The organism is Oceanobacillus sojae (genome assembly GCF_900162665.1).
GTDB classification, from domain to species: domain Bacteria; phylum Bacillota; class Bacilli; order Bacillales; family Amphibacillaceae; genus Oceanobacillus; species Oceanobacillus sojae_A.
Window position 1 is genome coordinate 1,044,603 of record NZ_LT727813.1, and the last position, 57,671, is coordinate 1,102,273.

A 57,671-nucleotide genomic window follows, 5' to 3' on the forward strand; every position below is an offset into this window, starting at 1 on the left:
AGGAGCTGCCTGTTTAATTATCATAATAGAAGAAAGCAATCACAATACAGCAGAGCACTTCCATGGTAAGGAAAAGGCCATATAATTATTTATATGAAATTACTTTACGCTTTTTTAGTTGAATTTTTTTTAGATTTTGATACAGATGTTTGCCCTTTTTCAGGTTTTTTTTCCACGAAGGGCAACCGGTGAAGTGTTAAGATCTGATAAGTATTACACACCAATAATGGTACAACCATCAACCAGGCATAATCTATACTGTCCACCATTAACCCGGGAACCCATTCGACCGTTGTAAAAACAATCATGAAAAAAAGTGCAGGAACAAAAGCTGTCGAATTGGTTTCTTTTGCTTTCACTTTTGCAACAACCCATCCGATCACCAGCATCGCTGCAGCAATCAGTATAAACCAATATATTGCTGCCTCTCCCTCCGCAGCACGATATGGGAAGTAAATAAGATCAAATAAAACAAAGACCACCAGACCAATCTGTACTGTTGACCAATATCCTTTAAATAAATTCAGCCCCATCCGGTTTACAAATAAATATGCAAAAAAACCAGTCATACTTACTGCCGCAAATGTAAGACCAAGCGCCAAGAAGAATAGAAATACCCCGAGTAACTCCAACGCATCAAATGGAGACATATATGTAAGATATTCCTCCGGCCGTATAAAAAAGCTTGCAACCAGTCCGGCAAGCCCTCCAAACCAGAATGCTTTCCAAAAGAAATTAACTAATATTCTTGTGTTCAATTTTTCACCTCCTAAAGAAGTAACCACTCGTATTTTATCATGAAGTGTCCTATTTTTCTTCATTGCTTGTGTATATTTTGTTAAATTATCAAACATATTAAGGGTATATAGATTATGTTTTCATCCTGGGTCTTATGATCAAAAACTTGTACCGTACTTTATTGCTGCGCGGGGGCTGAAAACTAAAACAGCTATATGCCGGGCCAGAGAATACATGCATAAAAAAAAGATTTTTACTTTCTTATTCCATAAAGAAAGGGGAATATTTATGAAACGTCGCCTATCCATTATCATCCTGATTTTATCCATATTTTTCATCTCTGCTTGTGCAAACAATGACGAGTCTCATGAAGCAGAATACGAAACCACAAAAAAGATGGTCGTTGATATTTTGCAAACGGAGGAAGGTAAAGAAGCATTAAAGGATTTACTAGCTGATAAAGAATTACAGGAGCTTTTAGTTATAGAATCTGATGAAGTAAAAGAAACTGTAACAAAGGCTATATCGTCTGAAGAAAGTAAAGAGAATTGGAAGAAGATGTTCCAAGACCCTGAATTCATACAAACGTATGCGAAATCCATCTCCGGTGAGCAAAAAAATCTTATGAAGGATCTCATGCATGACAGTCAATTTCAGGAACAAATGATTGAAATATTGAAAAATCCTGAGGTTGATAAGCAGATGCTTTCTATTTTGACAAGCCAGGCATTTCGTGCTCATTTGGAAAAAACTATACAAGAAACAATGCAATCTCCATTATTCCAGGAAAAGATAAATAAAGCTATACAAGAAGCTGCCAAGAAAGATTCATCCGGCGGCAGTGAGGAAAGTAATCAAAACTCATCTGACAGCGAGGAAAATAGTGACGATTCATCCAGTTAGCTGATACTTGAATGAACTTTCCTGCATATGTTTTTCCCTGTAGAACACGAAAAAGATAGGACGCTGCTGTCAAAACAAGTGTCCTATCTTTTTCTATCTTATTCCTCTAATTTCGCAATAATTTTTGCGGCAATCTTATGATATTCTTTTCCATTAGGATGATCTTCCTGGTAAACAGATGGAGCAAATTCATCCTCTTCTTCATACGGCTGTCGGAGCGACAACTGGCCAAGAACTTTTGTTTTCAGCACATCAGCAAGCTTTTTGCCGCCGCCTTTTCCGAAAACATATTCCTTCTCACCTGTTTTCTTACTTTCAAAGTACGCCATATTTTCCACAACACCAAGAATTTCATGGTCTGTTTTCAAAGCCATTTGTCCGGCACGTGCCGCTACAAAAGCTGCTGTCGGATGCGGCGTAGTAACAATAACCTCTTTACAAGATGGTAAGAGCTCATGGACATCCATTGCAATATCCCCTGTTCCAGGTGGTAAATCAAGCAGTAGATAATCTAATTCTCCCCACTCCACTTCAGTGAAGAAGCTGTTTAACATCTTGCCGAGCATTGGACCACGCCAGATAATTGGTGAGTTATCTTCCACAAAAAAGCCCATAGAGACCACCTTGACACCAAAGCGCTCAACAGGAATTATCTTTTCCCCGCGCACAACCGGTCTTTCTTCTATGCCCATCATATCCGGTACACTAAAGCCGTAAATATCCGCATCGATAATTCCTACTTTTTTACCTAAACGCATCAGGGAAACCGCCAAGTTAACGGTTACAGTTGACTTACCAACTCCTCCTTTACCGCTTGCTACAGCAATAAATTGCGTATTGGAAGCTCCACTGATCAACGTTTCTTCTTTTGCTTTTTCCGCTTCAGATTGATATTTCTTTACCGTTTCTTCTGGAAGCTGTTCAAATCGCAATCCTACTGTATTCGCACCATTACGCTTCAAAATACCTACAACCTCTTGCTGCAACTGCATTTGCTCGCCAGTATTCATTTTGGAAATTCCAATTTTCACACTGACATGTTTTTTCTCTTCCTTAATCGTAACGGATTTAATAGCATCTAATTCCTCTAAGCTTCTATGTAAAAAAGGATCATTTACAGAGCTAAGTAACTCTATAACCTCTTCTTGTGTTAACATGTCTTCACCATCCTTATATGAATCTGTCCATGAGCTAGTATAACATAAAACGAAACTTCATTCAGTTGGTTTGCTCTTCAACCAGCTGAATGTTAGATGAGTGAATCAGGAGATGTAGGGGCCGTTTTTCTCCACTCTTCTTATCATTTCTTCTCCCTTTCCTTCTGGAGAAATTACGGACACTCATGCTGTGATAAAACGAAACTTCATTCAGTTGGTTTGCTCTTCAACCAGCTGAATGTTAGATGAGTGAATCAGGAGATGCAGGGGCCGTTTTTCTCCACTCTTCTTATCATTTCTTCTCCCTTTCCTTCTGGAGAAATTGCGGACACTCATGCTGTGATAAAACGAAACTTCATTCAGTCGGTTTGCTCTTCAACCGGCTGAATGTTAGATGAGTGAATCAGAAGACTTTGGGCAATATTTGAAAAATGTATAGCTTAAACAAATAAAGAGGCTTCGTATCAGCCTCTTTATTTGTAGACTTATTAAAAAATGCCGTTGTTTTAATACACAAAGCTGGTGTCTCACTCACTCTCTTCTACAGGTATTTCTTCCGTAGCATACCGCAAAATTCCTTCATAAATGCTGGCTGCCATTTGCCGTTGATACGCTTCATCCTTTAATTGCTCACGTTCTGTCTCATTTGATAAAAACCCGATTTCCACTAATGCCCCGGGTACTTCTGCATGCTTTAACAAATACATGTGATCAATAGCAAGCGGCTGTCTATCCGTATTTTCCAGATTACGGATAATTTCATCCTGAATCACCGTCGCCAGATGCTCTCCCTCTTCATATTTTGGATAATAGAAGGTCTGGGCACCGTGCCACTGACTGGAAGGCAACGCATTTAAATGGATGGAAATAAAGAATTCCGGCTCTTTCTCATGAATAAATGCTAATCGGTTCCGTATATCCTCCGACTTCCGGTTAGCCAGACCGCTTGTCCCTTCAGCAGCCAAATCAACATCCTCATCGCGAGTTAAATAAACAATCGCGCCGTGCTGCATAAGATAGGATTGGACCATTTTGGAAACTGACAGTGCAATATCTTTTTCCACGGTGCCATCTGAACCCACGGCTCCTCCGTCGGGACCGCCGTGTCCAGGGTCAATCACAATAACTTTTCCGTTTAATGGCAATGACCAGGCGGAATTAGAAGAATTAATTGCTTCCCTTGTGGGATACTGTAATAAGAATATAAGTAAGAATAAACCGAGAAACCAAAAAGCCAGCTTCTTCTTTTTTGACATATCGCTTCGTTCCTTTCTGGCATGAATTTGTAGTGCCTACCGCAATTGGAAATGGAAACAGTCTTTTAAAGAATATCGTTATTTCAATACTGTTTGATACAGCATGTACAACTCTATAAAAATTAAACAGCAAACTCCTTTTATTTAAAATTTATGGGCTTATTGCCAGGTTTATGACTTATCTTTTCTGGTATGCTAAAATAAAAATAAATGTTTTAAACTGTTCCTCATGTGATATTGTATATATAGGAATAATGATTCGGAGGTATAATTATGGCTAATTGGATATTAATTTTATTAGGTATCGGAGCTATTCTGATTGGAATTGGGTTACTGGCGGTGGCCGGTTTTCTATTCCTGAAGCTTGGTGGAGCCGGTAAGCTCATCGCCAGCGCTCAAAAAACTACGGATCAGTTACCGGAGCAGGTAGAAGGAATTACCTCGCAAATAGCGGATGTCCTTAAAACAGGTAACAAAACATTGCAGCAGGTCAATCAACAAATTAAGGAATTATCTCCTTTATTCTACTTAGTTGGCGATGCTGGACGAGCTACACATAATATGACATCATCCGTACTTAAAACAGCAAATCAATTACAGGAAAAAACAGAAGAAGCTGATTTGATAATAGCTAATAAAAATCTGCAAGGGATTTACGGGTTGGCAACGATCGGTTATTTCCTTGTAAAGCTGAATAAGAAATAATGTCATAAAATAAGAAATCCGCCTGGAATCTTGGTTCCAGGCGGATTTCTTATTTCTCTTCTGCAATTCTATTTTCAACTTCCTGCCGTATCTCCTGAAGCTCTGTTGACTTTTGAAAGCCGTCATGATAAAGACGCTGTTCGAAATCACGGAGACGGGTGAATAACGATGGATTTTCTTCTAAAGACCGCTTTTTTTTCACATAAGTGCCTGCTGTCCAGCCCAACGCCGCTCCAACAACTGTAGTGGCAACAATTCCGGCTTTATATGCTTTACTGCTCATGTGTATATGCCCGCTTCTCGCGTTTTAAATCTCTTTTTTTCTTTAACCAATAATAACCAAGGGCAACTCCACCATATACGCCGCCTAAGTTGTTTTTACCTGAAACTTCCTGACCAGCCTCTGTTTTTGTCTTCACAGAATTGGTTACATCTACTAAGGAAGAAGAAAGCTTTCTTGTAGCATTTCCAACATCGCCAACAATATAAAATAAGGGGCTTAATTGCTCCATCTTATCATTTATATCTGCTAAAGCCTGATTACTTTCATGAATGATACTCGTTGTCTCTTTTAAAATACCATCCATTTGTTCCGGTAATTGCTGAACTGTCTTGTCAACGCCGCTTAACACACTTGCTAAGTTATTTAATAAATGACCAATAAAAATAGCTAAAATAATACATGCGACTCCAATAATAATGACGCCAATCCCTATCAATGTCATTTTACTTCCTCCCTCTGCTGATTGACTTTATTCATTTTACTTGCCTGATAGCTCTTATAAATTTGTATCGCTGCTTCGCTCCATGTGATACCTTTCATCGCCAGATTTAATTTTTCTTCGAGTTTAGCATCATCCAATGCCTGCCGCTTCACCTTATAAGCATCGTTTAAGCTCTGAACAGAAGTACCAACATCCTCTAAAGATCCGAAGACACTGTCTGTCGCCTGCAGCTTCTCATGCGTATCATCAATTAAATGATTCACCTCTTGTAAGGATGTCGAAATTTCAGGTGTAATATGGTTCATTTCCTCTTCCATTTTTACAACGGATCTGCCGAGCGAACGAATATTATAGGAAAGCCGATTTAATGTAAATGCTATATAACAGCAAACGACAGCGAACGCGATAGCAATAAGTAAAAGTCCTACGGAAATAATAGGCATATGTAAAAATCCCCTCCTTATTTCATTGCATGTTCAAAAGGATAAAATAAACTTGCTTTTTTCTCGGGCATTTACCCTCATTTATTTTATACATCCATTTTTAACCGGTCTTTTTGAACAGCCTTTATAGTCAATATTATACCACCTGTGAAAATAAATAAAACGTTTCTTCTCTATAATATTAGAAAAACGCAGCCAGGTCCTGATATCAGGAAATCAAGTTCGGTGTACAAACAACCATTTCATCATATCTCCTGTTTGCCAAGGTTATATCCTTCCATTTTCGGGTATACAGTTCATATACCGTATCTTTTCCTAAACTTTATAAATATATTTATTCCATTTTACAGGGAATAGCTCTAAAATGGAAAAGGTATAAAATTTTATCATTGGAGGCGACTATGGATATAAAACAATTTGGCAAAGATTTTATGAAACGTTTTTCTGAGAATAATACGACACTGCTTGCAGCTGCACTTGCTTATTATTTTCTATTAGCCGTCTTCCCGCTTCTTATCGTTGGCTTTGCAATTATTCCCTATTTTAACATAAGCCCGGATGACGCTGTTGGATTTATTGGATCCATTTTACCGCAAGGGCTCGCGTCAACCTTTGAAGAAAATATTATCAATCTGGTGGAAACGCCCCGTGGAGGATTGTTAACCGTGGGGATTTTAGGTACCATCTGGTCGGCGTCAAATGGAATTAATGCATTTATTCAAGCATCCAACCAGGCATTTGAAGTGGAAGAGACAAGACCGTTCATTAAGGTCCGTGGAACAGCTGTCCTGTTGACTATCGGATTACTTTTAGCAGCAATTTCCTCTATCACCCTGCTTGTTTTTGGTGACGTTATTGTTAATTTCTTAATCTCCTTTGTCGGGATCAGCGAGGGAACAGGGCTGATTCTGCAAATATCACGTTTAATTATGGTAATTGTGATTGTTACCGTTATTTTGCTTGGATTGTATCGTTTTGCTCCAAATAAGCGTCTTCCTTTCAAGCATATTCTGCCCGGTACATTAACCGCAAGTATTCTATGGTTAGTAAGCTCATTTGCTTTTTCCATTTATGTATCTAATTTTGGCAACTATTCAGCTACTTATGGAAGTCTCGGAGGAATTATCATCCTGATGATCTGGTTCTTCTTAACAGGTGTTATCCTCTTGGTCGGAGCATTGCTGAATAGTATGTATCATCAGAAGAAAATAGATGATTCCACGGAAGCTAGAGAAGAAACTGCAGCCGGTAAGGAATAATAATAAACAAAGCCCTGTCTTGTTATAATGAAGTCAGGGCTTTGCTTTTATTTTCAGAAATATTTCTGCGTCTCTCTAGAAAAAGTCGGCCAGGTACGGATGCTGTTTTTTAGGTAAATACGCATCCAGCTTTAGTATCTTATCCAAGTCACCAGAAATAAACGCTTGCTGATATAGCTGCTCCAGCGTTATTTTCCCTAATAAAAGCATTGCTAATTGTTGGATAGTCAACGATGCAGTCAAATTCTGTTCTGCCGGATTTTCTGTTTTTTCTATGTGGTGTATTCCATTTTGAAAATGAATCTGATAAAAACCGCTATTTTCCTCACAAATTTCATCTATCACTTTAATGGTGTAAGCCTCTTCGCTGTCTCCCTGCTTTAAAAATGGATAAACCTTCAGAAAAGCCTCTACGTCTACAATTCTCGTCATAAAATATGGTTTTTGCTCTTGCTTCGCTCTTGGCTCTTCCATAAAAAGCGGAAGTAAATCATCGTCTGGAAGCGTCATATGTACTTCCTTTGCCATAGAATCATGATTGGAAATAAACTGAAGCAGCCTTTTTTTGCTGTCTGGTGTAATCGCAACCCATTCATCAATATTCATCTTGCTATCTTTTACTTTATAGCGTATGTAGCCGTCCGCATTACCCTTAGCATCATAACCAATTACTGTATTCAGCTCTTTCTTGTTGAAAATTTTATGCTCCCACCAATGATCATCACGGACGAGCATTCCTGTATACTGTTTCGTGTATTCCTGATAAACTTCCTTTAAAACGGATTCTTCCCCTGTTTTCATACGTTGTACATAACCAGTTATACCCTTAAACTTTGGTACGCGCTCCATTGGAATTGTAAACTGCATTTCATTGATTGTCATTTCCCAGCCGAATTTTCTGTAGAATGGAACACTGAATGGTGCCAAGTAAGAAACAAGATAGCCTTCTTTCTTCATTTCACTAATAGCATGGATAAGCAGCTGACGAACAGCACCCTTCCTCCGATATTCAGGCCATGTGGCAACCGAAGAAATGCCCCCCGTTTTTATGACTTTTCCATGAATACGTGTTTTTAATGGAATAAGATGAACCTTGGCAGCCAGGCTTTCTCCCTCTAGCCAGCCCCAAACCGTTTCATGTTTTTTTGCTTCCTTTTTCTTTTCTATTTCTTCCGGTGCAAGTGTAAATTGAAAGGCAAAAGCGGATAACTCATAAATTTCATCATTTGTGATTGGAATTTGTTTAATCATAACAGTCCTCCTTATTTACAGATAAGCTGACTTACTTCTTCTGCTGCCGGCACAGGTCCATCGATTTATCCCCCCTGAGATTTAGTTTATCTATAATCGGCAAAATATTCACTCCTTACCTCATGCAAATATATCACTGGACATCACTTTTTTCCAGGAAGGTACATGAATCCTTAAGAAAGACCTTTTTTATCCCTTATAGTTAAATAACGCCTGCTCTTTCTTCTCTAATTCAAAATAATTAACAATAAAAGATACCAGCGTATTCAGCGGGTTAATAATCGCCTTCGAAGTTCTATCCTCAACTTGCTCAGCCGCATCAACCATAGATAATTGAGCAACAGAAATAACTTTATTATCATCCTTCACTGTCTGATTTAAATATCTGAAAATTTTCTGATGGTATGCTTCCTTCAGTCCTTGCATGATTAAGTCAAAAGTATTTTCAATAATCATAACTTCTACATCTAAAGATTTTTGTTGGTAATCAGCATACTGTTTGAGACGTTCCATCGTTCCTTTAACCGTTTCCGGGTTTGTAAAAAGAATTTTATGGGGTTGCTCTATATTACAGATAAAATCAAAGAAAGGCTCATCAATTTTAATAATTGGAACAGCGGAAGAAATCTGCTCTTCCTTTAAAACAGCAATATAGTTTGTACAGGTGATAAGAATAGCATCCACATCACATTGAGCAATCCACTCCATTTGCTCCTTCACTTTATTTTGAGCATCTGATTCCAGGAATTTTTCATCTGAAGTAACTCGATACAATAATCCTGGATCAGTAAAATGAATCAGTTCAATATCATATGCAGAAAATGCCTTCTCTATATATCCAATATTTGAATAATGAGCATGTAAGCAGCCTAATCTTTTTCTCAACTTTACCCCACCCTATATATATTTTAAAATCCTTTTTCTTATATAAAGAATCCCGGAATCAAAGCTATTTGACTCCGGGATTTTCTATAATTATCAAAAACAAGAAACGCTTCTTACATTACCATTAAAACCATTGAGAATGGAAGATGCCATCTTTGTCTTTACGCTCATACGTATGGGCACCAAAATAATCACGCTGTGCCTGAATTAAGTTAGCCGGCAGATTTTCTGAACGATAGCTGTCATAATAAGCGATCGCACTTGCGAATGTTGGCACTGCCACACCATGCTGTACTGCTAAGGATACAACCTTGCGAAGAGAGGCCTGATAGCCTTCCACAATCTCTTTGAAATATGGATCCAGCATTAAGTTTGATAAATCTGCTTCACGATCGTAAGCATCTTTGATTTTTTGCAGGAAGTTCGCACGAATAATACATCCGCCGCGCCAAATCATTGCGATATCGCCGTATTTTAAGTCCCAATTGTTTTCTTCAGATGCTGCACGCATTTGTGCAAAGCCTTGTGCGTAAGAAACAATTTTACTCATGTAAAGTGCCTGTCGAATCGCTTCGATAAGCTCTTCCTTGCTCTCTGATACTTCTGCTTTAGCAGGACCGGAGAGTACTTTACTTGCATTTACACGCTCTTCTTTTAAGGAAGAAATAAAGCGGGCAAACACGGACTCTGTAATTAATGGAAGCGGCACACCTAAGTCTAATGCGTTTTTGCTTGTCCATTTTCCAGTACCTTTTTGGCCTGCTTTATCAAGAATCACTTCAACTAGCGGCTTGCCGGTTTCATCATCGACTTTCGTGAAAATATCTGCAGTGATTTCAATCAGGAAGCTGTCCAGCTCACCTTTATTCCATTCTTTAAATACTTCATGCAGTTCTTTTGCATCTAAGCCGGCAACATTCTTCATCAGATCATAGGCTTCAGCAATTAACTGCATATCTCCATACTCAATACCATTATGAACCATTTTCACAAAGTGACCTGCACCGTTTGGTCCAATATAAGTAACACATGGCTCACCATCTACTTTGGCAGAAATAGCTTCAAAGATTGGTGCAACCAGATCATAGGCTTCTTTCTGCCCTCCAGGCATCATAGAAGGTCCTTTTAGAGCTCCTTCTTCCCCGCCGGATACACCAGTTCCAATGAAATGAATACCTGTTTTATCTAATTCCTCATTACGGCGCATTGTATCTTCATAAAGGGTGTTCCCGCCATCAATTAAGACATCGCCGTCCTCTAAATATGGCTGCAGGGATGCGATAGTTGCATCTGTTGCAGGACCAGCTTTCACCATAAGCATAATTCTGCGTGGCTTCTCAAGAGATTGAACAAACTCTTCAATTGTTTTTGCGCCATAGAAGTTTTTCCCTTTCGCTTCGTTTGCCATAAAGTCTTCTGTTTTCTCATAGGTACGGTTGAAAACAGATACTGCAAAGCCTCGGCTCTCTATATTTAATGCAATATTTTTTCCCATCACGGCTAGACCGATAACACCAATTTCCTGCTTCATATATACTCTTTCCTCTCTGCCTAAAAAATTTAAAATGAATCTTTTCTTATTATAACGGATTTCTTCTATAGAAACCAACCCTCACGTTTTCTTTTCTTAATAATGAGACAAGTCAGACGAATTATTACATTAATCAGGCTATAATAGCTTGCTCAAAATTCATAAAAAAATCATCAATCCGCAGCACACATCAGACTGCGAATTGATGATTCTTTATTCAGATTCTAATTCTTCAGCATCCACAAGGGCCTTGGGGTGGGCAAGGATGATGCGGTTTTCCGCACATAACATGCTGTTCTTTAATATCATTTACAACAGATTCTGTATGTGGAAAATAGTGTTTGTGTGTTGTCATATGCTTGTTAACATTTGTAGTGTGACTAGGATGGATATGCTTTACCTCAGTATTAGAAACGTTTGTTTTTACGTATTGCTTTGTTGGAGACACTTGTGTCGGGCCTTGTTGTGTAGGCGATACTTGTGGAGCACAAAATTCTGGCTGCATTTGTTGTTGCGGCATTTGCTGCATAGGCATCTGCTGCGGCATTCCATTGCCATTGCAGTTTCCATTTCCATTCATACCATTCATAGAAGCTCCTTGTACCTGTTGGTTCCCCCAGCCTTGATTAAATTGTCCTTGATGATGTTTACTACCTCTCACCGTAAAGGACCTCCTTTCCATTTCTTTAATCTTTCTCTATAGACTATGTACACTCATCACACTCGGTTTGATATAAAGACCTATTTTTCAGGAATTTCTCCTGTATTCATATCCAGAAAAAATCCCCTGACAGGCAACAAGCCGGTTATCAGGGGATTTTATAAACAATTTCTTTATTAAAGGCACAATTACATTAGAATATTATTTTGAACAAGGAGCCCTTAATCCGATTTTATTCACTCTTATCATCTTTTCAACTGCACCTCTTTAATAATCACTCCACTGTTCGGAATCGGCGGAATATCATTCATTTCATAGCTTAAATCCTGTTCTGTAAATTCGAAAGAAAGATTGTTCACGAAAAAATCAAGGGTTGTTTTTAATACATCTATTGTCATCCATTCCCCGGCGCAACGATGACCGATATCGAATTCCCCTCCGCCTTGCGGAATAAAATTGAACGGCGATTCCTTCCATGCTTGAAATCGTTCCGGTTGAAAGCTGTCGGGGGTATCCCAAATATCCGGATCATGATTTGTACCGTATAAATCCAATAAGGTTAATGTTCCTTCTTCAAAAGTGTATCCATTCCAGTTGAAATCTTCTTTAACCCGCGCAGGAGCAACTGGGAAAAATGGATAGAAGCGTCTTACTTCCTGAATAAAATGCTGCAGGTCATCCTCAGATTCCAATTTCTTCACTTCTTCCGGATAGTCGTGAACAGCCAAAAGGGCAAAATCAATATACACAGCAATCGCTGCAATTGGGCGCAATAAATTCAATAATTCGACTGCAGCAATTTGAACATCCAGTAATTCCCCCTCTAAATCACGGTGCATTGCAAAATGATATACCGGGCTATCCTTACTGACCTCTGCAGATTCTTTGCGCACCCGTTCTAACAAACCCGCTACCCGTTCCTCCGCCTTGGATCTGGATGTTCTTGCCCGCCAATGGCTCCATCCGACTGTCCCGGCATCTTCAAACATATCACTTAGCTCATCCGCCCATTCCGGTACATCTGCTTCTTGATAAGGGACGCCCGTCCAGCGTAAGGCAGCCTGCGTTAATACATGTTTTGCCGCTTGATAAATTTGTATTTCTGTATTGGAATGTTGTTTTATTTCCCGTTCCCATTCTTCCCGAATAATAGCAGACATCTCTTTTAAACCTTCCTTTGTCATAAGAGACATAAACATAGCTTTTCGATGGTGATGCTCTGCATCGTCTAACCCCTGAACGCCGCCTTCTCCAAACAGTGTCTTCTGAATCCTGCCGGGGGAAGCATCTTTTCGGGAGAACCGGCTATTATCATAAAATAGCTCTGCCTCTTTCTCTCCTACCATACAAATAGTTTTCTCACCTAAAAGTCTAGTTTCAAATACACGTGATTCAAATTTATCCGAACGATTGTTTACAAAACGATAACCCTCATTTAAAAGCTTCAGCGTATGGTCCAAACCTTTGTCTTTTGGCATATGAGTCTCTGTCATTTTGATTCACCCTCCATAATTTTCATCTCTTAATGTTATCGTTCCTTTTTTATTTCCAATTTAAACAAAAAAAGAACAGATTGTAATTTAACCGGCTCCAATCCCGGAAAATAACTCCCTTATTTAAGGAGCAAATGAAACAAAACAAAAGAAATTAGATTAATTACATTCACACTTGGGAAACTATATACAAAGAAGGTTAAAATTTAGTCAGTTACTGGAGTGATAAGAATGGGATTTTTAACAGGATACTTACCAATCATGATTGGTATTGGTGCTGTTCTATTTCTAATAAGTATATTTTTAAAAGAGAAGCGAATTGTACCGCCAATGGTAGTCAGCTCACTCAGTTTGATTTGTATATTTCTCAGTTATTTCTTTGAGGGAAGAGAGGAATCTCTTATAGGAGATATAAGCCTGGCTGCTTTTATCAGCTCTACCGTTGTTCTTATACTGATGGTGATTATTTCCTGGACACGTACACATCCAAAAAACAAATAATTATCTAAATCAAAAAAAGGCTGTCTCCTTATTGTACAAGAGAAGGCAGTCCTTAAATAATCGGGTTATGATTATGCAGTAATCGGAGAGGCCGAGTCAATTGAATTTTATGAAAAAGCGTGCAACGCTGTTGTCATCCCAAGGCAATATGAATAGACAAACAAAAACCAAAGCAATCCGGAGACTGCTCTGGTTTTTGTTAATAATTTATTAAAAGTCTTATAACTCCACACCAACTAAGTAATAGGATGCTACAATAAGCACCAGCTGATACACTGCCAGCGTCCAAAAAATATCAAACCGGGATTTTTCCATCAGTGCTATAAATAAATAAACATGGATAAATCCAAATAGTAATAATGAGAACACGTATGTCACAACAAATAAATCCACAAGTACTAAACCAATAAACAATGTTACTAAACAAAACACAAGAACATATGGAATATTGACAATTGCATATTTTGTCAGTAAATCTTTATGCTCCATCGTCCGGTTTCCAAAATGCTTAAGTAAAATATAGAGTGAGAAATATCCGATAGCAAATGTAAGAATCCAGGATACAAACGTTTTTAAGAAAAATGTGAAACTAATGTCACTTAAATAAGAGAGCAATCCATCAAATCCGTATTTATAAAATAAATAATGGCAAACACTGACAAGTATAGCTAATAAAGCGAAGATAATGACACTTGTTTTTACTTTGATTGCTCGGCTGGAATGAATAAGAGCGCTCGGCCTTAATATCGCACCTAATGCAATCTCTTTCGTTTCGTTAAAGCTTTCCTGAAAATCAAATTGGGAAGACTTTTCTTTTTTAGGCTGTTCTGCTGCAGTCGCGCTGGTTTGCGCTTCTCCCTGCTGACTCTGGTCCGTCTGTATATTGTTTGTTTCGGCCTGGTCAGGAGCATCTTGATCCGGAATTTCTGTCTGCCCGGTTTCCTCATTCACCTTTTCTTCATTAGGTGCCGGCTGTGAGTTTTTCTCTTCCACATTTTCTTCCTGCTTCTTATCATCTTTCTCCATCCTATCACCTCATGCTTTTTTGATTTATACTATTTCAAACGAATCATGGTGGAAAAGGTTTCATTCCTGTACCATGATTGTTATTACAGTATATAAGATTACCTTAGCATAAATTCAAAATTTTCAAACCCAAAAACAGGAGAAATGGCAAGAAAAGAGGGCATATGACAAAAAACAGTTCATAAGTTTTGAATTCTGAAATAATATGTCTAAGGTCCTGAAAAAAGTAATGAAATGACCTCCTATATTACTATGTGATTAATTCCTGTTTTCAATAACGCGCCTCACTTCCATCCGTTCTATAGAAATAAAGTATAATAATAATCCCTCCCACTACCTATTTATACAGGGCATGAGAGGGATTATTACTTTTTTTATAATTTAAGCCTTCTTCTGCCCGTAAGTCTGGAATTTTTCCAGCATAAATTCCATCTCTTCATCACTTAACAGCACAGGCTCTCCAATTGATTTTGCACGATAATAAGTTTCCGCACAACGCTCAATCTCCTCTGCAATGGAAAAAGCATTCGGCAGGTCTATAGAGCCTGTTAACAGACCATGATTTGCCAGAAAACAGGCATATCTATTTTGCATTGCTTCATAAGCGTTCTCTGCAAGATCCCAGGTTCCAAAGGATGCATAATCAGCACATTTCACATCGTGAGGTAACATAATCAGTTGGATGTAAAAGAGGGAAACATGAAAAAAAGCCCGTCACATCTATGGCGGGCGCTCCATCAATATAAAGTTGACTACATAGCAGAAGCAGAGAGATCAGCTTTTTTCTAGAGATCAATTACAAAAAATAGTGATTCTCCACCGTTGGAAAACCACTATTTTTCATTTGAGATGAGTCTTTACTTCAGCCTCTCTTCATTTATTCCTAACTTACTTCTTCATTTGAAATTGGAAGTGACATTGGCCTTCCCGCAATACATATTGATCATGCACAACTTCAAAATTCTTATTATAGCCTTTCGCTACAGAAGGGTCGATAACCTGACAATACAAAATACCGTATTTCCCCATATCATCATCTGCCCATTGCTGACCAAACGGACAGTACGTAAAGGTTTGTTCCACCTCATTCTCTTTATACACCGTATCTACTTCAAATAATTCACTGCGGGCCATATCATAGTTTTTCAGATAATTATCAGAGTTATTTTCTAGACCATTCGAACGGGCACGCTGGGCAATACCCTCTCCGCGTTTTCTGCCGTAACGCTCTACAGCACGTCTAATAACATCTTCGCCCTCCTCCTCATATTTATCAACTACCTGTTTAGAAATTTGGGCAAACATTTTTGAGAAACGTGCAAAAGTTGTCAGGTCTGCATATTTTTCTTCTACCTCAACAACCTGTGGTAAATATTCATAAAAGGAATGGTTTTGTCCTTCTGCTGTTGCTTTCTTTGCCATTGTTTCTGCATCTTTCAATCCGAAAGCTTCCAGCCCTTGCTTTACAAGCTTCCGTCCTTCTTCTTCCCCATATGCTTCGGTTATTGAGAGATGAAGTTCAGTAAACATTTTCGCTGTAATAATATCCATCGACAAAGCTTTCATCATTAGCTTTTCTTCACTCATCCTATCAATCCCCCCTAAATTCATATTCATTTACTTGGTATTCGTTCTATTATAAAATAAAACAAACTATAAATCTAATGAATATTTTTATCTGTAACTATGAAAAAAACTAATAATAAGAGGTGTATTATGCCTACATTATCGCAATATCTCGCTTTTCATACGTTAATTGAAACGGGGAGCTTTACAGAAACCGGTCTGAAGCTGAACCTGACCCAATCATCGATAACGCATGCGATGAATAATTTAGAAGCAGAACTGGATATCCCTTTAATCATCCGGAATAGAAATAATATTATTTTAACAAGCAATGGAAAAATCGTCTACAAGCATATCTCGAAAATTCTGCAGGAACAACAGAAGCTTGAAAATACCGTAGCCAATTTAAAAAACCTGATCAGCGGAACAATAACAGTCGGCGTCCTTCCGAGCATTTCTTTAGTATTGCTCCCAAAGGTATTATCCTATTTTGAACAACAGTATCCGGATGTCACTATCCGTCTGATGGAGGGAGATTATGACCAAATTGAAAATTGGCTTCAGCACGGTGTGATAGATATTGGATTTATTGCGAAACCTGCTCCCGAGAATTTCGTATTCGATTTCATTTTTGATGATGAGCTTTTATGCATTATGGCAAAAAATCATCCTCTGGCTGATGAAGAGAATCTGACACTTCATCAATTAAAGAATGAACGCTGGATTATGCCGAAGCAGAATATTGATCGGGATGTGCTGCGTATCTTATCGGAGCACAAAATCAATCCGAATGTGGTATATGAATTATCGGTCGATCAAGTGATTTTGACTATGGTAAATGAAAACTTAGGCATTTCGATTGTTCCAAAATCCATTCTCCGCCATGCACCGGCAGATCTTGTTCAAAAGAATTTTTCAGAGCACTATGCACGGACAGTCGGGGTGGCCTATAAACGAAATACCTCCCCCTCTCCGGCAGCAATAAAATTTGTAGAAATATGTAAATCATTTGCATCCTATCTGTAAAACGGTGCATGCTGCAAAGTAAACAGCTGATGTTATTGTCTTTTATCTTAAAACTCAGCTTAAGTCCTGCTCCACCAGTATTTTTGAACCAGCATCTCTATTTGCGCTCACTTCTGGATAAATAATTATATTATTCTTCAAGTATCGAAAAAGAGGCCCTGACAGCCTCTTTTTCATTTCTCCAAACTATTCAATATTATCCGGAAAGACAGATTCATCTAAACCATGCGCATCTACTGCTTCCTGCACGCTGATTTCATTATCAATCAATCCGGCTTCATAGAATGTATCTGCCAGCTGCTGCTGATTCGCAATAACCTCTTCTGTCATCTTTTGAACACCAAAATGACGGCGCTTATTCGCAACCTCCAGCGGTTCAGGCTCTAACCCTAACTCGTCCGCTAATATTTCAGCTGCTTCTCTTTTTTCTTCATTTGCCCACCCGTCCATATTTTCTAGTTCCTCTAAAATGATGGTGAGCGCTTCCGGCTGTTCCTCGGCAAAATTATCTCTCGCTAAATAGAAAGTACGATTTTCTATTAAGTCTGTTCCGTCAAGAATCATATGTGTTTCATTTTGATCCTCTACGATCGCATAGAATGGATCCCAGATTCCAAAAACATCAAATTCATCGTTTGAAAATGCAATTAAACCTTCTGATGCGTCCTTATAAAACTTCATATCTACTTCATCCCAGCCGATACCAGCCTGCTTTAAGGATTCTAATAAAAGGTAGTGCTGATTCCCGCCATTAGTTACGCCGACTACCTTCCCTTTTAAATCCTCTAATGTTTCTATGTCAGAGCCTTCCCTCGCCAATAATGCAACGCCTTCTGGGTAAGGTGACTCGGAGGCCACATAATTAACATGATGCCCGCCGGATTGCATGAGAACACTATGTACATCAGATGAATGACCAAAATCAATATTATTTGTATTCAATGCTTCGATAAGCGGTGCGCCCATCGAAAATTCTCTCCATTCCACATTGTATCCGGCTTCATTTAGTGCTTCATCTAAGGTTCCGCGCGCTTTTAACAGATTCATTGTATTCCCTTTTTGATAACCTAACCGAATCGTCTCTCCATCTTCAGCCGCATCTGAAGCCGAATCATTGCCACAAGCTGCCGTTACAGCTGCTAAACTAAATAGAATAAGTGCAAAGAGTAATTTCTTCATTCTTTATCCCCCTATGATTTTATCCAGTATATTTTTTTCATAGCTTGTAAACTTTTCATCCCGTTCCCGCTGTCTCGGCAGATCTATCTGCTTATCCATTTGAATACCGCCCTCATTCAGTACAATAACACGATCCGCTAAGTGGACTGCCTCGGACACATCATGTGTCACCAAAATAGAAGTGAATTTTTGTTCCTGCCACAGTTCTTCAATTAAATGCTGCATCTCCATTCGTGTTAACGCATCCAGTGCTCCCAAGGGTTCATCAAATAATAAAACATCGGGTTTACTGGCTAACGCTCTCGCAAGGGCTACACGCTGCTTCTGTCCGCCGGATAATTCATCCGGCCAGGCATCTTTTTTACCGTCTAATCCTACTTTTTCTAATGCTTCTTCCGCTTCTTTCATGCCCACGCCGCCAATAGCGACATTCTTTAAAATGCTTTTCCAGGGGAGAAGACGGTCATCCTGGAACATAATACGTATATTTGACTTCTTTGCCTCTCCATCCGTATAAGCTAAGGAACCGCTTGTCACATTTTCCAATCCGGCAATCACTCTTAACAGCGTACTCTTCCCGCAGCCGCTTTTTCCGACTATTGCTGTGAAGCTCCCTTTGGATATGGATAAATTAATGTCTCGCAGAACCACGTTGTTACCAAAACTTTTCCCCACACTTTGTAACTCAATACCAAACATCTAACCCCTCCAAACTGTCCCTGTCAGTTAATTCTTCCGGTAAGCCGGGTTCCATTTCAGCAAGCGCTGTTCACAGAGTTTCGCAATAAAGTCGGATAGTTTTCCTAGAATCGCATAAAGCACAATCGTCAGCACCACAACATCCATCTGCATAAATTCACGGGCTGTTGTCGCCATATATCCTATTCCTCCTTGAGCACCAATGGTTTCCGCCACAATTAAAGAAATCCATGTTACTCCGAGTGCATAGCGAATCCCGACTAGAATATTTGGCATCGCACCAGGCAAAATGATGTTGGTGAACAATTGCCACTTCGACAAACCATATACTTTTCCCATCTCTATTAATTTACGATCTACATTTTTAATACCGCTAAACGTATTGATATAGATGGGAAACATGACCCCGACGGCAACAAGAAATATTTTAGCACCCTCTCCAATACCAAACCATAAAATTACTAGCGGAATAAGTGCCAAATGCGGAATAGTCCGTATCATTTGAATAGATGTATCCGTCAATTTTTCAAAAAATAGAACCGTCCCATTAAACAAACCGAGCAGAAAACCTATTGCACCGCCGATTGCAAAACCGATTACAGCACGCTTTGTACTAATGTACACATTCTCCTGAAGCTCTCCTGTTTGAAATAAGCGGATTCCCGCTTCAACAACTTCAAACGGCGTCGGCAGCATAGTGGATTTAATAAGATTAAGCTGGCCAAGCACCTGCCATAAAATCACAATAACAATCGGTAATAACCAAGGAAATATCTGGTTATTATACCATTGATTCTTTTTCACTGATCGTGCCCCCTTATATGTATCCTATTTTCTTCAACAAGCTTCCCCATCCCATATCTATTCTTCGCTGCCCCCTGTTTCATTTTTACTCATAAAAAAATGGAAACAGATTTTTCAAATCCAGTTAAAATCCTGAAAAATTAGAGTACATCCTTTCTATGTATGTAGACTTTAGAAACTATAAAATCTGTTTATGTAATGAATAACGACTCAATTATAACTTTACCTCTAGGAATTGTAAACATTAATTTTCCTTAGAAACAGCATTTATATTACTGTACCATATTTCAGGTAAGAAAACGTTAAAATTTTATGTAACAGATCTTTTTCAGCAGATAAAAGACAGTAAGATATACTTGATTTAAGACGAATTAAAAAATTTTTTGTTTATATAATTAAATTAGAAATCAACTCCTCACACTAGCCTTTCCAAAAAAAATAACCCCTGCCTAGGGGTTATACTTTCTTAAGTTCACTAATTTGTATAGCAGATTAAGTCAGCTGAGCAGCAATTTAAATAAACCGGTACAAAGCATTCTTGACTTCAAATTCTTCTTGAGTGCTTCCTCCTGAAAAATTGACGATAAAAGGTTTCTCTCCTCTTTGCTTCAATGTATCAGAAACAATCCCATCTCCAGCGGGCTCATAAAATATAATATCTCCACCCTCCAGTTTCAAACGATGCCCTGTTGCACATAAAGCTTCATCGGTAAAGGACTCCCCCTGCTCCAAATTCAAATAAGCTGCCCATTTTTCTAGTACAGATTTCGCATCCTTTACGGCAAATCCGACAGATGCCAACGAAAGAGCTCCCCTTTTATGAGCGGCAATCGTTCCTTGCTCTTTTAAGCCTTGCCTGCGTTCTTCGTCTGGTTCTTCCCATTCAATAAAGAAAGGCAATGCCAGCTTTTCTTCCGGGTTCCCGGCAAATAACAGCTTCCAGCTTATCATACTGCCGTCTGGTCTTTTTCTTCCCAATGGAACGGGACCAATCACCTCCAGACCAAGTGATTTTAATCGTTTTGCTTCCTTCTCAAGGTTGCGGGATCTTAATGCAATTCGCGATAAACCTGACACGTAATTATCTTTTTGAAATGTATACCCCAGGCTGTATTTTTCAGCAGGCTGATCAGCTAAATGCTGATCAAACACTCCAATCAGCTCGATATAGCTTAAATCAAAATAACAGAGTGCGTTATAGGTTCCGCCATTATCATGCTTTCCGCCATCAACAGCATGGAGGCCCAGCTTCTTCAACTCATCTCTGGTTTCTTCCGGACTATCAACAAAATGAACAAGGTGGTCAAACTGAAAATGCATTTGTCTTCCTCCTCTTTTACATTCCATTTTATACGAAACAGCTGATAAATTGAAATATCATTTAAGTGGAATTGAGATTCTTCATCATATACTTACTATATACTGTATTCCTCTCCCTATATCTATACCTCAGCATGATTCCCCATTGCAATGGACAGCCTGTTCCATGTATTAATTTGTGAAACCCTGATTTTAATTAGTTCTTTCAGCTTCCTGTCAATAGAGGTTTTCCGTACATATTTCTCAGCTTCCATAATCGTTTCCAGTGCAGCTGGGTCCACTTTAAAATAATTGATTCGATTATCCATTTTCATCATTCCCGCCGCTTTCACAATGCCTTTGTTAACCAGTTTCGCCATATCCATTCTCCTTTTTATAGATATTTGTAAATCCGCCTGTCTCCACGAAAAACCTTCTATCGTCATTTTGATTCCAAAGGAGCTGTGCTCGAACGATACCTCAATCAGCTGGCACAGGAATATCTGCGAAGGCTGGAAGCCGGGGAAAATATGGACATGGGGAAAGTAGCCAAAATTTTCATCGCATTTTGGCTAGAGCATATAGACTTTATTCGCCTGACCCGAAAAAATGATTTAGACAGCCTGCTGTTAAAAACATTTAATAAGCATTTACCATCTATCCACAGACTGACTAAAGACAAATTTTCCTACTCCATGAATGAAGAATATATGGAATTTGCTTTAGCCTTTAATGCAGGCGGAATGTAGAATATTCTGATGAAATGGATGGATAGTGACTTCGAACACTCTTATGATGATCTGATAAAAGCTTTTGAAGAAATTAGCCGATTTAACTTTTCCAGATAAAGAAAAGCAAAGAAAAAGTGAGCATTACTTCTTAATTAAGCGTCGCTCACTTTTTAGTTCAGCTATATCTGTCTATTTATCAGCAAGATTTTTAATTTCCTCTTTGCTCAGCTCTGTGATTTCTGCTATCTCATTGATTGGCATTCCTTTTGCAATCAATTTCAATGCTACTTCCTGATTCCGTTTTTGTATACCTTCTTTCCTGCCTTCTGCTATCCCTTCCTGCTTCCCTTCTTGTTTTCCTTCTTCCAATCCCTTCTCAAAATATGAATTCGGAAGATGAAGTACCATTTCTTTCTCCTCTTCCGGTAAGTTTTCAATTTCCTCCATCATTTGCGCTTCCTCCTCTTTATTTAGTTTCAAATAGGTCTCAAAAAATCCATACAGGAATTCCATTTTGGCCGGGTTAATTTTCATTCGGGTAATCATTCTTAGAAATTCTATCTTCACCTGAACTCGTTCGTGCTCTTCATAGCCCATCTGACTGAGTAATGCGGCTACGGCCGGGTTATCTGATTGAATATTTTCTCTCCAGTTTTTCTTTTTCAGGTGTAATTGTAAAAAGTTAAATTGAAGTACTTCTTGGGTGGGTGAATCGATTTTGAATTGGGTTGGTTCATCTTTTTTCCTATTATAACTCAAAACAGCGATGGGTTGAATCGGTTTGCGGTGTTTGGCGTAAAGATAGCTGAAGTAAAGAAACATTCTTTCGGGGAAATCCGCTTCACGGGTCGATTGGGCTTCAGTGTGGATATGCAGGATTTTGTCCTGGTGGTTTAACTTTACTTCCGCGAGAACGTCAATTTCTTTCTTGCGGCCATTGATGTAGTCCAAATACAATTCTTGTTCGAGGAAAATAACCTTGGAGAAATCAATGTGAGGGTGAAGATTGGGGAAAAACGCTTCGATGAATTCTTCAAAAAATTCTTGTATCAGCTTTTTCGTCAGCCGATCATGCTTCATGTAGTCTGCTTCTTCTTCTAGAATTACTGGTGTTATAAACAATAGAACACTTCCTTTCTGTATAATTATTTTAATATTACCAATATTTTTATAGAAAATCCACTATTAATTTTTTCTGACTGACTTATATATCTTTAAAAAAGTACAACTCCTCCCACTACAATTTGTAATGGAAGGAGTTGTTTAATTAAGTCTGTTAAGAGCGCTTTGATGCTTATTTGCTTTTATTCACAAATTCTAGTTTACTTCCTGTTCATCTAATTTCTTTTCGATTGCTGCAATTTTGCTGTCAAACGTACTTCGGTAGTATGAGCTGTTTACTTTGTACTCCAGGTTTTCAATATACTGCTCCATTTCTGCAAACTTGGAAAATGGTTTTTCTGGTGACTCTTCCACTACCCTGTTAATTTGATGATTTGCTTTGGCAATATTTTCACGCCCCATCAGTTCCATACGGCGCAGGTGCATATCTTTTAAGCGATGCTTCATTTCTTCGTATTTCTGCTCCAGGTTTTCAAGCTCGGTGATAGCTACTTCTCTGGATGCTTTCATACGATCTGCACGGTTTTGATACTCTTCATGCTCTTTTAAAGCAAATTCATGCATTTCTTCTTCCTGAGCACGATCTGCGATTTGAGCTTGATTTAAGCGTTTATCTGCAAGCTCCTGTGCTTTTATATACTCCCGTGCAAATTCTTCTTTTAATTTATATTGACGGTCAATCAGCTTTCTTACTTTCTCTTTTTCCTGTTCACTTTGGCGTAAATAATGATTAAGCGCCGCAATTGGATTTTTTTGCTCTTTTTTATCCATCATGGTGTGTAAATCCGTTGAAATCGAATCCTTTATTCGTGTGAAAATATTTGTTGTCATTATCAATCTCTCCTTTTTTATTTTATTATTTATTTAACTCTGCCCACTGTTTTTCAAAATTTGTAAATGGATCATCCTCTTCCTTTATTTCGTGGACAACAGAGCTTTCCGGTTTGTTCCAATTTTTATAAATTAGGTAAAGTGCATAAGCTGCTGCAACACCTAAAACGGCATAAATGTTTGAGAATGTGATGCTTAAAACGACTAAGCCGAGTATCACCCAGCCTGCTTTTGCAGCAGTGGAATCTGTGCTGATAAATTTTTTAAAGCAAACATATAGCAGCCATACGCTTAACGCCAGTAATATCATTGGTCCTAAATTTGCTAGAAGGACAAGCACCGCAATAAGTCCTCCGATAAACAACATGAATTTTTTCATTTTGTTTTTCCCCTTTCGTTATCTTACCTTTATCTTACCGGTTCTGGCTTTTTCCCGTAATGAGCTTGAGAAATATCTTTGTCTAAGTCTTAAGGTCTATTTGCATCTAAACCATTGTTAAAAGGGCTATTCAAAAAGAACAAAATATGAGAGGGAATTCAGAAACAAATATTGACTTTCAAATTTATTTCTTGTATCTTATTACTATTGATTACAAAATTCATATTCTATAAATATATAATTTCTTATCTAGAGAGGTGGAGGGACTGGCCCTTTGAAGCCTCGGCAGCGGACTATATTAGTACTGTGCCAATTCCAGTAGCATGAAAGCTTAGAGATAGGAAGAGAAAAATAATTTATTTCATTTTTACCTCTTCTTTTGATTTAAGAAGAGGTTTTTGTTTTGCTTTTATCAGGAAAGGGATGTTCGTGATGTATACAATGGATTTAACAGGCAAGGTGGCAATTGTAACTGGTGGAGCCAACGGAATTGGCAAGGCAATTGTGAAAGCACTTCTGGATTGCGGAGCAAAGGTTGCTGTAGCTGACAAAACAGAAGTGCCTGCAAATACAGCAGCTAATACTTTATATGTTTCCACAGATGTATCAAAGAGTGACCAGGTAGACAAAATGGTAAAGCATGTAAAAAATCATTTTGGCAGATTAGATATCTTAGTAAATAATGCCGGGATCTCTACAATGGATTATTTTGTGGATATAAAGGAAAGTGATTGGGATAAAACAATGGATGTCAATGCAAAAGGAGTCTATCTTTGTATGCAGGCAGCTGCTAATGTCCTTAAACAGCAGGGAGAAGGCGGAAAGATTATCAATATTTCTTCACAGGCCGGCAAGAACGGCTACCAGCTGATGGGAAGCTATGTTGCTTCAAAGCATGCTGTACTTGGTATGACAAAGGTTGCTGCTCTGGAATTGGCAAAGGATAAAATTAATGTGAATGCCGTCTGTCCAGGCATTGTTGAAACAGATATGAAACGGTCAGAAAGAGTAATTGGCGGAGAGCTTCGAAAAGTTAATGCAGAGGCTATTGAACTCGAGGATAATTCCCAGGTTCCTTTAGGAAGAACAGCTGTGCCGCAGGATATTGCGAATGTTGTTATCTTCCTGGCGTCTGCTTACTCGGACTACATGACAGGCCAAGGCATGAATGTTACCGGCGGGATGACGATGAACTAATTATTTTTCATTATTGTATATAAAGAAATGATCAGGAGGATTTTACAATGACAAATCAAGAAAATAAAGGAAGCTTAGCAGCGTTATTGCCTCTACTTATTTTTGTGCTTTTATTTATTGGCACGGGCACAATTACAGGGGACTTTTCCAATATGCCAATTAACGTTGCCATCATTATCGCGTCCGCTGTTGCGTTGGCAATGAATCGAAAAGAAAAGCTAACCGCTAAACTCGAAATATTCACCAAGGGTGCAGGACATCCCAATATTATGTTAATGGTTGTTATCTTTATTTTGGCAGGAGCATTTGCTCAAACCGCTTCAGAAATGGGAGCAGTTGAATCCACAGTTAATATGGGGCTGTCATTCATTCCAAGTAATTATTTGATGGTCGGCCTGTTTATTGTCGGCTGTTTTATCTCTCTTTCCATGGGGACGTCCATGGGAACGGTGGCTGCACTTGCCCCTATCGGCATCGGTATTGCTGAGCAGACAGGAATTCCCATCGCATTAGCGATGGGAACAGTCATAAGTGGTGCCATGTTCGGGGACAACCTGTCTATGATTTCAGATACAACTATTGCTGCCGTGCGCACACAGCATACAAAAATGAGCGATAAATTTAAGACAAACTTTTTTATCGTTTTACCAGGTGCAATGGTGACAGCTATTATTCTTTGGTTTCTTACACATGGAAACTCCGTCGAAACGCTTGGAGAATATCCTTATGAATTCATCCAGGTGTTGCCTTATCTTGTCGTTTTGGTCTGCGCTATTATAGGAATCCATGTCCTTATTGTTCTTTTCGGAGGAATTATTCTGGCTGGTATTATCGGACTGCTCAATGGTTCTTTTACTGGAACAGGACTGATTCAAGCCGTTTCTCAAGGTGTTTTAAACATGGAAGATATAGCATTAGTAGCTATCTTTATTGGCGGTATGATTGGTATTATTCAGCATAATGGCGGTATTCAGTGGCTGCTCAATGCTGTAACCAGCAGGATTAAAACAAAAAAAGGAGCAGAATTCGGTATTGCCGGGCTAGTAAGTACGGCGGATATTGCAACAGCAAACAATACCATTTCCATTATTATGACGGGACCATTGGCAAAAAATATTGCCGATGAATATAACGTTGATCCGCGAAAATCAGCCAGTCTGCTGGATATCTTTTCAGGCTGCTGGCAGGGTCTTGTTCCTTATGGCGGGCAAATGCTAGCAGCTGCCAGTCTTGCGGCTATTTCACCAGTCAGTATCATGCCATATGCCATTTATCCAATGACACTGGGGATTTGTGGTATAATTGCTATTTTAATTGGATTTCCCAAATTTAAAAAAAGCTAATACTAATAAAACAAGAAATTACATGTTAAAATAAAGAAAAAAGAAGGAGAGTATTAATTATGGTAAAAGCAATGAATGTAGAAAGTTTTAATCTGGATCATACAAAAGTGAAAGCACCTTATATCCGTTTGGCTGGAACAACAAAAGGGGCAAATGGAGATGTTATTTATAAGTATGACCTGCGTTTGAAGCAGCCGAATAAAGGACATATGGACATGCCTGCACTTCATTCACTGGAGCATCTAATGGCTGAATTAATTAGAAACCACCATGATACAGTAGTAGATTTTAGTCCAATGGGCTGCCAGACTGGATTCTATTTAACTATTTTAAACGATGACAACTATGATGCACTTCTGGAAACAGTAGAAAAAACACTAGAAGATGTACTGAAAGCAGAAGAGGTTCCCGCATGTAATGAAGTTCAATGCGGCTGGGCTGCAAGCCACAGTTTAGAAGGCGCCAAAGAATTGGCAAAAGAGCTGCTGGACCATAAAGATGAATGGCATAAGGTATTTGCAGAATAAAGTGAAGAAAATTGTAAAAAGAAATCCGGGGCAAGCTCCGGGTTTTTTCTTTTCCTTCAAAACATCTCACCCCCTCTCACTCCAACTCCAATCTTTATATAATAAAATTCAACTTCTTCAAATTGTATCTCTATTATTTCTTTAGATATCATTACCTGCTTCAAAGCAAATAAAAAACTCAACTATCTTTTTATATAAGATAGTTGACAATTACCTTTTAATCAACTATAGTATATTACAAGATAGTCAAGGAGGTACGACATGTCAGTATCTGATCAGATGATGAAGGGATTATTAGATGGAGCAATATTAGGTCTGATATCACAAGGCGAAACATATGGATATGAAATTTTAGAGAAGTTAAAAGAACGGGATTTCCCGGAAATCAGTGACGGAAGTATTTACCCTGTGCTTCTGCGTTTAAGTAAAAAAGGATATGTCCAAACCGAACTGAAAAAATCCGATACAGGCGGTCCGAAACGAAAGTACTACACCATCACTGCTAAAGGCTTGGAAGAGTTGGAAGTATTTCGAAATAAATGGTCCTATCTGAATAAAGGGATGAATAATTTGATGAGGAGTGTGGAGGATGCTAAGTAAAGAAGCGGAAAATTTTTTGCTGAATTTACGTCTGGAATTAATCAGCCGCGGAAAAAACGAAAAAGACATCCAGGAAATGGAAGAAGAGCTGAGAGATCATTTAACCGAGGCAGAAGCAAATGGGCAACGGATCGAAAGCATTACAGGAGGCTCAGTAAAAGACTATATCCGTTCTATCTCACAGGAGCTCCCACGGGAAAAAGGGTTAATTAAAAATGGAATTTTATTTATTATCTATATGCTCGGTGTATTTACGATCCCTAGGTTAATTAGTGGCGACTTCGAGTTAAATACAAGTGTTATTTTCTATAATCTTGGAATTTTAGCAATAGGAATATTAGGTACCTTACTTATTGTTAAAAATGTAGCGCGCAGATATGGAGATAGCAAAAAAGCCTATATTATTATAGGAAGTTTTTCCATGTTTTTCTTTCTTGCAATGGTTGGCGGACAGTTTATCATTCGCAACTATTCAGGGATTATTCTCGCAGAAAGTAATCCCTCTGTAAATCTTATTATCGGGGCTATACTTTTGAGTGTTTTCATAGTTGGCGCTCTTATCATGAAAAAATGGTTTTTTGCAGCCTTAATATTGTTAATCTCTTTACCTGAAATCATTGCTAAAATTGTAACTAACGGAAGCGGGCCGCAAAATGAATCCTATTTAATCATTTCCGGCATTGTACTTATTATTGTTAATATTATTGTAATAGGATTTTTAATATACTCATCTAAGAAAGAGGATAAAAAGACATCTAATTAAAGAAGATTTGGATAACGAATCGGCAGAGTAGCCAGAAATTAAATAGCGAGCACTGTTCCTTTGAATTAATAAAATATTTCGAGAAAGTTGGCGTAGTACGAAATAACGCCAACTTCACTTTATTTTTTGAATCGTTTCGCCAGACTTGGTGGTCTAATGAATACTCCCGCCACTTCATTTCTATTAAAATTTGAAGTGGGAGTTTCTGGGGTGTCGACTTTCAAGATGACGATTAACCTCCAGTGGGGTTGACACATTGGTGTGCTGAAAACACCCAACCCCGCTATCCCATTGGTCCTGCCTTTGGGACTACTTTTATTTTACCTTTAAAGATACCGGGCTTCGTAAAGCCTCGATATTGGAAAAGCTGTGACGAAACGCATCTTTAAAAATTTTTCGCATAATATTTGCAGCACCATTTACATCTGCATTGATGCGTTCTTTATTTTTCGAAAGGTAAAGCCCGCGTTTAATACGCTTCCCTGAAAATACAGCATTTTCATTCTTCTGACCATAAACCGGGATGTCATCGTTATCGAGAAAGCTTGCCTTCGACGTATAAGATTCTTCTGTCAACACCACGGTTATTCCCTGCTTCTCTGCTTTGTATGTGATCATTTGTGTAAGCAGAGTGTGCGGGAGGCTTGTAAAGGATTGGTTATTCCTTTTTCTCATAGCGGCGTGTTGCTTCCAATCTTTATTTTTCCCGATAATAATTGTATCAATATCCTCTTCCAAGGCTATTTTTACGATTTGAAAACTGGCTTTATGAAAGAGATCTTTGATTTGAAGAAATCGTTTTTGACTGATTTTCTCCAAACGGTTGGATGTAAAAGTACCTTCGTTGGCTTTTTTTCCTTGTCGAAGGATACCCGTGTAATAGGCCTTTAACTGATTATAGCGTTGATTGACGGATTTGACATTTTTGCCCTTCACTAAGACGGCTCTTTTGCCGGTATTCATGACGATGGTTGCAAGATTATCAATACCTAAATCAACAGCTAAAAAACGATTTTTTGATTCTTTCTTCTCTGCTTCTATAGGAATCTGAAAAACTAACTCTACAACATAATGTCTATACTTTGGGACCACCCGAACCTGCTTGAGTTTCCCTTCTGAATAACCTAATTTCCCAATGTTCAGACATAATTTTGTTTTAGGAAACTTCAAGAATTTGTTACCTTTTACCACACAATCCTGGTTGGAAAAGACGACTTCTTTTTCTTTTAACCGACAATATGACGGTATGTTAGGCCGTGCTTTGAACTTTATGGGGTTCTTTTTATACGCACGCAAACTGCCATAAAAGGCTTTCCAGTTTTGAAAAACTGTTCTCATGATGCCTTGACTTGATTGGATCGGCAGGGAGATGAAGCAACTTTTATATGTTTTATACTGCAAGGGTATCAAAATGCCAGTTGACGAATTCGAAAATCACTTTTGAATCCGTGATTTTAAAACGCTTCGGTATATACATAGCCGCCTTCCTTTATGAATATATCTACAATATTTTCGTCATAATATAATCTGTCTGCTCATCATCCCCCATGTAAAAGGAATGTGATCCGGTCTGCACAAAACCGTTCTTTCCGTAAAAGGCAAGTGCCTGCCTATTATATTCCCAAACACCCAGCCATACCTTCTGCTTCTTTTTATCCTTCGCTATTGTGATTGCCCGATTCATCAAAAATTTCCCCAGCCCTTTTCGCTGAAAGCCGCTTCGAATATAAATCCGTTCTATTTCAAGCGAATCCGCGTCCATTTCCTCCGATTGGGCATCGTCCGTATTCACTTTCATATATCCGGCCAGCTGATCATTATAATAGATGAAAAAGAACTCCGAATTATTATGCTTCATTTCCTTTTGAAGCTTACCCAATGTATATGCATTTTCCAAATAAGCTTGCATATTCTCCGGCGTATTCTGCGCTTGAAATGTATCCACGAATGTTTCCACGCTGATTTCTTGAAGAGCCTGCAAATCATTTTGGCTGCAAGCTTCTATCTTTATTGTCATGTTTCTGTCTTCCCTTCGTTTCAATTAATACTTTCGCTTGTTTCCTTTCTTCACAAACTCCCAGTCCACCTCAATATTTTTCCGGACCTTTTCGAGTAAATGAACCAGCTTTTCCGCCTCTTTTTCTGTCAGCCCTTCTAAAGCTACCTGATTGGAGTAATCATTTTCCTTTTTAATCATCGGATAGATCCGTTCTCCTTTTTCCGTTGGTAGCAGCCTCTTTATCTTTCTGTTATCTGCATCCGCTGTTTTTTGAATAAAATTGTTTTCCTCCAGCTTTTTGATAGCGCGTGCCGCTGTAGTTCGGTCTACTTTGATCATTTCTGCAAGCTTTTCCTGAATAATACCCGGGTTTTCACAGATACGGACCAGATATAAATATTGGCCCTTGGTAAGGTCATATTCTTTAAATTCGATATTACTGATAGAGTCAAGCGCTCTCGCAATCATTCCAATTTCACGCAGGATTTCTGCCACATTTTCACCCCCGGCTCTTTGTTATATATAAATTTTAATTGATTTTTGTTGTATTCACAACAAAAATCAAACAAAATAAATGTTATTGTAAAAACAACTATATAAAACGCTTACATTCCCATGTTACAATAAAACAGATGTGGAAAATTAAAACTTTTCTGACATACATTGTTCATATAGGAGGATAGAAATGTTCCGATTAATGAAAACCATTTTTCTGGTTGAACGAAAGAATTTAAAGTTCAGGTCGATTATTCTTATTTTAATTCTCTTCATCATTGGTTCTTTCGTTTACTTGGAAAACAGTCAATTTAGAGAACTCGAACCTGGGACTGCTGCTGAAGTTGTTGCATTGAACTCAGCTTTAGACCAGTTCAGAAACGTCGATGCTACCGATTCTGATGTTGCATCACCGCTATATCGGAATCTGATCAGCCAATCAAGTCATCTGGCTAACAGAACGCTGGGGTTATTGATGGACGACCAAGACACATACATAAAAGGAGCCATTGAGCTCACAAAAGTACGGGATGAGGTCTATACTATGGACGGCTTTGAGGATGTTGCCCAGTTTATCCCTACATACCGGCAAAATCAGCTGGATCATGCACTTTTTACAGAAATTCACAATCAGGAAGAAAGACTGCTTGTACATAATTTTAACTTTCCAACGTACATTATTCTGTTTCTATTTGCATTAGGCTACGGCTGGTACTTATTAGTTGGCATCTTCTCATCTGATATCCTGTTGGATGAGACGAATCATAAATCTCTTGTTAATGGTTATCCTCTCTCCATTGCTTCTAAACTATTTGCAAAGCTGTTAAGCTATTTTCTTTTTGTTTTTATCTGTTTAGTTTTGACCTTCACCATTGCTATCACTTCAGCTGCTGTATTTTACAATTTTGATTTAAATTATCCTGTAGCCTTATTTAACGGGAATTATCTGGCAATACCCGTCTGGCAGTACATAGGTATCTCCTTTCTTTATTTATCATGCCTATCACTCATGGCAATCGCCATCTCTATTCTGTTAAATTACTGCTTTAAAAATCTGTATATGATTATCTTTGTACACTTTTTTGTCTTTTTTATTGTATACCTGCTTCCAGTTTTGGGAGAATGGATGAGCTTTTTGCCTTTTAATTATTTTAATTTCCAAACTGTCGCTGACGGAAGTGTTTCAGAAATGACAGGTAATACAGCAATCACATTAACCAATGGATTTCTCACAATACTCCTCAGCCTTCTCATTATATTTCTCTTCATTTATTGGCAGTTTCATCGGAGTCAAACGAAATATAGCCGATTGAAGGATGATAAAGGAGGGATCTCATGATTGGGTATATTCGCTGGGAGCTGAAAGTATTTTTCAGCAATCGGAAAAATATCATATTATTTATCTTATTATTACTGGCAAGTCTCTACTACGCACTTTATCTGGCACCAGATTATCAGCCGATTGAATCCGTTAATAAAAATGAAATCGAAGCAAGATATGAAGACCGGCAAGAATTCCTGGATAATGTGGAAATTCGGGAGGGGTCTCATCCAATGACCGTATTCTCGTACCAAGTTTTTCCCGAATGGAATGAATATGACGGCACACGTCTAGACGCCTTAGCTGCAGGAGACTTACACACATACGCTGAAGCAACATCTCATTGGTATTCCTATTCAGACGACATCATTTTTGCATCCGGCCGGGACTTCTTCTTACGTTATACTACAGGCTACTATACGTACGGAAATAATTTTTCACATTCAGATGGGCATTACGCCTATCTATCATCCGCTGAGAGATACGGAAAATATGCAAACGCATCCTATGATTTAAGCATCCAGGTTTTTGAAGAACGTACAGCACTGCAAACACTTCAGAGACTTTTAACTTCCAGTCTTCCCTATATTCTGCTAATTGTTTGTCTGTTTTTAAGTAATGATATTGTGATGAAGGACAGGCATCATCTGAGTATAGTAAATGGATTTCCGCTGACGCCCTTTAAGCGGCTGATGCTGAAAGGATTGGTGGCCTTATTAGGCAGTTTAACATCGCTTATCGTTTTAGCTCCTGCGTTTCTGGTTATCGGTTTTCGGGAAGGATTTGGGACGCTGTCTCTCCCGGTTGTGAGATACCATTTTGAATTCTTAAACTTAGGAACATATGAAAGCATGTCCATGGGCTTATTTTTAGTTCAGAGCTTTGTCATGATTTTACTGTGGTTCACGATCATTATCAGCCTTGTATTATTGATGAGTATTGTCTTAAAAAATGAGTTTATTAATCTGACCATCGGTATCATCTTATTTATTGAAGCAACTTATTATCAAAGAGGGGCAATTATTGATAACTGGCTGAGCTATCTGCCGACCTCTTATGTACAAATAGGGAATATCGTCAGCGGGTATAGACAGTATATCCTGGCTATTGATTCCGTAACCATGATAAAAGGACAGCTCGTGTTTCTTGCTGCAGCTCTGCTTATTATTTTACTTATCTGGTTGGTAAGCAGAATTAAAAGGTTGGAAATTTAATGAGAAAGCTGGGAGGTATACAATGATTCAATTAAATAATATTGTCGTACAATTTGGAGATAAAAAGGTATTGAATGGGATAACCGCTTCCTTTCAGCCCGGTGAAATCATAGGGCTGGTTGCACCTAATGGAACCGGGAAATCGACACTTCTTAATGTGTTAATGAATTACGTTACACCGGGAAAGGGAGAGGTGACCTTCAAAGAAAGCTACCGATATATTAATAAGAAAAAAGAAGCATATATCCGGTCACTGATTACCATGATGCCTGATCAAAGTGATTTATACAGCCACCTGAATGGCGTTGATCATTTAAATATTTACCGACAGATGTGGCATCGCTCCTCCATTGATCCAGACCAGGTCATACAGAGGTTAAACATGCCTCATTACATTAAAGATAAAACCTATCAATATTCCTTAGGTATGCGGCAGAGGCTGTGTTTTGCCATGCAGATTGTGGCTAACACAAATTATATGCTAATGGATGAGGTAATGAATGGGCTTGATCCTGATAATGTAGAGCTTATTTCCAAGCTGCTGGAGGAAAAAAAGAAAGAAGGAAAAATTATTATTATTGCCTCTCACCTTTTAGAAAACCTTGAAAAATATGCAGATCGCATTCTTTTTCTAAAGGAGGGAGAATTTATCTATACAAGAGATTACCGGGAAAAGGCTCCAGATGATACTGTATTTCTGAAGTTCAGTTCAAGGGAAAACGAGAAGGTCATAGAAGAGATAAAGGCTTTCATACCGGATTTGGATTATAAAGAGCTTGCGAACGAGCGCGTGATTATGGATGTTCATCAATTTTCAGAGGAGCAGAATTTACAGCTTCAAGAGCATTTGAAAAATAATGTGCAGATTAAAATGGAAATTGGTCCGCTAGATCTTTTGGACCGTTACAGCTTGTATTATAGCAGTTAGATATGAGCGGATAGCCTAATGCCTTATCACCTAGTTCATGATGCGGCATTAGGTTTGTATTTATATAGAATCCTGTTATCAGCTTATATAAATATCCGTTATACATAAGAATTTCATCAGAAGGAGGAATATGATATGTTTAAAATTGGAAGTATTTTCATCCCGGTAACTAATATTGAAAAATCTGCAGCCTGGTATGAGAAATATCTTGGAGCAAAGAAAATTGACAGCTGGGAGGATGGAGCCGGGTTTTATTTACCTATTGGTTCGTCTCAATTAGCCTTGGTAAAAGTAGAAACCGTTCAGCCAACTGAATTTAATATGAAGAGAAATCAAAAGAATTCTTATTACAATTTTGTTGTTGATGATATCGAAACAGCACATCGGCACTTTAAAGATAATGGTGTAGCAGCTACCTCAATTGATGCTTTTGGCGAAATGAAATTCTTTGACTTTTTTGATTTAGATGGAAATCCTTTGAGTGTGGTGAATGAGGTGGCAGGATCGTCTTTCCATTCAGATAATGTCAGGAAAATGCAGGAGTTAAATCTATTATTTTAACTGACGATTCGGATAACAGCTTATCTGGAGATTATCTGATTAAGGATTTAAAAGAGTTAGTGAATTTTATATAGTTGTATTTTTAAGATTTAATATAAAAAATACAGCATCCCACAAGTTTACTTAACTTATGGGATGCCATAATCAACGCTACCCATTGCAATCAATACATTATTTTTTTAATGAGGATAAGAAAACATCTTGCGCTGCTTTTACCCCTGCACCGCTCTCAAATTGATAGGAAAAGTCCTGCAAGCCTGCTTCAATCAGAGAAACTGCTTGAAGTATGTCGCTTGGGAAACAATATCCCATATGCCCAAATCTAAAAACTTTGCCTTGAAGCTGTCCAAGACCACCGGCAAAATCAAGATGATATTTTTTCTTTAAGTGTGTTAAAAAGTCGGAAAGATCTAATCCCTTGGGGGCGCAGATTGTTGTTAATGTTGGTGAGGCATGCTCATCACTTGTTAACAAGGCAATGGAAAGAGCTCTCATTGCTTCGCGGACCATATTTTTCATGACTTCATGACGCTCTACCGTTTTTGAAAATCCGCCCTCTTCTTCAATTAAATCACATACAGCAGATAATCCCATAATTAAGGAAATGGCCGGTGTATTCGGCGTCATTGATTTTTCGTCCCACTCACGGTAGCTTAACAGGTTTAGATAATAGACAGTTGTATCATTCTTCTCTATAACCTTCCAGGCCCTTTCACTGACAGCTACAAAGGCAAGACCCGGCGGAAGCATAATTGCTTTTTGGGAGCCTGTTACTAAAATATCGATGCCCCACTGGTCCATCTCTGCTGGAGCGCCTCCGATACAGCTTACTCCATCCACAATAAATAAAGCATCTGAGTTCTCATGTACTGCCTCTGCCAATTGACCCACCGGATTTAAGACACCTGTAGAAGTTTCATTATAGGTTGCAAAAACAGATTTGATACCGGATAAGGGCTTTAAAAAGTCCGCAAGCTCTTCTTTTGTACAAGCTTCGCCCCAGTTTTTCTCGAGTTTATGAACATGCAGACCATGTTTCTCACAGATCGAAACAAAATAGTTCCCAAAAGCACCTATTGTAACAACGACTACTTCATCACCAGCGGAAGCAGTATTAGCTACAGCTGCTTCTAATGCCGCCGTCCCGCCCGAAGGAAGAAGCATAATATTCTGCTTTGTTCCAAATATGGGTTTAATACGCTCTGTTGTTTCCCGGTACAATTTCATAAATTCCTCTGAACGATGGCTGATCATATCTTGCGCCATCGCCAATTCCACTTTTTTAGGAATTGGAGTCGGTCCAGGATGTCTAAGAATATTTTGATACATAACTTTTCCCCTCTCCACCATGTCATTAATGTTTTGCATATTTAAGTAAATTCCCAATTATATGAATCTGTAATAAAAATATTATCATTGTTTCATTGTAAAGTATAGTTTGTGATTTCAGCTTATTTATGAATCCAGTGTTAAAATTTAAATTCTTATGGATGTGAAATAGAAAAGAAGAATCTCAAATACTAGTATTAGAGATTCTTCTTTTTTATTGTTATTTTGTTTGGAGCATGAGTATGCGTCTTCTTTCGCGCAATAAATTCATTATAGAGTAAAGCTGCAGCCAGTTGCGCTGCGGTAAAGGCTTCGGAAAATATCTGCTTTAATTATACAATATATACACGCCTTGAACAAAAGCGATTATTAAAGTGGATCATTGTTACTTTTGTTTTCATCTCTACTGGAGAATTAAAAGAACATTCCCTTGCCTTTCATTACTTTAATATCCTAAAGTGGAAAACCAAGAGAATGATGACTTTCGTTATTTATCCTCAAACTCCTTCACATCAGCTCCCAGCGAGCCTTCAAAATGCCCGAGGGCCCAATCATGCCCAGCCTGATTAAACGAAGCGACTGCATCTTTGTACACAACAATGCGAAATCCCTTATTATAGGCATCCACAGCGGTATGAAGCACACAAATATCGGTACATACGCCAACCAGATGCACTTCTTCAATATTTCTTTCCCGCAATTTTATTTCTAAATCTGTTCCGGCAAACGCTGAATATCTCGTTTTATCCATGTAATATACGTTTTCTTTATTCTTGTTTATTTCATATGTTTCCTGCAGCCTGCCATATAAATCTCTTCCGCTGGTTCCCCGGATATTATGAGGCGGAAACAGCTTTGATTCAGGATGATAGGGATTGTTTTTATCGTGAACGTCAACGGCGAAAACCGTGTAATCACCATCCCTGATAAATTGCTCCGTTAACGAAACCATGGTATTTTCCAGATCCTGTCCGGGCTTACCACATGTTAAGGCGCCGTCCTCTGCCACAAAATCAACTGTATAATCAATATTTATCAATGCTTTTTTCATGGGTTATTCCTCATTTCTTATAGAGATTTATTGTTTACAGCGATAGAACGCAATTTACTTATCTATGCTTCAGACAAGGTTTCAATACAAATCGTAATGGCTCTCTTCAAATCATCATGACTCCAGCTTGGTATCTTCCCATGCTCAATCGCAAGCTCATGAGATGCCGGGATATGGATAAAACCAGCAGGAAGATCGAGATTATTCTTTTTCGTATAATACAATGCTTGATACATCACATGATTACACAGGTAAGTCCCCGCAGTGTTGGAAATTTCCGCCGGAAGTCCTTGTGCTTTCAGATTTTGGACCATCCTGCTGATTGGTAATGTAGAGAACATTCCATCTGCCCCGACTTCCCAGATGACTTCATTATCCGGCTTATGTCCCTGGTTATCCTTTGGTCCATCGTTTACATTAACAGCAATGCGTTCCGGATTAATTTTGAATCTGCCGCCGGCAAGCCCAAGCGAAATAATCGTATCCGGTTTTGTCTCGTCAATTAACTGCAGAAGCTGTTTTCCTGCCTTATGGAAATCTACAGATAGTACATGGGAAGTAACTGTATAATCTCCAATTGTTGCACCATTTAACTCTTCTGTGATTTTCATTGTTGGATTAATAGAGAAATCAAGAAAAGGTTCAAATCCTGTTAATAATAGCTTCTTAGTCATATGCTGCACCTGCCCTTTTTTATTTTAGTATAGCATAGTGTGCACTTTGTTTATCCACGTGTAGTCGTCAAATACATAACCTGAATACTTTATCTTGACAGTTAACGATATATCGTTTATTATTTTCAATAACGATATATCGTTAACTTCGGAGTAAAAAATAATAATTAGGAGGAATCTATTATGTTTAAACAGGATGAACATCCTTTTTTCCAAAAACAGGCTCATTTTAATCACCACCATGCTTTCACAGGAGATAACACATTTCACAAAGAATTCTTAAGCCGGAATAAATTCGGAATGGGTAATGAACATTTTGAAAGAAGAGGCGGCCCACATTTCTTCGCAGGGCATGATGGCAGAGGCGGAGGCCGTGGCGGCGAACGTTTTTTCAAACGCGGAGATATTAAGATGGTTCTACTAAAAATATTGCAAAAGCAGCCAAGGCACGGCTATGACATTATCAAGGTTTTAGAAGAAAAGTTTAAGGGATTTTACTCACCCAGCCCAGGCTCCGTTTATCCTACCCTGCAAATGCTGGAGGATCAGGATCTTGTGGAGGCCGTTAAAGAAGGCAGAAAAAAGGTATATCATATTACCGAAGAAGGCGCTGCCTATTTAGACCAGCACCAAAAGGAAGATCCCTTTGTTTCACGAATGAATCAATTTGAAAATGTAAATATCGAGGAAATGCAAAACTTACGATCTGAAATGCAGGGGTTATTCCATGATTTTTTTAAAACAGGCCGCCAAGTTATGGATAATCCAGAGAAGAAAAAGCAGCTGCAGGAGCTGCTTGAAAAAACAAGGGAAGAGCTTTTAAATATTGCTGAGGGTGATGAGAATAAATCAAATGGTGAATAAGCATTTTCATCACCAAAGACGGACCGTTAAAGCAGGCGATCCGTCTTTGGTTTTATAATGTATAAATTTTATTAATGCTGTTTTTCTTTAAATAGAAGTCGCAGCAAGCTCATCAGCAGAACTATTTCAAGTTACTCGAAAAACAAAATACACGCGTTATTCCTGAAACCGGTACCCCACGCCCCAAATCGTTTCAATAAACTGAGGTAAAGAGGGGTTCTCCTCGATTTTTTCACGAATTTTCCGGATATGAACCGTAACGGTGGTATTATCTCCGATAGCGTCATATCCCCAAATTTGTTCAAATAAATGTTCCTTCGTAAAGACAATATTCGGGTTAGATGCTAAAAAATACAATAAATCATATTCTTTTGCGGTAAATATTTTCTCCTCGTTATCCAGAAAAACCCGCCGTGAACCATGATCAATCGTCAGGTTTTTTATATGAATTTCGTTCTCTTTCTTACCCCGCTTTGTTAAGCGGTCATACCTTGAAATATGAGCTGTTACTCTTGCAACCAGCTCATTCGGATTAAATGGCTTTACAATGTAATCATCTGCTCCCCTGCCAAATCTGCGAATCTTGTCGATATCCTCCTTTCTGGCTGTTACCATCAATATAGGTACATCCAATGTCTCGCGCAGCTTTTCACATAAATCAAACCCGTCTATCCCCGGCAGCATCAAATCTAATATAATAAGGCTGTAGGATTTTGCCGCTGCCAGCTTCAGTCCTTCTTCTCCTGTTGCAGCGATATCACTTTGAATTCCGTTTATCTCCAAATAGTCTCTTTCCAATTCAGCAATATCCTTCTCATCTTCAATAATCAACACACGTTGCATTTACATCACCTTCTTTAGTGTAAAGTAGATACTAGTCCCTTTACCTGGTTCACTTTTGGCCCAAACTGTCCCATCGTGCCCTTGAATTATCTTTTTGACAATCGACAATCCCAGACCGATGCCTCCTGTAGCAGAGTTTCTGGAAGTATCTGTCCGGTAAAAGCTTTCGAAAATATGCGGAATATCATTTTTACTTATCCCGCTTCCGTTATCCTTCATCTCCACAACTATTCTGCCAGACTCAGCTGTTAAGTTCACATGGATCTCCTTCTGTTCTTTGTCCATGTATTTTAAGCTGTTTTGAATAATGTTCATCACTACTCTTCTTAATTTTTCGCGGTCTGCTTCCACCATATAGCTGTTTTTTTTATCGGCTGATAAAATTGCTGTTCCCTGTTCCTTTTCCAGATTAAATGCTAATTCATCAATAAAATCGGTAAAGAAAGCATATACATCTACTCGTTCAAAGTGGAAGGCTTCTCTTTTTAAATCGAGCTTTGAATATAAAAATAATTCATCAATAAGTCCGTCCATATCATTTGCTGTTCGGTTAATCGTATCCATATACCTGTCCAGCTTTTCAGGGGTGTTCGCCACACCATCCTGAATTCCTTTCACATAGCCTTTCATGGAGGTCAGCGGGGTTTTTAAATCATGAGAGATACTGGCAATCAGCTCCTGGCGATTCTGTTCATATTGTTTCTGCTCTCTATCTGCTGCTTTCAATTTAAGACGCATCTGCTCAAACGTATTAGCAAGGTCGCCTAATTCATCCTTTTTGTCCGACTGGACACTGTATTCCAAATCGCCTTCACTGATTTTTTTTGCTGCCATAGATAATTTAGAAATCGGATTGATAATACTTTTGGACATAAAATAGGTCAGTAAACCGTTGGTCAGAACTAAAATAAGCGCAATCGCGATAAATCGGAATTGGACGAAGACCTTTAAATCGTTACCTTCTGGATTGCCGTTAAAAATGACAAAGAGGAAGTATCCTAAAAGGATCTCTGCTGCCAATAGTAAGACAACCGGGATAAGAATCATTGCTATATTGGATAAAATTAACCGTTTTCTGATGGACAATGGAAGCACCTTCCTTCGCTTATCATTATAATAGAATCCAGACAGCCATGCACAATCTCCTTTTCTTATCATCCTTGACGAAATATCCTGAATCTATAAAAGACGCTTTTCTGCTATTTTAGAAAAGCGCCCCTTTATCAGCTTCAGTTCTTTTTATATGGTATCGCAGAAGCTATCATACCTAATACTAATCCCCAAATAATATTCGTCATAAGAACACTGACCAGCGCAATTGGATTGGTTAGCGGTCCCTGTAAACTGCCATCAAGAATCGGTGATAGGATACCACTTAGTATAATGGCAAAAGCGGCATAGCTGACACCTGCCAAAACTAGTATTTTGATTGGATTATGCACCTCTTTCGATATAACAATAAGAATCCAGGCGATAGAAATCAATATTGTCATGACTATGCTCCCCGCCGCTTCACTGCCAAAGATATGAATGAATCCGGTTATTTTCATTAGTGGTCTAATCAGAGCTAAAGCACCTAATCCTAAAATCAGTGTAATATTTTGTTTATCCGCTTGATTATTTGTCATTTTCATCATTTCCTTTCTAAAATTCACTACTGTTTTTCATCTTTTCTACAGATAAAAAATTACATGGTATTTCTTATCTATTTCTAAAGCATTTCTTAAATTTTTCTTAAAGTGAATTTTTTTGTAAGTACAAAGGAATGAAAATGACACTTATACCTGATCAAGCATCAAAATATTTATAATGAAACAAGTTTAACAGCCCTGATAAGAGAGCAATATATTCAGCACCGCTCTCTTATCAGGGCTTATTTTTTATTTGATATTCATGTATAAAAGTTCATAATTTAACCCTAATAGCTTATACATCCGTATTTTCTGCAATAAGCTTTCTTTATCTACTCAGCCGGAAAAACTCTATGCACATTTCCTTATTGAATACATCCTCGTCTCCGCCACTCACTAACACCGATTAACACAAAAAGAAAAATTTCTATTCTTAAGCATTACATCCACCCGTTTTTTGAACTACCCCCACTTATCAACCTTATAAGTTGCTTGAAGTGGGAGATTCCTAAGAACACTAACCTATTGATCAGTTATGGATTAGGCTAGCCCCGCAGTCCCTGCGGTTATTCGCAATGCTTCCTTACAAAGATTGATACTTGCGTTCCTATCTCTTTGGTGATGGCATTGACAGCTATCACACGTCCATGCACGCAAAGCAGGATTTTTAACGTCCGGGTTTTGGTGTCCACAATTGGAACACAGCTGACTGGATGGATAGTTTTTAGCAACCGTAACAACCTGCTTTCCATACCAGGCCGCTTTATATTCCAGCATCGTTTGGAACGCTGACCAGGACACGTCGCTAATTGATTTTGCAAGATTGCGATTTTTTAACATGTTTTTCACAGACAAATCTTCTATCCCGATGATATCGTGGTTTTTGACTATCTCGGTGGAGATTTTATCTAACATGTCTTTTCTTTTATTAGCAATTTTTTCGTGAAGCCGGGCTACTTTTCGTTTTTGTTTCTGCCAATTTGCTGAGCCTGCCTGTCTTCTGGACAGAATCACTTGCGCTTTTGCCAATTTCTCTTCTAATGTTCGGAAAAATCTTGGATTTTCATACACCGTCCCATCGGAAAGGGTTGCAAAATCGGTTAATCCGACATCGATGCCTACAGAGAAACCTGTTTTTTCATAGTGCTTAACTTCCGTTTCCGCCGCAATCGAAACAAAGTATTTGCCTGAAGGATTGCATCGGATTGTTGCATTAATAATACGTCCTTCCACTTCCCGACTTTTGGCAAAACGAACCAATCCGAGCTTAGGCAGTTTGATATGTTTATCCAATACAGCAATGTTTCCATTGACCTGTTTCGTGGTATACGATTGAACAGGATTCTTTTTTGATTTAAAACAAGGTGCCTTATTCTGTTTCTTATAATAGCGCGTATAGGAATCATTCACGTTTTCCACCGCTTTTTGAAGAGCAATACTATCAACTTCTTTTAGGAAAGGATAGTTTTTCTTTAATTCCCGAACTGCTTTAATTGCCTTATTTTTATTGAAAAATTCGCCCTTCCAATTATTTTGAAGAAGCTGTCCGTTTTGTACCATTTCATTCACCGTATGCCAATAGTGGTCTTTTTCTTTTTGTTTTCCTGTAAAATAGTTGTAGACAAATCGGGAGCAGCCGATTGTCTTATGGATGCAGGTGATTTGTTTTTTGTTCGGATAGATACGAAAACGAAATGCTTTTTTTACTTTCATGCCTTCTTACCTCCTCCTGTCTATTATATCAGAAGAAGGATGACATTGGAACATTTGTTCGATTTAGTGTTGGACAGTCGAGACACCCAAAAGCAATCTTATGTGCATAGGAGATTCATCTCCCCCTTACCTCTTCGCGCTTGAAGAGGGAGTTTTCTCTCCTTTTTTTTATAAAATAAGCTCTCACATTCACCCAGGCTAAATATCCCACTCTCTCGCACGTAATATTGCCTGAGCCCGTGATTTCACCTGGAGTTTGCTATAGATTCTCGTTAGATAGACCCGTATCGTACCTTCTGACAGAAACAGCTGATTTGCCATCTCCCGGTTGGAAGCCCCGCTTACCAATAGATGAAGGACATCTCTCTCCCGTGAGGTCAGCGTATTTAACCCTTCATCAGGCAGTCCTACAGGCTTGCCCAGAGCAGCCAGTTCCTCCAGAAAATCAGATGGAACTTCATCTCGGAAAGAATCGTTGGTTCTTTTATATATCTGATAATCCTTCAATAAATGGCCAAATCCAGGTTCATCCGTAAAAATTCGTTTGTAGCCGTACTGAGAACCTGATATAAGAGCTGTATGCAAATTGACATATGCAAGGCTCTCCTGCTTCAATTTTTTATAGCAGCTGGCTGTTAAAATAGAAGCTTCAATCATTAAATCGGTCTGATCTATTTTCATAGCATATTCATGCACCTGCATGGCAATTCTCAATGCCTCCTGCCACGCTTTCTTTGCCATTAACAGCCGGCAATAAACTAATAGCCACAGCTCCTGACCCAGCTCTATCTGCAAAGGATCCGGTCGTTGAGTCTTAAATAACTCCGTCTCTGCTGCTTCGATTTTATTTTCTTTTAAATAAGCTAATGCCTTCATCGATTGACTGGATCGATGCCAATACCATTCAGATACTTGGCTTATTGTATGATCCCATACAGTATGCGCTGCTGATGTTTGCCCTTGTGCCATAAATACTTTCCCTTTCAAAATGGATAACGGCACATATAACCCGCGATCATTAAATTGATAGGCATAATTAAGACCTTCTTTAATTTCCAGCAGTGCCTCCTCCAGCCGGCCCGCTTCATAAAGTATTTCCGCAAACAAACCATGGCTGTATCCCATGACACGATGCTCCTTAAATTCAGTCTGCCGAAAAATTGCTAAAAATGCCCGTATATCCTTGATACTGGAATACTGTCCCTTTGTTCCGAGCGGAGTACGTGTAAGTTTCGCATGATATGGATTGTACTGTACCGGGGCACCGTACCATTTACCATTAATCAGACCCTGGGTCACCTGTTTTGTAATTAATTCGATAAATGTATCTAAATTCCCTAAAGCAAGGTGAACATATGCCCTTAGCGAAAGAAGAATGCTTACGAGCTCAGCATGCTCGTCCTTGTCTTTCCATCCATCCTGTTCATGACGGTTATCCAGTTCTTTTATCGCCACAGCTACCTTTTCCATATCTTGAATGGTCATCAGCGAAATAGCATATATCAACAGTGTTTCTACATGGACAGGATATGCTGCTGCGCGCAGATTATCTACCCAGTGAATAAGCAGCCTGATTTGACCACTATAAAAAATATCAAGTAATTGGTCATTAATCCATTGATCTGCCAATGTATACAGCTGCTGTTCAAGCACTAAATCAATAGCCGTATTGTATTCTCCTCTGGCATATAACAGACTGCCAGCTTTTTTGATAAGAGCCTCCACCTCCTCGCCCGTATATGTATTATTCCGTTGCTGATCCAAAACTTCCGCTAACAGCTGATGATAACGGAAGGTCTGCTTCTTTGGTGACAAGCGAGTAGTAAAGATACCAAGATCAACTAATACAGACAATTGCTCATAGCTGTTACTACATCCTGTCAGCTCATTGCATAAATCCGGATCTAATACTTTTAGCATCGATGTTTGCAGCAGAAACTGCTGTGTACTTTCAGGCAAGGTAGAAAATATCTCCTGTATGATATATTCTGTAACAAAAGAGACTGAGTTATTTAAAGAGCCCGCATTTCTCTCCTCTGATATCCCGCCTAATTGAACGCCTGCAGCCCAGCCTCCTGTTTTACTCAAAATCTTCTGACAAAATTCTGTTTTATTCATGATTATACGCTTCTTCTGATAGAATACTTCTACTTCCTGGTAGGTGAAGGATAACTCGTCAGTACCAATTTCTGACACCCAATTTTTCACTCGCCATGAAGCTATGGGAAGCGGTAATTTTGTTCTGCTGGCTATATATAGATGAATATGATCCGGCAAATAATTAATAAGGCGTGAAATCATCTCATGAATGATATCCAGCTCAATATGATGATAGTCATCTAATACAATATGCACAGGAGATTCTATTATCATCAATTCATTCAACAGTGAATCGATAATCAGTTCAAAAGGAGGCATATATTGCAAATCAAATAGATGCTCCAGCCTTTCATCTATCGGCTGCCTTGTTGCTTGAGCGACAGCCTTAAAAATATATTGCCAGAAACGACTCGGGTCATTATCCATAACATCAATGGATAACCAGGCTGCAGGTTCATCTAATTGCTGAATCCATTGGCTTAATATTGTTGTTTTCCCATAACCAGCTGCAGCTTGCACAATAGTAACCCTTGGATGAGGTTTTTTCTGCAGTAATGCATATAAGCGGTCTCTGTAAATAGCCGCTTCAGGAACCTTAGGAGCAGTTGTTTTAGAATATAACCAGACAGCCTGCATAATTATTCATCTCCTCATCATTCTATTTTATGTAGGCAATACGACTTGCATCCTATTATACATGTTTTTCTTTTAAAGGGTTACTTATATTAATTTAGTAGGATTTAAGATTGATTTTTTGTTTCAATGTCTACCATTTAATATTTCTGGCAATAAATATTATATATTCTACAAAAATAGCGGAATTTTTCATGATAAAATCTATAATCGGGACTTTTCTATTTTGTTTGTGTCCGAGAAATAACTCGTAAAAGAATATTTCCGGGGAAATAATGTCGATAAATGTAACATTAATAAATATTCTTATAATCATTATTAATAATCCTTCATATCATATCTGGAATAACCCCTCCAATCGCGCATGATAGCAAGCTTATAACAAGTTTGTGAAACATTTCACAAACTTGTAACAGTTTTATCAGTCAGAAAATGCTATGCTATAGCCAAGATAATTAAAGGGGTGATAAAACATGATTCTAAATGAATGGAAAGATTTTAATACAGATGCTGAATCGTACTCACAGGATTTTTTTGAACAACAAATTGGCGATAAGTTTGAGGCTATGTGTCTGGAAGAAGGTCATGACATACCCAACTATATTTGGACGAAGCATTATACCGTGGTTATTAAACCCAACACATGTGTTATTAAAGATGTTTCTTTTGTCAAAGTCCCCCGCCATCCGTCAATAGTGTAAGTATATTTTTTTGATACATCTTGCTCAATATTTCACAATATAATAAGGAGTGTTTAATTATGATTACAAAAGAGAAGATGAAACAGGAAATAACGGTTGAGGAAAGTATTGATAAGCTGGTTAAAAATGCACAGACAGCATTAACAGAGATGCGGCAATTAAATCAGGAGCAGATCGACCAGATTGTCAAAGAAATGGCACTTGCTGGTTTAGATCAGCATATGCAGCTTGCTAAATTAGCCATTGAAGAGACAGGAAGGGGTGTATATGAGGATAAAATCATCAAAAATATCTTTGCCACAGAATATGTATATCATAATATCAAGTATGATAGAACAATTGGCATCATCAGCGAGAACGAACAGGAGGGCGTGGTGGAAATAGCGGAGCCGATCGGTGTAATTGCCGGTGTAACACCTGTAACGAACCCGACCTCTACCACGTTATTTAAATCCATTATATCTATCAAAACAGGCAACCCGATTATCTTTGCCTTTCACCCGTCTGCACAAAAATGCAGTTCTGAGGCTGCAAGAATTGTGCATGAAGCTGCTGTAAAAGCCGGCGCACCAAGAAATTGCATTCAGTGGATTGAGAAACCGTCTATTGAAGCAACACAGACACTTATGAAGCATAATGGTGTAGCAACGATTCTGGCAACAGGCGGCTCAGGTATGGTGAAGTCAGCATACAGCTCCGGAAAACCGGCGTTAGGAGTAGGAGCCGGGAACGTTCCCTGCTATATCGAAAAATCAGTGAACGTGAAGCGGGCGGTAAATGATGTGATTCTATCTAAATCATTTGATAATGGCATGATTTGTGCCTCTGAGCAGGCCATTATCGTTGATAAAGAAATCTATGATCAAGTGAAACAGGAAATGATAGATAATAGTGTGTATTTCTTAAAGCCGGAGGAAAAGGCAAAAGTAGAAAAGCTGGTCATCAATGAGAATACCTGTGCCGTGAATCCTGCCATTGTTGGTATGGGAGCTGCAAAAATTGCCGAGATGGCTGGTGTTCAGGTTCCTCAGGATACAAAAATACTTGTCGCCGAACTGACTGGTGTGGGAGCTGACCACCCTCTTTCCCGAGAGAAGCTAAGCCCTGTCCTTGCTGCTTACAAAGTAAACAGTACCGAGGAAGGTCTCAAGCGTGCTGAGGAAATGCTGGAATTTGGCGGTTTGGGACATTCTGCCGTGCTTCATTCAGATAATCAAGCCATACAGGATATATTCGGTAAAAGAATGAAAGCAGGACGAATAATCTTGAACGCGCCATCCTCACATGGAGCAATTGGAGATATCTATAATGCTTACCTGCCATCATTGACGCTTGGATGCGGATCATATGGCGGCAACTCCGTCTCCACAAATGTAGGAGCAATGAATTTAATAAACGTTAAAAAAATGGCGAGAAGGAATGTGAATATGCAGTGGTTCAAGGTACCGCCTAAAATATATTTTGAAAAAAATGCTGTTCAATACCTGGCGAAAATGCCGAATGTATCAAAAGCCTTTATTGTAACCGATCCGATGATGGTTGAATTAGGTTATGTAGACAAGGTACTCTATTATTTACGCAGACGCCCGGATTATGTACATTGTGAAATCTTCTCTGATGTAGAGGCAGACCCTTCAAAGGACACCGTGATGCGCGGGGCAGCAGCAATAGATGCCTTCCAGCCGGATGTTATTATTGCACTCGGCGGCGGCTCAGCGATGGATGCTGCTAAAGGCATGTGGCTGTTTCATGAACATCCGGATACAGCATTTAATGGCCTAAAGCAAAAATTTATGGATATTCGTAAACGCGTCTATAAATATCCAAAGCTGGGTCAGCAGGCACAATTTGTTGCGATTCCGACTACTTCCGGAACAGGATCTGAAGTAACTTCATTCTCTGTTATTACTGATAAAGAAACCAATACAAAGTATCCTTTGGCTGATTATGAGTTAACACCGGATGTAGCGATTATTGACCCGCAGTTTGTTATGACAGTGCCAAAAACCGTTACAGCAGATACCGGGATGGATGTATTGACCCATGCAATCGAGTCTTATGTTTCCAACATGGCAAACGATTATACTGACGGGCTTGCTATTAAAGCAATTCAGCTTGTATTTGAATATCTGCCTCAAGCGTATCGTGATGGCAGTAATGCCTTGGCAAGAGAAAAAATGCATAATGCTTCTACCATTGCCGGCATGGCATTTGCCAATGCATTCTTAGGTATCAACCATAGCCTGGCACATAAATTGGGAGCAGCATTCCATATTGCGCATGGTCGTGCCAATGCTATTCTTTTACCGCATGTTATTCGATATAATGCCAAGAAACCGACAAAATTCGTCTTATTTCCTAAATATGAGCATTTTGTCGCCGACAAACGCTATGCAGAGATTGCAAGAGTACTAGGTTTACCAGCAGCCACAACTGACCAGGGAGTAGAAAGCTTAGTGCAGGCAATCTACCAGCTAGCTGAAGAATTGCATATCCCGATGAGTATTGCAGAAAATGGTGTAGATGCTAAAGAGTTTGAGGCACAGGTAGATGCTCTTGCCGATCGTGCTTTTGAGGATCAATGTACGACAGCGAATCCTAAATTACCGCTTGTAACAGAATTGGCCGAGGTTTATCGCCAGGCCTATAAGGGATAATTTGCACGTAGAAACATTATACAAAAAGCTCTCCGTTTCGATTGTAAACGGGGAGCTTTTTGTATAGCGTTTTTAAGAAACATACATTTAATACTTGAGAAAAATTTAGAATTTTCATAACAAAATTTTTAAATCATGTTATAATTTACCTTAATAAAAGAAGGAGGCACACGTCCAATGGTAAACAAATAAAATGAGAAAATCTAAAATTATTTTATTAAATATAGAATAAACATGTAGATTTTCTCTTTCATAGAATTCACATTTAGAATAGAGGAGACCTGACATGTTAAATAAATTAAGTGATACAATTTATTATTTATCGAATCAAGATAATAAAGAGCGGCCAACCTTGGGATTGGTGTGTGGTGAACAATACAGTTTAATCATAGACGCTGGTAATTCTGTTCAACATGCCAAAGACTTTTTAATAGAAATCGAGAAGCTGGATGTACCACCAGTTAAGTATGTCGTTATTACCCACGGGCATTGGGATCACTTTCTGGGAATGAATGAATTTGATGCAGCTGTTATCGTTAATAGCCGAACAAATGAAATAATAAAAGAATGGGAAAGTTACTCCTTTGATAATCATTCGCTTCAAAAAAACGTGGGTACGAACCGGTTGGGTGATTTATTTATGGAGATTATGCAAACTGATATGCCAAACAGGGATAGTTTTAAGTTGAACTCCTCCGATATCATCTTTGAAAATACATTAACGATTGATTTAGGGAATAAAGTTTGTTTACTAGAAACGATTAAAAGTACGCATACAGACGACTCTACAGTCATTTATGTTCCTGATGAAAAAGTTATTTTTCTAGGTGATTCTGCATATGGCAAGACGACAAATTCTTTATTTCATTACAAACAGGCATTATTATTGCCTATGATTGAAGACATTTCGAAATATAATGCCGAAATGTTCCTGCTTGGTCATGAATCAATCTGTGATTTAGATGAAATGAATCTATATTGGGAAGAGCTGACAGCAGCAAATCAGGCTGTAAACTCTGCCTCACTCGAGCATGCTATAAAGTGCTTTAAGGAAGATAATAAAAGAGACCCTAATGATAATGAATTATTTTTCATAAAAGCATTTGTTAACGACCAAATCATTCAATCACAGTAGCCCTATAGAATACATCCATTCAATATACAAATTAGCCATCTCATGATTGAGGTGGCTTTTTAATTACTCATAGTTTTTAAAAAATGAAGGTGTCTTTATTGCATCTTTTCTAATCTATGTATGTTATAACATCCAAAAATATGTTATAGTAATATGAAATACGTTTCCCAGATAGAGAATACAACTATTTATGGAGGAAAAGTTAATGAAGGAATTTACAGATCACATTGGTAAAAACCTGCAAACCATCCGCAAAGAGCGGAGCTTGAGTTTAGATAAAACTGCGAAAATTACAGAAGTAAGTAAAGCCATGCTTGCACAAATCGAAAGAGGAGATTCTGTCCCAACAGTAACAACACTTTGGAAAATCGCCAATGGTCTTAAGGTATCCTTTTCATCCCTGATCAGTCAGCAGACAGGCGCAATCAGAGTGATAAAAAAGCAAGACAGGCATTTGGTTACAGAAGAAGAAAACCATTATCGAGTACATATTGTAGTACCCTTTTCTCCGGAAAAACAATTCGAGGTTTTTTCTGTCGAACTGGATCCCGGGAACGAACAAAAGTCATTACCGCACAACCCCGGTGTAGAAGAGCATGTATTTGTAAAAGAAGGTCAATTAGAGATGGATATTGACGGCAATGTCGAAGCTGTTGCGAAAGATGACGCAATTATATTTAATGGGAATCAACCCCATATTTACAGGAATATTGGAGACGAGGTGCTTCATCTCCTTGTACTAATCTATTACGCAAAATGAATGATTTTTTGTTTGAAAGCGAGTGAATGAAGAATGTCTTTACACGATCATCTATCAACATTGAAGTATGCCTTCCCAAAAACGCTGCCAATACTGGCCGGTTTTGCTTTTTTAGGCATTGCTTACGGCGTTTACATGCATTCCTTAGGATTTCAGCCAATCTACGCCATCTTAATGAGCGTACTCATTTTTGCCGGCTCGATGGAATTTGTAGCTGGAAGTTTATTATTAGGTGCCTTTAACCCGCTAAGCGCCTTTCTATTAACCTTAATGATAAATGCCAGACATCTTTTCTATGGTATCTCTATGTTAGATAAATTCAAAGGGACCGGGAAGAAAAAGGTTTATCTTATCTATGGAATGTGCGATGAATCATTTGTTATTAATAATACCTCGCGCATCCCCTCTGATATAAATAATGGCTGGTTTATGTTCTATGTTACCTTGTTAAATCAAATTTATTGGGTTGGCGGGACTACAATCGGAAGCTTATTCGGCTCCATGATTACGTTTAATACGGAAGGTCTGGAATTTGTTATGACGGCACTGTTTGTCGTTATCTTTTTAGACCAATGGCTGAAAGAACGCAATCATATAAGCTCTGTAATAGGGATAGCCGCTTCCATCTTATGTTTAATCCTATTTGGTACAGAACATTTTATTATCCCTGCCATGCTTATTATATTAATTTTTCTGACCTTGATTAAAAAATTCATCACAAAGCATGAGGTGATTTCCTAATGATGACAATAACGCAGCAAATCATCATTATTGCTTCAGTAGTTATAGGTACCTTATTAACGAGGTTCCTGCCATTTATGATATTTAAAGCAGATAAACCCACGCCTAAATACATTAAATATCTGGGATATGTCTTACCACCGGCTGTATTTGGATTATTGGTTGTTTATTCGTTAAAGGATGTAACCCTCACATCATTAGAAGGCTTCCTGCCAGAGCTTCTTGCAATAGGGTTGATTATTGTCTTACATTACTGGAGGCGGAGCATGCTCTTGTCTATTGCAGGCGGGACAGTGTTTTATATGTTTTTGGTTCAGGGTGTGTTTTGATGAAAAAATTTATGATTAAATAAAAAAAGACCATCACTACTTGTCCCATACCAATGAAGGAAGTAGTGATGGTTTTGTTTTACCGTTTTATCCTAATACTTTACGACTAATTATAGTTAGATTTCATTACTTATAATAAGATATGCCGCACAAATGTCGCTTTGATCTGTTCACCCTGATTTATTTGCTTGTGCTCTATTCAAGATTAGCATGTTTACCATACATCTTATGGGAATCTAATCCTTTTTTCTCCATACAGCGTAAAATTAAGGCATCATAAAATAGTAGTGTTGTTTGCTCAAAAAGAGAGCCCATTGGCTGAATCGTCTTATAATCGCCTTCAGACTGATCCTTCGTTACTCCCGGTAATTCAATCGTAATATCGGCTAGCTTGCCAATGGTTGATTGAGGAGAAACTGTCACAGCTGCAACTACTCCTCCTAAGCTTTTCGCTTTTTCAGCAATGGCGCCTAACGTTTTCGTTTCTCCTGATCCTGATCCGATAATTAATAAATCATTTTTCTCTAAATTAGCTGTTACGGTCTCACCAACTGCATACGCGTCTATACCCATATGCATCATTCGCATAACAAAGGATTTCGCCATGAATCCGGATCTTCCTGCGCCAGCCACAAAAACCTTCTTGGATTCTAATATCTGATTCACTAATTTCTCTGTTTCTGAATCAGATATTAGCGCAGCTGTTTGGCTTAATTCTTGAACAATTTTGGTTAAATATTGGGTTGTTTTCATCTTTACATTACCCTTGTAAAATTAATTCTTTTATTTCGCTTGCAGCAGCTTTTTTATCTTCTTTACCTGTGATTCCTCCGCCTACGATAACTAAATCAGGCTGATGTTTAACTACTTCAGCAAGTGTTTCTAATTTAATTCCGCCTGCAATAGCCGTTTTTGCATTTTTTACAACACCTTTAATTGTGTGTAAATCCTCAAAGGAATTTTGCCCTACAGCTTGCAGATCATATCCTGTATGGACACAGATATAATCAGCACCGAGTTCATCCAGCTCTTTTGCACGTGTTTCAATATCTTTTACAGCAATCATATCTACAAGGATTTGTTTGCCTTGCTTTTTCGCCTCTTCTACAGCCCCTTTAATGGACTCATCTTCTGCTGCACCAAGAATTGTGATGATGTCAGCACCTGCTGCAGCTGCTTGGCTCACTTCATACCCAGCCGCATCCATAATTTTCAGGTCTGCTAATACAGTTAAATCAGGAAATGCTGCTTTTACTTCTTTCACTGCTTTTAGACCTTCATTAATTACCACAGGTGTCCCAATCTCCACTACATCCACATACTCTTCTACCTCTTTTACTAATTCAATTGCCCCTTGAATATCGACAAGATCTAACGCTAATTGTAATTTCATTATATTCGCTCCCTTTCATACTTTTTTGATTTTATTGTGCTGAACGATTATTGTAAGGAAAGCTTGCTATTGTCACTTGAAACCCTATTTACGTATCAGCATGTCATCAAGTATACTGAGTATATCCAGAAATGAGAAGTACGCACTTTTACCGCATATAGTGCTAAAAAGTATACTATGAGATGAAATAAAGCAGAGGTGAATGGAATGCCGAATTTAGGAGAGAGAACGTTTAATTGTGAAAAGGAATTAACACTTGCAGTCATTGGCGGGAAGTGGAAAATGTTGATCTTGTGGCATCTGGGCAAGGAAGGAACAAAACGTTTTGGTGAGCTGAAGGCCCTTATGCCCGGTATTACCCAAAGAATGCTCGTTAATCAATTGCGCGAGCTGGAAGATCATTTGATTGTACATCGTGAAGTATATCCAGTTGTTCCGCCCAAAGTGGAGTATTCTCTTACAGAGCATGGTGAAAAGCTTTTGCCGATTTTAGATGCGATGTATGAATGGGGCAAGGATTATATTGCGAATGTTTTAGAAAACGAAACAGAGAATCAGTCAGCTATGGAATAGGTAAATTTTTTTTTGTATGCTATGCGTTACCTATTTTGATTTTGTAAATTGATGATTCATTCACAAAAAAGTATGAGCCAGCCTTGGACGGTAAAAACCGTCCAAGGCTGGCTCATATATTTTTATACCTCTCTCCTTCTAGTCCTTTTGCAATAACCTCGAAAAAGGTCTAAAATAATCAAATAGACACTTAACCAATCAAACACCTTACACATTTGTTCGACAAATTTGTTCAATTCCCCTTTTCCCCGGCTGGTTCGGATCCATATTACAAAACGGCAAAGGAAAGCAATAGCTGTTTTATCGATTTTTGCTTCCACGTGTTGAAACTTCAACGAATATCCAGACTCTTCTCTTCAATAATTTTTTTAATAAGAAAGTAATTTAAATAAATACCCAATAGAATAAAAAAACAACTGTACAAATGATAAGTAATGGTTTTGTTTTACCAACTAATATAAGGCCAATTAAATTTGATGATACACTTCCTTTTTTTTATTTACTTCCCTCTCCCTTTTTTCTTGTCTTCTAAAGTGAATAAAAGAAACCGTACCTGCCAAAAAACACGTTCCCGCTAAAAAAATAAAGGCATATTTCATAGATAAATGCTCATAAATACCCCCGCTAATTATTGGAAAAATAGTCATTCCCAACGCATAGACTGCTTGAAAGAAGCCCATTGCGGTAGAACGCTTTTGTTCAGGAATTGTTTGCATGGCACTGGAGGTCAGGAGTGAGAACAAAACCCCTGTACCTATACCGGGTATCAGCTGTAAAAGGCAAACAAGTAAGATAGAATTTGACTGGGGAACGAGTACGCAATAAATGCCGAGGAAGAGAAAGCTGAAACAAATCCATCGCTTCATAGACATTATTTCCAGGAATTTTGTCGAAGCCAACCTGGCGAAAATGACAGCTGACAGCATATAAATAATAGACGATACACCGATGACCAGATTAGAACCGCCGAGCTCCTGAACAATCTGGTTTGTAAAGGACATCGTGGTGGACATTTGCACACCCTGCTGTACCAATGCTAAGCAGGAAAAAAGAACTAAATTTTTATTTGCTGTCACCTTTATTAATTCCTTGAAGGAAACCTTATTCGTATAGTTAGATGGTTTGGTTGAATGAAGAAAGAAAGCGAGTACAAAGCCTATGAGTCCTGCGGCTAAGCTGAAAGCACAAATCATCATCATGCCGACTTTATCGTAGAGGAGCGTACTGGTTACAAAACCAAGCAGCATACCGGCATTATTAGCCATAATAATCCTGCTGGTTGCCCGTACTTGATCGTTTTGAGAGAAAAAGCTCATATAAAGAATCATAAAAGAAATCCAGGTGGCGCTTGCAGTTCCGGACAAGATATTACCAAGAAAAAAGCCAATATCATCTGGCAGCAAAATCCTGCTTAAAGAGGCACCGCCCGCAAATAGAGAACCAAACAGGATAAACAGCTTATGATTGCTGCTAAGATCAGCCAAAATACCTGCCGGCAGCCGGAGCATAAGCTGTGAAATGCCGTATGCACCAATAATAATTCCTACTAGATTAATAGAAATACTTTCCAGAAGTAAGTAGGTAGTCTGGTAGGGTATGTAAACATATTGAGCGAACCAGAAGCATACAACAATCCATAAAATCAATGATGTCTGCTTTTTTTGTGTGTTATCCATCTTTTCATTACTCCTTCTTGCATTAAAATATGCTCAAATAAACCTTAGGCCGGCTCCGTATTATCGAGCTTTTATCTCCTAATTTTCACTGTCTCAACGGTAAGTTTTCCCGCTTTTTTTAACCATTTTAAAATAAAGATTTTTCACAGTAATCTCCATTTCAAAGTTCTAATGCAGTATCATATCCTAAGATTAAAATTTGCACAAGTGTCATTTATTTCTTATTTTTTTCCAGAAAAAAAGATTTAAAAATCACTTGCATCCAAAATGAAAGCGTGTTAGTATATGTGCAAAGCTTAATACCGGAATACATTTGACGTGTTACTGATAATGCAGGCAAGATCAAATGTACACTTTACTAACCATGGGAAAGCTGTGCTTTTTTCCTTGGGTTAACTGTGTACGTTTGATCTTTTTTTGTGTCAATGTGTATTCTTCATATTTTATCCGTTGGCCAGTGGATTAATTTATAGCGAGGGAGAAAAAGACATGAACTATCAACAGGTGGCGCAGGACATTTTAAATAACGTGGGTGGAAAGGAAAATGTTTCCGGATTAACCCACTGCTATACACGTTTGCGTTTTACTTTATACGACACAAAAAAAGCAGACAAGGCGAATTTAGAAAAGATGGACGAGGTTATCTCGGTCGTAGAGAACAGCGGGCAGTATCAGGTCGTTATTGGAAATAAGGTGGCAGAGGTACATGATCAAATTCAGCTTCTTTTAGGCGATTTGAGCAAAACAGAAGATAAAAAAGAAGAGAATAAAGGGTCTATCGGAAGCCGGATTTTAAATACATTTACATCGATATTTATTCCGATTATCCCGGCGATTGCTGCATCTGGAATGCTGAAAGGAATTCTGGCGCTTGCAGTTATGATTGCTGCTTATTACTGGAATGTGGATATTAAAGAATATAATACGTATAGGATATTGGATGCGACTTCCAATGCTTTATTTTACTTCTTCCCGATTATGATTGGTTATGTAGCGGCGAAAGTATTTAAAGCAAATGAATTAATTGCAATGGTGCTGGCAGCAACTTTATGCTACCCTGATCTGGTTGAAATAATGACTGGAGATGCAGCCATAACCTTTTTAGGTCTTCCTGTAACATTAGCAAATTACACATCAACAGTTATCCCAATCATTATTGCAGTATTTATCATGGCATATGTGCAACGCTTTTTCGAACGCATTACGCCTGAGGTTTTAAAAATTATTATGGTGCCGACCTTTACGCTATTAGTAATGGTGCCGGCAACCTTAATCGTTTTCGGACCTATCGGAATTCACTTAGGTAACTTCATCAACTGGCTGTATTATATCATTATGGATATCAGCCCAACATTATTAGGTGCTTTTATTGGCGGAATCTGGTGTGTGCTTGTTATCTTCGGTGCTCACAAAGCAATCCTGCCAATTGGAATTAACGATGTAGCACAAACTGGCCAGCAGAATCTATTGGCATTTGCAGGAGCTGCTAACTTTTCCCAGGCAGGAGCTGCTGCTGGAGTATTTTTAAAAACGAGAAATAAGAAATTAAAAACATTATCCGCAACTGCAACCGTAACAGCCCTTTTCGGAATTACCGAGCCGGCCATTTACGGGGTTAACCTCCGTCTGAAAAAACCGATGATTTATGCGGTGATCAGCGGGGCGATAGGCGGCGGTCTGATGGGCTGGGGCGGATCCTATGGTACAGCCTTTGCCAACCAGGGATTTTTAACCATTCCCGTCTATATTG

Annotated in this window: 59 protein-coding genes, 1 pseudogene and 1 riboswitch (1 of these 61 only partly in view); of the genes and pseudogenes, 24 read left to right on the forward strand and 36 right to left on the reverse strand. The window is 38.5% G+C overall.

Annotation, left to right across the window (positions count from 1 at the left end; all coding sequences use genetic code 11):
- Positions 1-104 precede the first annotated feature (104 nt).
- A complete protein-coding gene (locus BN1068_RS22545; RefSeq protein WP_077605026.1) occupies positions 105-758 on the reverse strand; it encodes a KinB-signaling pathway activation protein in 654 nt (217 codons plus the stop codon).
- Positions 759-1,026: 268 nt separating this feature from the next.
- Between BN1068_RS22545 and gerD the strand changes: the two genes are divergently transcribed.
- The gene (gene gerD / locus BN1068_RS22550; RefSeq protein ID WP_077605027.1) at positions 1,027-1,641 is read left to right on the forward strand and encodes a spore germination lipoprotein GerD; all 615 of its coding nucleotides are present in this window, start codon (positions 1,027-1,029) and stop codon (positions 1,639-1,641) included.
- A gap of 98 nt (positions 1,642-1,739) precedes the next feature.
- Here gerD and BN1068_RS22555 read toward each other — a convergent pair whose 3' ends face one another.
- Both BN1068_RS22555 and cwlD read right to left on the reverse strand, forming a co-directional pair.
- Positions 1,740-2,798 carry an Mrp/NBP35 family ATP-binding protein gene (locus tag BN1068_RS22555; protein WP_077605028.1) on the reverse strand — a complete coding sequence of 353 codons (1,059 nt, stop codon included), beginning with the start codon at positions 2,796-2,798 and terminating at the stop codon, positions 1,740-1,742.
- A gap of 527 nt (positions 2,799-3,325) precedes the next feature.
- A complete protein-coding gene (cwlD, locus tag BN1068_RS22560; RefSeq protein ID WP_077605029.1) occupies positions 3,326-4,054 on the reverse strand; it encodes an N-acetylmuramoyl-L-alanine amidase CwlD in 729 nt (242 codons plus the stop codon).
- A 273-nt stretch (positions 4,055-4,327) separates the two neighbouring features.
- Between cwlD and BN1068_RS22565 the strand changes: the two genes are divergently transcribed.
- On the forward strand, positions 4,328-4,759 hold the full coding sequence (locus BN1068_RS22565; RefSeq protein WP_077605030.1) for a DUF948 domain-containing protein: 432 nt from the start codon (positions 4,328-4,330) through the stop codon (positions 4,757-4,759).
- Positions 4,760-4,808: 49 nt separating this feature from the next.
- Here BN1068_RS22565 and BN1068_RS22570 read toward each other — a convergent pair whose 3' ends face one another.
- The 3 genes from BN1068_RS22570 to BN1068_RS22580 are packed head-to-tail and all read right to left on the reverse strand — an operon-like array spanning position 4,809 to position 5,927.
- Complete coding sequence (locus BN1068_RS22570; protein ID WP_077605031.1) at positions 4,809-5,042, reverse strand: hypothetical protein; 234 nt, start codon at positions 5,040-5,042, stop codon at positions 4,809-4,811.
- Positions 5,032-5,484, reverse strand: coding sequence for a DUF948 domain-containing protein (locus BN1068_RS22575; RefSeq protein ID WP_077605032.1), 453 nt, complete (start codon positions 5,482-5,484; stop codon positions 5,032-5,034). Before BN1068_RS22575 ends, BN1068_RS22570 begins: the two co-directional genes overlap by 11 nt.
- A complete protein-coding gene (locus tag BN1068_RS22580) occupies positions 5,481-5,927 on the reverse strand; it encodes a DUF948 domain-containing protein (protein ID WP_077605033.1) in 447 nt (148 codons plus the stop codon). The genes BN1068_RS22575 and BN1068_RS22580 overlap by 4 nt, the downstream gene beginning before the upstream one ends.
- A 401-nt stretch (positions 5,928-6,328) precedes the next feature.
- On the opposite strand from BN1068_RS22580, the gene BN1068_RS22585 reads away from it, so the two are divergent.
- Positions 6,329-7,186 (forward strand): YihY/virulence factor BrkB family protein, encoded by an 858-nt coding sequence (locus tag BN1068_RS22585; protein ID WP_077605034.1) that lies wholly within the window; start codon positions 6,329-6,331, stop codon positions 7,184-7,186.
- A gap of 75 nt (positions 7,187-7,261) precedes the next feature.
- On the opposite strand, the gene BN1068_RS22590 is transcribed toward BN1068_RS22585, so the two are convergent.
- The 5 genes from BN1068_RS22590 to BN1068_RS22610 form a co-directional block, all read right to left on the reverse strand.
- Positions 7,262-8,437 carry a GNAT family N-acetyltransferase gene (locus BN1068_RS22590; RefSeq protein WP_077605035.1) on the reverse strand — a complete coding sequence of 392 codons (1,176 nt, stop codon included), beginning with the start codon at positions 8,435-8,437 and terminating at the stop codon, positions 7,262-7,264.
- A 189-nt stretch (positions 8,438-8,626) separates the two neighbouring features.
- On the reverse strand, positions 8,627-9,322 hold the full coding sequence (locus BN1068_RS22595; RefSeq protein WP_077605036.1) for a hypothetical protein: 696 nt from the start codon (positions 9,320-9,322) through the stop codon (positions 8,627-8,629).
- A 124-nt stretch (positions 9,323-9,446) separates the two neighbouring features.
- Positions 9,447-10,853, reverse strand: a complete 1,407-nt coding sequence (gndA, locus tag BN1068_RS22600; protein ID WP_077605208.1) for an NADP-dependent phosphogluconate dehydrogenase — start codon at positions 10,851-10,853, stop codon at positions 9,447-9,449.
- Positions 10,854-11,085: 232 nt separating this feature from the next.
- Entirely contained in the window at positions 11,086-11,514 is a 429-nt protein-coding gene (locus tag BN1068_RS24465; RefSeq protein WP_439822988.1) for a CotD family spore coat protein, read from the reverse strand.
- Positions 11,515-11,759: 245 nt separating this feature from the next.
- The gene (locus tag BN1068_RS22610; RefSeq protein WP_077605037.1) at positions 11,760-13,007 is read right to left on the reverse strand and encodes a CYP152 family fatty-acid peroxygenase CypC; all 1,248 of its coding nucleotides are present in this window, start codon (positions 13,005-13,007) and stop codon (positions 11,760-11,762) included.
- Between the two features lie 231 nt (positions 13,008-13,238).
- Between BN1068_RS22610 and BN1068_RS22615 the strand changes: the two genes are divergently transcribed.
- Positions 13,239-13,508 carry a YesK family protein gene (locus BN1068_RS22615; protein ID WP_077605038.1) on the forward strand — a complete coding sequence of 90 codons (270 nt, stop codon included), beginning with the start codon at positions 13,239-13,241 and terminating at the stop codon, positions 13,506-13,508.
- Between the two features lie 219 nt (positions 13,509-13,727).
- Here the strand turns inward: BN1068_RS22615 and BN1068_RS22620 are convergent, their stop codons facing one another.
- The 3 genes from BN1068_RS22620 to BN1068_RS22630 all read right to left on the reverse strand — a co-directional run bounded on the left by BN1068_RS22620 (position 13,728) and on the right by BN1068_RS22630 (position 16,121).
- Positions 13,728-14,534 carry a hypothetical protein gene (locus tag BN1068_RS22620; protein WP_077605039.1) on the reverse strand — a complete coding sequence of 269 codons (807 nt, stop codon included), beginning with the start codon at positions 14,532-14,534 and terminating at the stop codon, positions 13,728-13,730.
- 381 nt (positions 14,535-14,915) lie between these two features.
- Positions 14,916-15,191, reverse strand: a complete 276-nt coding sequence (locus BN1068_RS22625; protein ID WP_254846860.1) for a class II aldolase/adducin family protein — start codon at positions 15,189-15,191, stop codon at positions 14,916-14,918.
- Between the two features lie 231 nt (positions 15,192-15,422).
- Complete coding sequence (locus BN1068_RS22630) at positions 15,423-16,121, reverse strand: L-2-amino-thiazoline-4-carboxylic acid hydrolase (protein WP_077605041.1); 699 nt, start codon at positions 16,119-16,121, stop codon at positions 15,423-15,425.
- Positions 16,122-16,250: 129 nt separating this feature from the next.
- On the opposite strand from BN1068_RS22630, the gene BN1068_RS22635 reads away from it, so the two are divergent.
- Entirely contained in the window at positions 16,251-17,126 is an 876-nt protein-coding gene (locus BN1068_RS22635; RefSeq protein WP_077605042.1) for a LysR family transcriptional regulator, read from the forward strand.
- A gap of 186 nt (positions 17,127-17,312) precedes the next feature.
- Here the strand turns inward: BN1068_RS22635 and BN1068_RS22640 are convergent, their stop codons facing one another.
- The 5 genes from BN1068_RS22640 to BN1068_RS22660 form a co-directional block, all read right to left on the reverse strand.
- Complete coding sequence (locus BN1068_RS22640; protein WP_077605043.1) at positions 17,313-18,305, reverse strand: aliphatic sulfonate ABC transporter substrate-binding protein; 993 nt, start codon at positions 18,303-18,305, stop codon at positions 17,313-17,315.
- A 3-nt stretch (positions 18,306-18,308) separates the two neighbouring features.
- Positions 18,309-19,004: an ABC transporter ATP-binding protein gene (locus tag BN1068_RS22645; RefSeq protein ID WP_077605044.1), complete on the reverse strand. Its 696-nt coding sequence runs from the start codon at positions 19,002-19,004 to the stop codon at positions 18,309-18,311.
- 27 nt (positions 19,005-19,031) lie between these two features.
- A complete protein-coding gene (locus tag BN1068_RS22650) occupies positions 19,032-19,808 on the reverse strand; it encodes an ABC transporter permease subunit (protein ID WP_217697345.1) in 777 nt (258 codons plus the stop codon).
- A 513-nt stretch (positions 19,809-20,321) separates the two neighbouring features.
- Positions 20,322-21,128 (reverse strand): VOC family protein, encoded by an 807-nt coding sequence (locus BN1068_RS22655; RefSeq protein WP_077605045.1) that lies wholly within the window; start codon positions 21,126-21,128, stop codon positions 20,322-20,324.
- Between the two features lie 122 nt (positions 21,129-21,250).
- Positions 21,251-21,487 carry a carboxymuconolactone decarboxylase family protein gene (locus BN1068_RS22660; RefSeq protein ID WP_084788519.1) on the reverse strand — a complete coding sequence of 79 codons (237 nt, stop codon included), beginning with the start codon at positions 21,485-21,487 and terminating at the stop codon, positions 21,251-21,253.
- Between the two features lie 84 nt (positions 21,488-21,571).
- On the opposite strand from BN1068_RS22660, the gene BN1068_RS22665 reads away from it, so the two are divergent.
- On the forward strand, positions 21,572-21,856 hold the full coding sequence (locus tag BN1068_RS22665; protein WP_077605046.1) for a hypothetical protein: 285 nt from the start codon (positions 21,572-21,574) through the stop codon (positions 21,854-21,856).
- Between the two features lie 171 nt (positions 21,857-22,027).
- Here BN1068_RS22665 and BN1068_RS22670 read toward each other — a convergent pair whose 3' ends face one another.
- From BN1068_RS22670 to BN1068_RS22680, 3 genes are all read right to left on the reverse strand, one after another.
- Positions 22,028-22,960, reverse strand: coding sequence for an Rpn family recombination-promoting nuclease/putative transposase (locus BN1068_RS22670; RefSeq protein ID WP_254846861.1), 933 nt, complete (start codon positions 22,958-22,960; stop codon positions 22,028-22,030).
- A gap of 195 nt (positions 22,961-23,155) precedes the next feature.
- Positions 23,156-23,791 (reverse strand): PspA/IM30 family protein, encoded by a 636-nt coding sequence (locus tag BN1068_RS22675; RefSeq protein ID WP_077605047.1) that lies wholly within the window; start codon positions 23,789-23,791, stop codon positions 23,156-23,158.
- Positions 23,792-23,816: 25 nt separating this feature from the next.
- Positions 23,817-24,170, reverse strand: a complete 354-nt coding sequence (locus tag BN1068_RS22680) for a lmo0954 family membrane protein (protein ID WP_077605048.1) — start codon at positions 24,168-24,170, stop codon at positions 23,817-23,819.
- 242 nt (positions 24,171-24,412) lie between these two features.
- Positions 24,413-24,514, forward strand: a riboswitch (SAM riboswitch).
- Positions 24,515-24,602: 88 nt separating this feature from the next.
- Between BN1068_RS22680 and BN1068_RS22685 the strand changes: the two genes are divergently transcribed.
- The 5 genes from BN1068_RS22685 to BN1068_RS22705 all read left to right on the forward strand — a co-directional run bounded on the left by BN1068_RS22685 (position 24,603) and on the right by BN1068_RS22705 (position 28,600).
- The gene (locus tag BN1068_RS22685; RefSeq protein ID WP_077605049.1) at positions 24,603-25,367 is read left to right on the forward strand and encodes an SDR family NAD(P)-dependent oxidoreductase; all 765 of its coding nucleotides are present in this window, start codon (positions 24,603-24,605) and stop codon (positions 25,365-25,367) included.
- A 47-nt stretch (positions 25,368-25,414) separates the two neighbouring features.
- Positions 25,415-26,710, forward strand: a complete 1,296-nt coding sequence (locus BN1068_RS22690; RefSeq protein WP_077605050.1) for a Na+/H+ antiporter NhaC family protein — start codon at positions 25,415-25,417, stop codon at positions 26,708-26,710.
- Between the two features lie 59 nt (positions 26,711-26,769).
- Positions 26,770-27,237, forward strand: a complete 468-nt coding sequence (locus BN1068_RS22695) for an S-ribosylhomocysteine lyase (RefSeq protein ID WP_077605051.1) — start codon at positions 26,770-26,772, stop codon at positions 27,235-27,237.
- A 261-nt stretch (positions 27,238-27,498) separates the two neighbouring features.
- Positions 27,499-27,837, forward strand: coding sequence for a PadR family transcriptional regulator (locus BN1068_RS22700; RefSeq protein WP_077605052.1), 339 nt, complete (start codon positions 27,499-27,501; stop codon positions 27,835-27,837).
- Positions 27,827-28,600 carry a hypothetical protein gene (locus BN1068_RS22705; protein ID WP_077605053.1) on the forward strand — a complete coding sequence of 258 codons (774 nt, stop codon included), beginning with the start codon at positions 27,827-27,829 and terminating at the stop codon, positions 28,598-28,600. The genes BN1068_RS22700 and BN1068_RS22705 overlap by 11 nt, the downstream gene beginning before the upstream one ends.
- A 315-nt stretch (positions 28,601-28,915) precedes the next feature.
- Here BN1068_RS22705 and BN1068_RS22710 read toward each other — a convergent pair.
- From BN1068_RS22710 to BN1068_RS22720, 3 genes and pseudogenes are all read right to left on the reverse strand, one after another.
- Positions 28,916-29,968 (reverse strand): annotated as a pseudogene (locus tag BN1068_RS22710) (RNA-guided endonuclease InsQ/TnpB family protein); the annotation flags it as partial.
- 133 nt (positions 29,969-30,101) lie between these two features.
- A complete protein-coding gene (locus BN1068_RS22715) occupies positions 30,102-30,617 on the reverse strand; it encodes a spermidine/spermine N(1)-acetyltransferase (RefSeq protein ID WP_077605054.1) in 516 nt (171 codons plus the stop codon).
- A gap of 24 nt (positions 30,618-30,641) precedes the next feature.
- Complete coding sequence (locus tag BN1068_RS22720; RefSeq protein WP_077605055.1) at positions 30,642-31,094, reverse strand: MarR family winged helix-turn-helix transcriptional regulator; 453 nt, start codon at positions 31,092-31,094, stop codon at positions 30,642-30,644.
- A 190-nt stretch (positions 31,095-31,284) separates the two neighbouring features.
- Here BN1068_RS22720 and BN1068_RS22725 point away from each other — a divergent pair, with 190 nt between their 5' ends.
- From BN1068_RS22725 to BN1068_RS22740, 4 genes are all read left to right on the forward strand, one after another.
- Complete coding sequence (locus tag BN1068_RS22725) at positions 31,285-32,433, forward strand: hypothetical protein (RefSeq protein ID WP_077605056.1); 1,149 nt, start codon at positions 31,285-31,287, stop codon at positions 32,431-32,433.
- A complete protein-coding gene (locus tag BN1068_RS22730) occupies positions 32,430-33,629 on the forward strand; it encodes a hypothetical protein (RefSeq protein ID WP_077605057.1) in 1,200 nt (399 codons plus the stop codon). Before BN1068_RS22725 ends, BN1068_RS22730 begins: the two co-directional genes overlap by 4 nt.
- A gap of 22 nt (positions 33,630-33,651) precedes the next feature.
- On the forward strand, positions 33,652-34,557 hold the full coding sequence (locus BN1068_RS22735) for an ATP-binding cassette domain-containing protein (protein ID WP_077605058.1): 906 nt from the start codon (positions 33,652-33,654) through the stop codon (positions 34,555-34,557).
- A 135-nt stretch (positions 34,558-34,692) separates the two neighbouring features.
- Positions 34,693-35,118: a VOC family protein gene (locus BN1068_RS22740; RefSeq protein WP_077605059.1), complete on the forward strand. Its 426-nt coding sequence runs from the start codon at positions 34,693-34,695 to the stop codon at positions 35,116-35,118.
- Positions 35,119-35,289: 171 nt separating this feature from the next.
- Here BN1068_RS22740 and BN1068_RS22745 read toward each other — a convergent pair whose 3' ends face one another.
- The 3 genes from BN1068_RS22745 to BN1068_RS22755 all read right to left on the reverse strand — a co-directional run bounded on the left by BN1068_RS22745 (position 35,290) and on the right by BN1068_RS22755 (position 38,172).
- The gene (locus BN1068_RS22745) at positions 35,290-36,447 is read right to left on the reverse strand and encodes a pyridoxal-phosphate-dependent aminotransferase family protein (RefSeq protein ID WP_077605060.1); all 1,158 of its coding nucleotides are present in this window, start codon (positions 36,445-36,447) and stop codon (positions 35,290-35,292) included.
- Positions 36,448-36,934: 487 nt separating this feature from the next.
- Entirely contained in the window at positions 36,935-37,498 is a 564-nt protein-coding gene (locus BN1068_RS22750) for a cysteine hydrolase family protein (RefSeq protein WP_077605061.1), read from the reverse strand.
- Between the two features lie 62 nt (positions 37,499-37,560).
- Entirely contained in the window at positions 37,561-38,172 is a 612-nt protein-coding gene (locus tag BN1068_RS22755) for a pyroglutamyl-peptidase I (protein ID WP_077605062.1), read from the reverse strand.
- 183 nt (positions 38,173-38,355) lie between these two features.
- Between BN1068_RS22755 and BN1068_RS22760 the strand changes: the two genes are divergently transcribed.
- A complete protein-coding gene (locus BN1068_RS22760; protein WP_139344911.1) occupies positions 38,356-39,036 on the forward strand; it encodes a PadR family transcriptional regulator in 681 nt (226 codons plus the stop codon).
- Positions 39,037-39,192: 156 nt separating this feature from the next.
- Here BN1068_RS22760 and BN1068_RS22765 read toward each other — a convergent pair whose 3' ends face one another.
- The 5 genes from BN1068_RS22765 to BN1068_RS22785 all read right to left on the reverse strand — a co-directional run bounded on the left by BN1068_RS22765 (position 39,193) and on the right by BN1068_RS22785 (position 45,959).
- Positions 39,193-39,879 (reverse strand): response regulator transcription factor, encoded by a 687-nt coding sequence (locus tag BN1068_RS22765; protein WP_077605063.1) that lies wholly within the window; start codon positions 39,877-39,879, stop codon positions 39,193-39,195.
- Positions 39,880-41,037: a sensor histidine kinase gene (locus BN1068_RS22770; RefSeq protein ID WP_254846862.1), complete on the reverse strand. Its 1,158-nt coding sequence runs from the start codon at positions 41,035-41,037 to the stop codon at positions 39,880-39,882.
- 71 nt (positions 41,038-41,108) lie between these two features.
- Positions 41,109-41,507 (reverse strand): hypothetical protein, encoded by a 399-nt coding sequence (locus tag BN1068_RS22775; protein ID WP_077605065.1) that lies wholly within the window; start codon positions 41,505-41,507, stop codon positions 41,109-41,111.
- A gap of 543 nt (positions 41,508-42,050) precedes the next feature.
- Positions 42,051-43,223 (reverse strand): IS200/IS605 family element RNA-guided endonuclease TnpB, encoded by a 1,173-nt coding sequence (gene tnpB / locus BN1068_RS22780; RefSeq protein ID WP_077605066.1) that lies wholly within the window; start codon positions 43,221-43,223, stop codon positions 42,051-42,053.
- A 198-nt stretch (positions 43,224-43,421) separates the two neighbouring features.
- Positions 43,422-45,959 (reverse strand): winged helix-turn-helix domain-containing protein, encoded by a 2,538-nt coding sequence (locus BN1068_RS22785; RefSeq protein WP_077605067.1) that lies wholly within the window; start codon positions 45,957-45,959, stop codon positions 43,422-43,424.
- 470 nt (positions 45,960-46,429) lie between these two features.
- On the opposite strand from BN1068_RS22785, the gene BN1068_RS22795 reads away from it, so the two are divergent.
- The 6 genes from BN1068_RS22795 to BN1068_RS22820 all read left to right on the forward strand — a co-directional run bounded on the left by BN1068_RS22795 (position 46,430) and on the right by BN1068_RS22820 (position 52,279).
- The gene (locus tag BN1068_RS22795) at positions 46,430-46,657 is read left to right on the forward strand and encodes a hypothetical protein (protein WP_077605069.1); all 228 of its coding nucleotides are present in this window, start codon (positions 46,430-46,432) and stop codon (positions 46,655-46,657) included.
- 59 nt (positions 46,658-46,716) lie between these two features.
- A complete protein-coding gene (adhE, locus tag BN1068_RS22800) occupies positions 46,717-49,314 on the forward strand; it encodes a bifunctional acetaldehyde-CoA/alcohol dehydrogenase (protein ID WP_139344912.1) in 2,598 nt (865 codons plus the stop codon).
- Positions 49,315-49,600: 286 nt separating this feature from the next.
- Positions 49,601-50,449, forward strand: coding sequence for an MBL fold metallo-hydrolase (locus tag BN1068_RS22805; protein WP_077605070.1), 849 nt, complete (start codon positions 49,601-49,603; stop codon positions 50,447-50,449).
- 205 nt (positions 50,450-50,654) lie between these two features.
- Positions 50,655-51,209 carry a helix-turn-helix domain-containing protein gene (locus BN1068_RS22810; protein ID WP_077605071.1) on the forward strand — a complete coding sequence of 185 codons (555 nt, stop codon included), beginning with the start codon at positions 50,655-50,657 and terminating at the stop codon, positions 51,207-51,209.
- Between the two features lie 33 nt (positions 51,210-51,242).
- On the forward strand, positions 51,243-51,950 hold the full coding sequence (locus BN1068_RS22815) for an AzlC family ABC transporter permease (protein WP_077605072.1): 708 nt from the start codon (positions 51,243-51,245) through the stop codon (positions 51,948-51,950).
- 2 nt (positions 51,951-51,952) lie between these two features.
- Positions 51,953-52,279: a branched-chain amino acid transporter permease gene (locus BN1068_RS22820; protein ID WP_077605214.1), complete on the forward strand. Its 327-nt coding sequence runs from the start codon at positions 51,953-51,955 to the stop codon at positions 52,277-52,279.
- 195 nt (positions 52,280-52,474) lie between these two features.
- Here the strand turns inward: BN1068_RS22820 and hxlB are convergent, their stop codons facing one another.
- On the reverse strand, positions 52,475-53,032 hold the full coding sequence (hxlB, locus tag BN1068_RS22825) for a 6-phospho-3-hexuloisomerase (RefSeq protein ID WP_077605073.1): 558 nt from the start codon (positions 53,030-53,032) through the stop codon (positions 52,475-52,477).
- 7 nt (positions 53,033-53,039) lie between these two features.
- Positions 53,040-53,672 carry a 3-hexulose-6-phosphate synthase gene (hxlA, locus tag BN1068_RS22830; protein WP_077605074.1) on the reverse strand — a complete coding sequence of 211 codons (633 nt, stop codon included), beginning with the start codon at positions 53,670-53,672 and terminating at the stop codon, positions 53,040-53,042.
- Between the two features lie 207 nt (positions 53,673-53,879).
- Between hxlA and BN1068_RS22835 the strand changes: the two genes are divergently transcribed.
- Positions 53,880-54,245, forward strand: coding sequence for a winged helix-turn-helix transcriptional regulator (locus tag BN1068_RS22835; protein WP_077605075.1), 366 nt, complete (start codon positions 53,880-53,882; stop codon positions 54,243-54,245).
- A 467-nt stretch (positions 54,246-54,712) separates the two neighbouring features.
- Here BN1068_RS22835 and BN1068_RS22840 read toward each other — a convergent pair whose 3' ends face one another.
- Positions 54,713-55,921: an MFS transporter gene (locus BN1068_RS22840; protein WP_077605076.1), complete on the reverse strand. Its 1,209-nt coding sequence runs from the start codon at positions 55,919-55,921 to the stop codon at positions 54,713-54,715.
- A 489-nt stretch (positions 55,922-56,410) separates the two neighbouring features.
- On the opposite strand from BN1068_RS22840, the gene BN1068_RS22845 reads away from it, so the two are divergent.
- Positions 56,411-57,671, forward strand: the 5' portion of a protein-coding gene (locus BN1068_RS22845) for a beta-glucoside-specific PTS transporter subunit IIABC (protein WP_077605077.1). 587 nt of this gene lie beyond the right edge of the window; only the first 1,261 of its 1,848 coding nucleotides appear in the window; its start codon is at positions 56,411-56,413; its stop codon lies off the right edge, out of view.

Bases quoted from the DNA above. Each gene is read 5' to 3' on its own strand.
- gerD (WP_077605027.1), top strand. From the start codon at position 1,027: ATGAAACGTCGCCTATCCATTATCATCCTGATTTTATCCATATTTTTC.
- BN1068_RS22555 (WP_077605028.1), bottom strand. From the start codon at position 2,798: ATGTTAACACAAGAAGAGGTTATAGAGTTACTTAGCTCTGTAAATGAT.
- cwlD (WP_077605029.1), bottom strand. From the start codon at position 4,054: ATGTCAAAAAAGAAGAAGCTGGCTTTTTGGTTTCTCGGTTTATTCTTA.
- BN1068_RS22565 (WP_077605030.1), top strand. From the start codon at position 4,328: ATGGCTAATTGGATATTAATTTTATTAGGTATCGGAGCTATTCTGATT.
- BN1068_RS22570 (WP_077605031.1), bottom strand. From the start codon at position 5,042: ATGAGCAGTAAAGCATATAAAGCCGGAATTGTTGCCACTACAGTTGTT.
- BN1068_RS22575 (WP_077605032.1), bottom strand. From the start codon at position 5,484: ATGACATTGATAGGGATTGGCGTCATTATTATTGGAGTCGCATGTATT.
- BN1068_RS22580 (WP_077605033.1), bottom strand. From the start codon at position 5,927: ATGCCTATTATTTCCGTAGGACTTTTACTTATTGCTATCGCGTTCGCT.
- BN1068_RS22585 (WP_077605034.1), top strand. From the start codon at position 6,329: ATGGATATAAAACAATTTGGCAAAGATTTTATGAAACGTTTTTCTGAG.
- BN1068_RS22590 (WP_077605035.1), bottom strand. From the start codon at position 8,437: ATGATTAAACAAATTCCAATCACAAATGATGAAATTTATGAGTTATCC.
- gndA (WP_077605208.1), bottom strand. From the start codon at position 10,853: ATGAAGCAGGAAATTGGTGTTATCGGTCTAGCCGTGATGGGAAAAAAT.
- BN1068_RS22610 (WP_077605037.1), bottom strand. From the start codon at position 13,007: ATGACAGAGACTCATATGCCAAAAGACAAAGGTTTGGACCATACGCTG.
- BN1068_RS22615 (WP_077605038.1), top strand. From the start codon at position 13,239: ATGGGATTTTTAACAGGATACTTACCAATCATGATTGGTATTGGTGCT.
- BN1068_RS22620 (WP_077605039.1), bottom strand. From the start codon at position 14,534: ATGGAGAAAGATGATAAGAAGCAGGAAGAAAATGTGGAAGAGAAAAAC.
- BN1068_RS22630 (WP_077605041.1), bottom strand. From the start codon at position 16,121: ATGAGTGAAGAAAAGCTAATGATGAAAGCTTTGTCGATGGATATTATT.
- BN1068_RS22635 (WP_077605042.1), top strand. From the start codon at position 16,251: ATGCCTACATTATCGCAATATCTCGCTTTTCATACGTTAATTGAAACG.
- BN1068_RS22640 (WP_077605043.1), bottom strand. From the start codon at position 18,305: ATGAAGAAATTACTCTTTGCACTTATTCTATTTAGTTTAGCAGCTGTA.
- BN1068_RS22645 (WP_077605044.1), bottom strand. From the start codon at position 19,004: ATGTTTGGTATTGAGTTACAAAGTGTGGGGAAAAGTTTTGGTAACAAC.
- BN1068_RS22655 (WP_077605045.1), bottom strand. From the start codon at position 21,128: ATGCATTTTCAGTTTGACCACCTTGTTCATTTTGTTGATAGTCCGGAA.
- BN1068_RS22660 (WP_084788519.1), bottom strand. From the start codon at position 21,487: ATGGCGAAACTGGTTAACAAAGGCATTGTGAAAGCGGCGGGAATGATG.
- BN1068_RS22675 (WP_077605047.1), bottom strand. From the start codon at position 23,791: ATGACAACAAATATTTTCACACGAATAAAGGATTCGATTTCAACGGAT.
- BN1068_RS22680 (WP_077605048.1), bottom strand. From the start codon at position 24,170: ATGAAAAAATTCATGTTGTTTATCGGAGGACTTATTGCGGTGCTTGTC.
- BN1068_RS22685 (WP_077605049.1), top strand. From the start codon at position 24,603: ATGTATACAATGGATTTAACAGGCAAGGTGGCAATTGTAACTGGTGGA.
- BN1068_RS22690 (WP_077605050.1), top strand. From the start codon at position 25,415: ATGACAAATCAAGAAAATAAAGGAAGCTTAGCAGCGTTATTGCCTCTA.
- BN1068_RS22695 (WP_077605051.1), top strand. From the start codon at position 26,770: ATGGTAAAAGCAATGAATGTAGAAAGTTTTAATCTGGATCATACAAAA.
- BN1068_RS22700 (WP_077605052.1), top strand. From the start codon at position 27,499: ATGTCAGTATCTGATCAGATGATGAAGGGATTATTAGATGGAGCAATA.
- BN1068_RS22705 (WP_077605053.1), top strand. From the start codon at position 27,827: ATGCTAAGTAAAGAAGCGGAAAATTTTTTGCTGAATTTACGTCTGGAA.
- BN1068_RS22715 (WP_077605054.1), bottom strand. From the start codon at position 30,617: ATGACAATAAAGATAGAAGCTTGCAGCCAAAATGATTTGCAGGCTCTT.
- BN1068_RS22725 (WP_077605056.1), top strand. From the start codon at position 31,285: ATGTTCCGATTAATGAAAACCATTTTTCTGGTTGAACGAAAGAATTTA.
- BN1068_RS22730 (WP_077605057.1), top strand. From the start codon at position 32,430: ATGATTGGGTATATTCGCTGGGAGCTGAAAGTATTTTTCAGCAATCGG.
- BN1068_RS22735 (WP_077605058.1), top strand. From the start codon at position 33,652: ATGATTCAATTAAATAATATTGTCGTACAATTTGGAGATAAAAAGGTA.
- BN1068_RS22740 (WP_077605059.1), top strand. From the start codon at position 34,693: ATGTTTAAAATTGGAAGTATTTTCATCCCGGTAACTAATATTGAAAAA.
- BN1068_RS22745 (WP_077605060.1), bottom strand. From the start codon at position 36,447: ATGTATCAAAATATTCTTAGACATCCTGGACCGACTCCAATTCCTAAA.
- BN1068_RS22750 (WP_077605061.1), bottom strand. From the start codon at position 37,498: ATGAAAAAAGCATTGATAAATATTGATTATACAGTTGATTTTGTGGCA.
- BN1068_RS22755 (WP_077605062.1), bottom strand. From the start codon at position 38,172: ATGACTAAGAAGCTATTATTAACAGGATTTGAACCTTTTCTTGATTTC.
- BN1068_RS22760 (WP_139344911.1), top strand. From the start codon at position 38,356: ATGTTTAAACAGGATGAACATCCTTTTTTCCAAAAACAGGCTCATTTT.
- BN1068_RS22765 (WP_077605063.1), bottom strand. From the start codon at position 39,879: ATGCAACGTGTGTTGATTATTGAAGATGAGAAGGATATTGCTGAATTG.
- BN1068_RS22770 (WP_254846862.1), bottom strand. From the start codon at position 41,037: ATGATAAGAAAAGGAGATTGTGCATGGCTGTCTGGATTCTATTATAAT.
- BN1068_RS22775 (WP_077605065.1), bottom strand. From the start codon at position 41,507: ATGACAAATAATCAAGCGGATAAACAAAATATTACACTGATTTTAGGA.
- tnpB (WP_077605066.1), bottom strand. From the start codon at position 43,223: ATGAAAGTAAAAAAAGCATTTCGTTTTCGTATCTATCCGAACAAAAAA.
- BN1068_RS22785 (WP_077605067.1), bottom strand. From the start codon at position 45,959: ATGCAGGCTGTCTGGTTATATTCTAAAACAACTGCTCCTAAGGTTCCT.
- BN1068_RS22795 (WP_077605069.1), top strand. From the start codon at position 46,430: ATGATTCTAAATGAATGGAAAGATTTTAATACAGATGCTGAATCGTAC.
- adhE (WP_139344912.1), top strand. From the start codon at position 46,717: ATGATTACAAAAGAGAAGATGAAACAGGAAATAACGGTTGAGGAAAGT.
- BN1068_RS22805 (WP_077605070.1), top strand. From the start codon at position 49,601: ATGTTAAATAAATTAAGTGATACAATTTATTATTTATCGAATCAAGAT.
- BN1068_RS22810 (WP_077605071.1), top strand. From the start codon at position 50,655: ATGAAGGAATTTACAGATCACATTGGTAAAAACCTGCAAACCATCCGC.
- BN1068_RS22815 (WP_077605072.1), top strand. From the start codon at position 51,243: ATGTCTTTACACGATCATCTATCAACATTGAAGTATGCCTTCCCAAAA.
- BN1068_RS22820 (WP_077605214.1), top strand. From the start codon at position 51,953: ATGACAATAACGCAGCAAATCATCATTATTGCTTCAGTAGTTATAGGT.
- hxlB (WP_077605073.1), bottom strand. From the start codon at position 53,032: ATGAAAACAACCCAATATTTAACCAAAATTGTTCAAGAATTAAGCCAA.
- hxlA (WP_077605074.1), bottom strand. From the start codon at position 53,672: ATGAAATTACAATTAGCGTTAGATCTTGTCGATATTCAAGGGGCAATT.
- BN1068_RS22835 (WP_077605075.1), top strand. From the start codon at position 53,880: ATGCCGAATTTAGGAGAGAGAACGTTTAATTGTGAAAAGGAATTAACA.
- BN1068_RS22840 (WP_077605076.1), bottom strand. From the start codon at position 55,921: ATGGATAACACACAAAAAAAGCAGACATCATTGATTTTATGGATTGTT.